The organism is Grimontia sp. NTOU-MAR1 (genome assembly GCF_035758505.1).
Taxonomy (GTDB): Bacteria; Pseudomonadota; Gammaproteobacteria; order Enterobacterales; family Vibrionaceae; genus Enterovibrio; species Enterovibrio marinus.
The window spans coordinates 749,730-807,400 of the sequence record NZ_CP142108.1; the positions used below are offsets into that span (position 1 = coordinate 749,730).

Here is a 57,671-nt window from a genome sequence, read left to right on the forward strand (position 1 = left end):
CGCGCGGGTTTGCTGCATATCCAGCGCTTGTTGGTAGTCCGCAAGCTGGGTTTTCAGGCTATCCACTTCTTCTTCAGAAAGGTGCGCCTGTTCTTCCGCCATGGCGAGCTGTTCAGTGGCTTCTTCGACCACCATCATCTGCTCTTCGAGGCGGATTGCCAGCTCTTCCAGATCTTCCTGGTAGCGCTCAACTTTCTCTTGCTGACGCACGGCGGTCTGAACCAATTGCAGATGGTCAGACGCGGCTTGATAGTCTTGCTCTAGATGAGTCTGGCTATCAGTCAGTGCATCCAGTTCGTCCGTCATACGGCCAAATGTGGATTGGAAATCGTCCAACTGGCGGCGAGAGCCCAACAGTTCGCCGCGGCGCTGCAGTGCCAGCTCAAGCTTCTTACGACGCTCGTTGGCATGGCGCATGTAGTCGGACGCCACATAGTTGGTCGATTCAGTGATCAGGTGCTTGAACAGGTCACGGTCACGCTGGGTCAGCTTGATGGCTTCTAGCGTCATACGGTTTTCGCGAAGTGCTACTTCCATGTCCTGGAAAGCTTTCTTCACGCCGCCGTTTTGTGGCAACAGGTAATCACGGAGGGATTTGGTAATCGCGCTCGAAATACCGCCGTAAAGGGATGCTTCAATCAGGCGGTAGAACTTAGAACGGTCACTGCTGTTACGCAACTTCTTCGGCAAAGCACCGAATTCGAACATCTGTGCGTGATAGTCAGTCACGGAGTTGAACGCTTTGTAATGCGCCGTATCGTAGTCTGCCAGCGCGTCTTTCACCTCGTTCAATTGACGAACGCGAACCTGATTTGCAGACACGTTTTCGATCAGGATGTCAGTTGGCTTCACACCAGATGGCAATCCCTGAACGATGAAAGGCTTTATATCAACTTTCTTATCGCGACCCGCCACTTGCTGCAGGCGAACACCGAACAGAATACGTTGGTTACGCGAGTTCACCACATCCAGCGCGGCATAACAGGCGCCCGGCTTCAATTTACCGTGCAGGCCTTTATCGCGTGACGCATTAGAGCTGCCCGCTTCTGTAGTGTTACGGAAGTGCAGCAGGCTTTGGTCAGGGATCATCGCGGTGATGAACGCTGCCATAGTGGTGGATTTACCCGCACCGTTACCGCCAGAAAGCGTCGTGACCAGATTGTCGATGTCAAAGGTACGGGCAAAGAAACCGTTCCAGTTGACCATAGTCAGCGATTGGAATTTACCGCGTTGGGTCATGCCTGAACCTCCTGATCATCATCTTCACGCTCTTCGTCGTGTTCTTCATCTTTCAGCAGGCTTGATTGAGCGTGCTCTTGGGTGTGGATGACAGCTTCGCCATCACGGATCAGACGCAGTTGTGCTTCGCGGATATCGTCTCCCGCGCACACATCGGCACCGAAGCGGAATGTCGCTTCGCTCACGCAGAATTTCCCGTTCTCACCGATTGGCACAATCATGCCCAAGCGGCGAAGACGACGCAGTGAGGTCTTCACTTTGTCGAACAGTTTTTCACGGTCCAAGTCAGAGCCAGATGCACGCAGTGTCACCAGCTTCATCAGTTTTTTCTCATCTGCCAGTGTCAGTAGCTCATCGAACAGTTCTTGAGTGGTGAAAATACCTTCCTGTGCCAAACGCTCTGGGCTCAGATAAAGGAAACACAGCACCTTACCCACCAGCATGTCGAGTTCGGACAGCACTGCGCGTCCGATCAGCGAGGTTGAACGAGGGCGCAGGTAAAAGAAGCCTTCCGGCGCTCGCACCAACTCAGCGTTATAACGCTGGTAGAAACGCTGCAACGGGTTTTCGAATTCAATCAGGTATGCATGATTGTCCAGATCTTCGCTGGCAATATGACGGCCAGCACGCAGCGCACTATCCAAAGCCGGGAATAAAGGATTGGCAATCGCTTTGGCCAATTCTTCCGGCATAAATTCTTCAATATTTATCGATGACATTCGCTTGTACCTTGGCTCCATAATCGTTAATTGCCTGCCAGTCCGGCTGAATCGCACTCAAGTCAGATTGCGAGTAACCAAGGCGAACCGCTTGGTTGATCACAATGCGTGCTAAGTCGAAGTGGCGTGCTTGTGGGTGTTGAGCCAGATAGTTTTTCAGTACCACGCTCAAATCTATGCCCTCGCCCGTCGTACGGTGACGAGACAGCATGTCAGAGATTTGGTCGCTCAATTGGTCGTTAACCAGTGTCAGTTCCTCAAACTCGACTTCTGCCGGCATTTCGCCTGTCACTTCGTCATCACGAAGTACCAGTGCTTCGTCACGCATATCGCGTAGACGCTCTGCATCGGCAAAGGTCAGGAACCATGGGTTATCGAAGTATTCTGTCACCGACTGGCGAAGACGCTGGCTGAACGCGCGGTTCTTGTCCATATCGATGGCATTACGAATAAACTTGTGAACGTGGCGGTCGTAACCGATCCACAGATCAATCGCCTGCTGGCCCCAGTTCACAATGCGATCGAGCTTCATTTGCAGGTTGTAGATCATGGCATCAACGAAATCTAAATCGTCACGGCCTTGTACCTGCTCCTGAATATTCAAAAGCTGGGTTTGTAGCTGATCCCCGGCAGATTGCAGGGTGTCCTGAAGTTCGCGGAGTGTGCTGGAGGTTTCGTTCAGCAGTTGCTCACAGTTGGCAATCGCAGCCTGCCAGTCTTGGTTCAACAGCGCAGCAATGTCTTCTTTCACTTTCTGCTGCTGTTCATCCATGGTGCGCTGGTTCAGATCGATACGATCGAAAATTTCGGCCACTGAATACTTCAGTACGCCATAAACATTCTTACGCCAGAAATCTGCATCACCATCTTCTGCGGCAGCGGTCAGGGCTTTATCAATCTCGTCTGCCACCATGGACAGTTGGATAGAAAGCTTGAGAGAGCTGTATTCGCGGTGACGCGCATAGTAATCGCTGATACCCAGTGCCAGCGGTGTGAGCCGGTAAATACTCGCACCGTCTGTCATTTCACTGGTGAAACGGCTTAGCAGGCGGCTGCGTACCAAGTCGTTGATGGCATTGTTTGCACGAAACGCGATAGTTTCGTTAGCTTGATCGAATTGGTCACTGACGATACGGAATGCATCAATCAATTCCCCTTCCCCTAGCTCCTCCTCGTAACGCTCGCTGCTGAGTACGGCAACGGCAAGGAGAAATGCCAGCCGTTCCGGCGGCAGATTGAGGGAGAAGTCATTCGTCTTCACCCAATCAACCAACTCAGGAACAGTCTGAGAGAATTCGCTCATCCGTTTTCCTTGTTGTTTACTTGTAATTATTCTTCGAAAGGCTTTTGCGCGTATACATGAATGTAGCGACCTAACGAGATAAAAGGTTCCTGACGGCAGAGTTTTTGCTCCATCGCCACCACCTGTTCAAAGGTGAACTCGCCCGTTCTCGTGTCTTTCATATAGTCATGGAACGTGCGGACACCACTTTTCCCCAAAATAGTAAAACCAGCCTCTTCAATCCATGTGTAAACATCTTCCGGTTGAAGACCTTTTTGAGGCTGGAGTTTGAAACGTTTTCTGTGCGGCATTCCTTCCTCTACGTGAGTCAAATTTCCGCAAATTAAATTCTTAAACAACAGTCCATTTTGGTTGTAGAACATGACCGACGCAACACCACCCGGCTTAACTTGTGACAGTACGACATTCAATGCTTCACGCGGATCTGCAAGCCATTCCATCACTGCATGAAAAAGCATCAAATCGAAAGATTTATCAACATGTTGTGCGATTTCCTGCGCAGGTGCGTGAATGAACCGATATTGCGGCAGAAGGCCAGCTTCTTCGATATCTTTTTCCGCCAAAACCAGCATCTGTGAAGAAAGATCACACAAGGTCACATTATGACCACGATGTGCAATTTGTTGTGATATCTGCCCTAAACCGCCTCCAGCGTCCAAAACATCTAATGGACCGGATTCACCCAAGTGGTTAAGTATTGATTCGAGATCTTGCCAAACAACGGCTTGGCGGATTTCTCCTTTGCCAGAACCGTAAATATTTTTAACAAATTTGTGGGCAATGTCGTCGAAATTTCTATCCTCTGTCACAGTGCCTTCGTTATCATTGTCTGCTAAGGGGTTTATTTTCGCATAAGCCTGCCGTTAATAAAGGTCTGATGCACTTTCTGGCCCCTGTTTGACTATATTTCGGGCGACATTTCATGTTTGAACTAAAAAAACTTATATCAACTTTACTGATGCCCTTGCCTGCGCTACTGCTTCTTGGATTCTTCGGTCTCTTTTTGATCTGGTTTACCCAGCGCAAAGGCTTCGGTTCGTTCCTCGTTTTTGTTTCGCTGCTGTTAATCTTCTTGGCATCTTTTCAGCCTTTCACCTCTTCACTGCTTATCAAGCTGGAAAGGCAATATGAGCCATTCCTTCCACCGGAGGATCCCGTCGAGTACGTGATGGTGTTAGGTCACGGACATGTCGTTGATGATGAGATTCCGCCAACCTCAGAATTGTCACGTGTGGCGCTCATGCGTCTTGCTGAAGGTGTTCGCATTCACTTTATGTACCCAACATCAAAATTGATACTTTCAGGCTATGATGGCGGCTATGAAGTCAGTCATGCGCGTATGCTGGCGCGGGTTGCGATGGCTCTTGGCGTCAACAAGAACAATATCCTTCTGCTTGAGACTGCCAAAGACACTTGGGAGGAAGCCTTTCAAGCTGCCTCGGTCGTTGGTAACAGCAATCTGGTTCTGGTGACGTCCGCCAACCATATGCCTCGCGCCGTGTATGAGTTCAAAAACGCGGGTTTGAATCCAATTCCTGCTCCAACCAACTTTATGGCACAAAAAGAGATTCACCAGCCATGGATAAAATATGGGCCTCGCGCGCAGTACCTTGAGCAGTTTGAGCGTTATTGGCACGAAAACCTTGGACAAATCTGGCAGCGTCTGCGCGACAAAGTCGCCCAACAGGAAGCGATGCTTGACGGTGACCCCGTTACCTCTCCAGAACAAAATGGAGAAGCTGTAATGGAAGAGCTTGAAGAGCTGGACCAAGCAATGAATCCAGACGCTGGCAATGTTGCCCCCGCTGACTAAACTACATTTCTCTTTCGAAACAAAAACGCCCTGATTTCAGTCAGGGCGTTTTCAATTGTGCTTGATTTTCGGCTTACTGTGATGCAATCAGTTTACGCACCACTTCCAGATCTTCTGGGGTATCAACACCCGCGGGCGGCGCTTCAATCGCAACATCCACATGGATTTTCTCGCCATACCAAAGCACACGAAGCTGCTCCAGACATTCAATATGCTCAATCGGGCTTGGTACCCAGTTAATGTAGGTATTGATGAAGCCTGCGCGGTAACCATAAATACCAATATGGCGTTTAAGGTTGTGGTGAATTTCCGCCGGAGCTTTGGCAAAATTATCGCGATCCCATGGGATCGTTGCACGGCTGAAATACAACGCGTAACCGTCTTTATCAGTGATGACTTTTACCGCATTTGGATTGAACACTTCATCCGCATGGTCGATATTCACTGCCAGTGTCGACATTGGCGCTTCGCTACGTGCTAGATTCTCTGCTACCTGACGAATCACGCTAGGTGGAATCAGTGGTTCATCACCTTGAACATTCACGATGATTTCGTCAGCAGCAAGGCTATATTTCTCAACCACTTCAGCCAGCCGTTCGGTGCCTGATTGGTGATCTTCTCGTGTCATGCACACTTCACCACCAAAGGCATCTGCCGCATCGACGATACGTTGGTCGTCGGTAGCGATAATAACTTTGTCCGCACCTGATTTCATCGCCTGCTCATAAACCCATTGGATCATTGGCTTGCCACCGATATCAACCAATGGCTTAGCAGGTAGGCGGCTCGACGCATAGCGCGCCGGGATCACCACGGTGAATTTCATTGTTTAACCTCGTCAGAAGACATTTCACGTGCTTCTGTCGTCAGCATAACAGGAATGCCTTCACGGATTGGATAAGCCAAACGGTCAAACTTACAAACCAACTCGTTCTTTTCTTTGTTGTAGTTGAGCTTTCCCTTGCACGCAGGGCAAGCAACGATTTCAAGCAGTCGGTGATCCATATCCATCCTTCACTTTCATGATTTTGTTCAAAATGTTGGCTGTATCTGTGTCGCTGAATGCAGCGTCAACAGGCAGATACCACCAATTTTCAATGTCTAGGTACTGGTTGATAAAGGCGCGGCATTTCACTGCGTCTTTTTCTGTCATCAGCAAATTCTGGCCTTTCTTCGCCAATGCGTCCAATTGGGTATATTCAAACGCTTTATGATCAGCAAAAGGCTCGCAGTGCACTGGCTTAACACCAAGTGACGCCAAAGTGTTAAAAAAGCGCTGTGGGTTCCCGATTCCTGCCAAGGCAACAGAGGCGTCGAGTGAATCAGCAGCAGCACGTTCGCCTGTTTTCAGGTTGATGAACTCAGCCGGTTTCAGCGACATCGCGATTTCATCCGCTTCTGCTTCACCGCCGTTGCAGACAACGAAATCGACACTACCCAAGCGATCAATCTGCTCGCGCAGCGGACCAAACGGCATGTAATGTTGATTCCCGAAACGACGTTCACCATCAACGATAACGAATTCAATATCTCGCGCCAGTTTGTAATGTTGAAGGCCATCATCAGTGATGACAATATCCACACCTAACGGCAACAAGGCTTTAACTGCATCACTGCGAACCGGTGAAATAGCGACTGGCGCTTTGGTGCGTTGGTAAATCAAAACTGGCTCATCACCTGCGTTGTCGGTACCAGTGTTTTCATCAACGACAAACGGATAGCTTTCCGCTTTACCGCCATAACCTCGCGAAACCACACCAGGATTAAAGCCTTTGGCTTTCAATTGCTCCACCAGCCAAATCACCACGGGAGTTTTGCCATTGCCACCCACGGTGATGTTGCCAACCACAATGACAGGTACTGGCGCTCGATAGGCATCATTGGTGCCAGCTAAAAATTCAGCGCGACGCCTTTTCGCAATCGCGCCAAACAACTTGCTCAGCGGCCACAAAAGTGGCGCGCCAATCCAACCTAGCGGGTGGTTTTCAAACCAGATTTTTTCGACCAAACCCGCCAAGCGTTATTCTCCAAACTGGATACGATGAAGCTGTGCGTATGCACCATCTTTGGCGAGCAAGTTGGCGTGAGTGCCACGCTCAACAATCTCACCTTCATCGACAACCAGAATTTGATCAGCGTTTTCAATGGTCGACAGTCGGTGCGCAATCACCAGTACGGTTCGATCTTTTTGAAGCTCATCCAACGCTGCCTGGATAGCACGCTCTGACTCGGTATCCAACGCAGAAGTTGCCTCATCGAGAATCAGCACTGGCGCATTACGCAGCAAAGCGCGGGCAATAGCGATACGTTGACGCTGACCACCAGAGAGGCTCACACCGTTCTCACCGATGATTGTGTCAAAACCATTGTCCATATTACGGATAAAGTCTGACGCATAAGCCAAGTCTGCTGCTCGCTCAATCTCTTCGCGGGTGTATTCGTTCTCAGCCGCGTAAGCAATGTTGTTGGCGATGGTATCGTTAAACAGGTGAACATTCTGGGAAACGATGGCAACGTGATCACGCAGGTTACTTAGGGTGTAATCTTCGATTTTTACACCATCAATGGTGATATCACCGCTGTCGATGTCATAGAAACGGGTTAGCAGGTTAGCAATGGTACTCTTACCGGAACCAGAGCGGCCCACCAGCGCCAACGTCTGCCCTGCAGGCAAATCGAAGGTAACATGGTTAAGCGCTGGCGCATCTTTGGTTGGGTAAGTGAAGACAACGTCGTTGACCTTGATATCGCCTCCCACGCGCTCAGTAACATGTTGGCCATTGTCTTTCTCTGTTTCCATTTCCATTAGCTCGAACAGGCTATTGCACGCCGCCATACCGCGTTGGAACTGGGAAGTCACGTTGGTTAATGCTTTAAGCGGACGCATCAAACCAAACATAGCTGCGAATACAACGGCGAAGGTACCCGCACTTAGCTCGCTACGAATAGCATCCGTATTTGCCAGAACCAACACCGCCACAAGTGCGAAAGACGCAATCAGTTGGATCACTGGGTTGGCAATCGCCTGAGCAGATACCAACTTCATCGTTTGCTGACGCATTCGGTTTGAAACATCTTCAAAACGCGCTTTTTCGACTTCCTGACCACCAAAGCTCAGTACCACTTTATGGCCTTTCAGCATTTGCTCTGCCGATGAAGTTACTGACCCCATCGCTTCCTGCATGTTAGAAGAGATTTTACGGAAGCGCTTTGATACAACGCGGATGGCTAACGCAACAACTGGCGCGATGACCAAAAGGATCGCTGACAGTTGCCAACTGTTGTAGAACATCAGGATCATTAGGCCAATGATTGATGCACCTTCACGTACCAAGCTCACCAAAGCACCACTGGTGGCGTTGGCAACCTGCTCTGAATCGTAAGTAATACGGGATAAAAGCGCGCCAGAAGACTCTTTGTCAAAGAAACTGACCGGCATTTTCATGAAATGGTTAAACATGCGGCGGCGCATGGTCATAACAACTTTACCAGACACCCAGGAAAGGCCGTACGCAGAAACGAAGCTCGACAATCCGCGCACAAGCATCAAACCAACGAGATACACCGGCATCCATCTAAGGAAATCACTGTCTACAACGTCATAAGTAAACCCTTCGTCAAGAAGTGGCTTAAGCATAGAAACCATCAGGGTATCACTCGCAGCATTCACAATCAGCGCGATAACGGCAACCACCAGGCCTATTTTATAGTTAGCGATGTATGGCCAGAGCTGTTTAAAGGTTTCCCAGGTCGTTTTATCTTGGTAGTTTGATGACATGTTATTTGCTTATCTTCTTGCAAGTAGCGGGCATTCTACTCTTTTATTGGGGGTGGTCCAAACATCTTCCTGAACCAAAAAGGGTCGATATCTAGGCGTTGGCTACTAACCCGCCAACCCTTGTCTGAGAAATGTACACCCACTTGCCCATGTTGTCCGGTTTCATACCAGGAAATGTCGCGCTCGCGGTATCTATCGACAACGTCTGGGTTAGGCAAGCTCCAGGGGGTATACCGACCTGTCGATGCTATCGCCGCACTGGGATTAACTGCATCGATAAACTCCGGCGAAGAGGATGTTTTGCTACCATGATGAGGAACCAGTAGCACATCTGCACCGATACCGAGCCCCTGTTCTATCAGCTCATTTTCCTGCTCTTTGGGTAAGTCTCCCGTTAGCAAAACCGAGTAGCGTCCATCTGAAATACGCACGACGCAAGAGTCTTCGTTTTCAGCATCGTTAATCAATACAATAGGATACAACACCTCAAAGGTCAGTGATTGCCATTGCCAGTTTGCACCTTGGATACATGGAATATAGCCACTGCCAGTTTCAGGTGTTCTCACCCAGTCTGGAGAAAGATTTTCAATGACCCAATCTTTTCCTCCGGAATGATCATTGTCTCCATGGCTTATAATCAACCCTGCTAATTTGCTGTTTCTTGCTGACAAGATTGGCTCAATCACAGATTGCGCAATACTTCCTGATGACCAAGCAGCGCCTGTGTCATAGAGGATGGCCTCTCCATTCTTTTCGACCAACACTGCCAGTCCATGCCCCACATCTAGAACATCAACCTGCCAACCGTCTTCTCTTTGCATAGGGCCTCGCCACCCCAACAACGTAAGTACCAGCACAATGGAAAGCACTCTGATTCTGGCAAACTTCAACCTAGTCATTAGATAAAAGGTCAACACCAAAACAAACACAAATAAAATGGATACACCATGGACATCCAGCCACCCGATATCCGCATGGTTTAACATCTGGCGAACAGGCCAAAGCGAATAATCTGCAAGGCGCCAAAGCCAAGCATTACTGAACAATAGACTTGAGAGAAGCGACAGTAATATCATAGGAACAGTCACCAGACTGACGATTGGTACTGCAAGCAGGTTGCAAACTAGGGAAAGGAAGCTGACGCCACCAAACCATGCCCACATGAGTGGCAACATACCAACCAAGAGATAACACTGCATCCTGAATAATTGGAATAGGTAGTTAACCGCTCCTTTCGAATCTCCTCCTCTGGTTGTCAGTGTCATTACGCAAAGCACCATCACTGCACCAAAGGAGAGCCAAAAGCTTACAGAGAACACAGATAATGGATCGGTGAGAAGTACGATACCTAATACTAACAAAAGGGTATTGAAAGGACTGACGCCGAAGCCCGACAACCTGATGCACATGAAAACAATCAATGCAATGACTGCGCGTTGAGCCGTCAGAGAAAACCCAGCTAACCAGGCATATGAGACAGCAAAAACCAAACCTACCAATACTGAGATCCAAAGGTATCGGTCTGACGGAGTTAGCATGGGCAATAGACCTTTAGTTACTCTGTAACCAAAAAAGAAAGCCAAACCGATATGAAGCCCTGAGATAGCAAGAAGGTGTGCCAACCCCGTATTCCTGAGAGCAATCCAATTCTGACTGTCTAAAAACGCCCTTTCCCCAAATGCGAGCGCCACCAGGAAAGCGCTGTTTTCAAATGGGAGAATTTGCGGAAGATTCCGGTCAAAAAGCCACTGCCTTGCCGATATCCCTTCATCGACAAGCTTTGCAGAAAGTACGCTGCCTTTGGCGTGAATATGTTTTGAAAGAAAATAGGTTTCAGCATCAAACCCAGCTTCATTGACTCTTCCATAGGGCTCGCGGAGTCGAACAGTGAGTTCCCATTGTTGCCCTTGTTTGACGGGAAATTCACTACGCCAATAAAAACGGGCACGGAATTTCTCAAAGGCGCTCAATTTACGTCCATTCACTGTGTCGACATCAAAGATTACACTTGTTTGCTGATTTTCCCCTGTAAAAAGACTGCCAACTTTGCCCGCTATGGTAGTATTCTGAAGCACTGTCAAAGCGGTACTGGTTTTAAACAAATGCAGTGTCGCTGCACTGGACGCCACCAGACAACCAATGGTGAGACCAATTACAAACAGGGGAATGCGTTTGCATTGGACAAGGATGACAGCGAGAAGCCCAAGCAACAACATGGGCTCCGGGAGCGCTGGCCACCATCTAAGCGAGACTATAGCCACTACGATACCGAGCATGACCTTCATGCTGGTAGCCGTTCCGTGTGAAATGAAGATCTATGCCAAGAAAAATAATTAAAAAATTTCTCCCCAGACATGATGTAATTCGCAAGCAAAAAGCGCTGGCGGTCTTTGGCAACCTGCTCTATGACCCCAACCTTTGGTGCTTGAACCGTCGCTCTGCGTCTGGCGCATTCGCTGTTGGCCTGTTTATGGCATTCGTACCGCTTCCGAGCCAGATGATCATGGCAGCCGGTCTTGCCATTATGTTTGGCGTCAATCTGCCCCTTTCTGTTGCACTGGTTTGGATAACCAATCCTATTACCATGCCGTTGATTTTCTGGGGCGCATATAAAGTAGGAACTTGGTTGATGGGCTCTCCCGACTACCATTTCCATTTTGAACTGACCTGGGACTTCCTGTTCAATCAAATGAGCCAGATTGGACCTCCTTTCCTATTGGGCTGCTTGGTGTGTGGCGCGGTATTTGGACTCATTGGCTATTTTGGCGTGAGGGGCATTTGGCGTTATTCAGTGGTCAGAAGTTGGCAAAAACGCCGTTTACGTCTGCCAAAAATCAAAGCACTGAAAAAGAACAAACCCAAGACCGAATCGCTAAAAGACTGATGGATAAAAAATACCCCGCAAACGCGGGGTATTTTTTATTTCTGATTCAGGCTGCGAGCCGATATGCGTGCTTATTACCTGAAGATGTAATCGCGCACCTTATCACCGTTATCTCGCGCTCAATACCGCCGCTGGTTGCAACTTGCAGGCTCGCTGCGCGGGATACCATGTTGCCAACAGACTCAACACGATCGCTGTCACGGAAACTAACAACACATCCCCAAACTGGAGTTGGGTTGGCAGGAAGTCAACAAAGTAGATATCCCCAGAGAGGAAGTCCTGACCTGTCATTGTTTCAATCCAGCCAACAATCGTCGTCAGATTTAACGCAATCAAACAACCTGCCATTGAACCCATCAGGCTACCAAACAAACCGGAAAGAAAACCGTGCCAGATGAAAATAGAGCGTATCAAGCCATCTTTCGCACCCATAGTACGAAGTACGGCAACATCTGCCGCGCGGTCTTTCACTGCCATCATCAAGGTAGATACGATATTGAAGCATGCAACACCGATGACCAATACCATCACCAGATACATAATCGCACGCACCATCTGGATATCACGATAAAGAAATCCATATTCTTGCGTCCAGTTTTTGAGGTACACATATTCTTTAAGCGTGTACCCCACTTCACGAACTATCTTGCGTGCATCGAGTGGCTCTTTGACTCTCAGCGCAACGCCGGAAACTGCCTCCCCCATTTTAAGATATTGTTTCGCATCCTTAATGGGTACCAACGCCAAACCATGATCAACCTGCCCACCTAAGCTAAGCACTCCAGATACCTGCAAACGAATACGTTGTGGCGCACGCAACTTCAATTCTGGGTCGGGAGAAGGCACCAGCGCCGTTACCCAATCTCCGACTTTTACATTCAGCCCGTCTGCAATGCCTTTACCTAACACCACTGCATGATTCCCAGGAGAGAGCGTCGACCAGGCATTATCAAGCACGTAATCACCGATATTGCTGACTCGCACTTCCTGTTCAGGGTCGATACCTCGAATTTGTACGGGTTTTAGGTTGGCGCCTTTTTCAAGTAATGCAGTAAAGACAACATATGGTGCAGCGGCGGAAACCATAGCGTTGGCCTCTGCAGTTTCTTTCATCTCCTGCCATTCTTTCACGGGCGCTTCCACACCTTCGAGTTGCGCATGGGGGATCACCGCCAGCACGCGATTATTGAGTTCACGCTCAAACCCATTCATTGCCGAAAGACCGACAATGATGACCATCACACCAACGGAAATACCAATCATGGAAGAAACAGAAATAAACGACACCAGCTTGTTGCGTCGTTTGGCTTTACTGAATCTGCGCCCGATAAACAGCGCTAGAGAATCCATCATGACGCAACCGCCTCTGCGTTCGACTCTACAAACTGACCATCCAGCATAGAAAGCTGGCGATCCAGTTTCTGCGCCAGTTCGCGGTCATGGGTGACGACTAAAAACGCAGTGTTGAACTCCCTGTTCAGTTGACGCATGAGATCATAAATATCCAGCGCAGTTTTATGGTCGAGGTTGCCAGTTGGCTCGTCAGCCAATACCAGCGCAGGACGATTTACCACGGCACGGGCAATCGCGACACGCTGACGCTCACCGCCAGATAGCTCTGAAGGACGGTGTTCTCCACGATGTTCCATACCTACCGCTTTTAACATCTCCATCGCCCGGCGCTTGGCTTCAGCGGGTTTCTCACCACCTATCATCAGCGGCATGGCCACGTTTTCTACGGCAGTAAAATCAGCGAGAAGGTGGTGGAACTGATAAATAAAACCAATGCTTTGATTTCGCAGCGTCGCCTGTTCAGAGGCTCGCATTTTCATCAGGTCTTTGTCTTCAAAAAACACATCACCTTCGGTCAGCGTATCCAGCGCACCGAGAATATGAAGTAACGTACTTTTACCCGACCCCGACGCACCAACAATCGCTACCAGTTCACCTTCTTCAATTGAGAACGACACGCCTTTCAATACGTGTGTCGCCAACTCTCCTTCCTGATAGGTTTTGGTGACGTTGGAACAGGTTAATAATGCATTACTCATAACGAAGCGCCTCGGCTGGACGAACAGAAGCCGCCTTTAAAGACGGGAACAGGGTTGCAAGAAGACTCAATGCGATGGCACCAATCACAACAGAAAGCACTTGCTGAGGTTTCAGAACGACTGGTAGCGACAATCCCCCCCCCAGCAAGCTAACGTTGAGTATCGCCATCACCTCATTGATATTTAAAGCTAATATAGATCCTACAATACCCCCCAAGAGCGCACCAATCACACCGCTGCTAGCACCTTGGACAACGAACAACGCTACGATGCCGTTGTGGTTCATACCTTGAGTTTTGAGAATAGCGACTTCAGATTGCTTCTCCATCACCACCATGATGAGTGCGGAAATGATGTTAAACGCTGCGACAAGAATGATCAGACTTAGCATCAATCCCATCATGTTCTTTTCCATTTTCACCGCCTGAAAAAGCTCGCCACGCAGCGCGCGCCAATCTGACCATTCATAGCCCATACTCTCTGCGACTTTTTCCAGTGTAGGCACATTAAAAGGTTCTTTAACGAAAAGCCTAAGATCGGCTGGCTGAGATCGGGGGAGACGCATCAGACGGGCAACATCATTGAGGTTGCCGAACATCAGTTGGTTATCGACATCTGTCGCCGTGTCGTAGATACCTGTCACTGTAAAATTACGCTGGGAAGGAATACGCCCTACAGGGGTAAACTGGCTGGCGCTGGTGATCATCACTCGGACTTTATCACCCACAGAAACATCAAGGTCTCGGGCAGTTTTACGCCCTAATACCAAATTGTAACTACCTGGTGTCAGTGAATCGAAATCACCGCGTACCATGAATTCACGGATAGGCTCACGTGCGCCAACATCCGCACCCAGCAATTTACCGGCAGAAATAGACTTCGGACTCTGCACCACGGAATCTGTGCTTACGATAGGAGCGGTTCCTGTCACACCATCAAGCTTTGCCAGCGTATTCACATCCGGCGTATGTTGGGCATCGCCCGCCACAATGGCTTGTGGAATCACACCAAGAATGCGGTGCTTTAATTGGCCTTCAAAGCCGTTCATCACAGAAAGCACTGTTACCAGCGCCATCACACCAATGGTGATACCCGCAGTCGACATATAAGAGACGAAACGGCCGAATTTATCGCCGGATCGCCCTCTCAGATAACGTAGCCCTATAAACACCGGTAAAGGGTGAAACATAAAATGGGATCTCAAATCGTTGTTTAGTGGTATACCAAACACATAGCAATCTTTGGCAAGAAGAATACCTTTAAGGTCAGCGAATTGCCACGAAACCACGTGTAGAACACGGTAATCAGATGCTTTTTCAAGCTAAACGTTCCGTAATTTAAACGACCTAACGTTTCAGTCTTGTCTAAGTGCTGTGAAACCAAACATTTCTTGAACAAGCGCGGTTGGGTAAATCGTGCCACTGCGGGTATAATCAATAGCACTACAGGGTTTTAGGAATACAGATGAGCCAGGACGAATACTTTTCCGTACATGCACACCTCAAGATTAATGTAGATGTACTTGGAGACGACGAGCATGTACCTTCTGAAGCAGAGTTTGGCCGTGAAATTCCTGTCGCTTTCCGCATTGCCGGCGAATGTGGAGACCTCGACAACGGAGTTGAGAAAGATATTCAGGCTCTTCATCAGGACGACAGCCAAGCGCTGACTAAATTCCTACAGGCACAAAATCAAAAGATTAACTTGCTGCTGGGCTTCATGCTGTCGCAACAAGATGACCCTAAAATCCGCCATCAAACTGAAACCTTCGGTGCAAGCGGTCTTACCTTTATTGCACGAAAAGCTTTCGAGAAAGGTCAGCATGTGCGATTGAAGCTCTTTCTTGAGAACCCACCTTCTGCTATTTACTGCTATGGTAGCGTCTACGGCTGCAAAGAAAAGAACGGTAAGTTTGCTGTCGGCGTGAAATACATCCGCCTTCAGGAAGAAGACAGAGACGTGTTAATCCGTGCTGCACTTCATCAACAGCAAAAACTGCTCCGTCAACGCGCATTGGAAAGAAAAAGTTAAGCCCCAGAATTCATGACTAACAACGCATTATTTAACTTGCCTGCTCCTGAAAAAGCAGGAGACACACGCGTGATCGCTAATCTGATCGGCGCTTCCCTTCCCCTGACTGTTGCAACGCTTGCCGAACAGCAGAACCGGTTTATTTTAATGGTGGTGCCGAATAACCAAACCGCCCTCAAGCTTCAGCCAGAGATTAAGCAGTTTACCGGCCGAGAGTGTCATGTTTTCCCAGACTGGGAGACCCTGCCCTACGATAATTTCTCGCCGCACCAGGATATTATTTCTGACCGCATCGCGCGCTTGTATCAATTACCACAGCAAACCAATGGTATCTTGCTGATCCCTGTCAGCACCCTGATGCAGCGCGTTATGCCGCATTCGTTCTTGGTTCAGCACGCGCTGATGGTTAAAAAAGGCGATTTTCTGTCACTGGAAAAGCTGCGCTACCAGCTAGAGCTTTCTGGCTACCGGCATGTCGATCAAGTGATCGAACACGGTGAATATGCCAGCCGCGGTTCGATACTCGACCTTTTTCCAATGGGTTCAAACCAGCCTTACCGCATTGACTTCTTTGACGATGAAGTGGATACCATCCGCGAGTTTGACCCAGAAAATCAGCGCTCGACACAGGAACTGGATAGCATCAATCTGCTGCCTGCCCATGAATTTCCAACCGATGATGAAGCGGTTGAGCATTTCCGTGGGCGCTGGCGAGAGCGTTTTGAAGCGCGCCGTGAGCCTGAGTCTATCTACCAACAGGTCAGCAAGAAAATCTGGCCAGCAGGTATCGAATACTGGCAACCACTGTTTTTTGATGAAACAGAAACACTGTTCGACTACCTGCCAAAGAATACTTTGGTACTGACAAAAGGCGATGTGGAATCAGCCGCCAAGCAATTTTTGAGCGATGCTGACTACCGCTATGACCAGCGCCGCGTTGACCCGCTTCGCCCTTTATTGCCACCGAACGAAATCTGGCAAAATGTTGATGAGCTGTTTGGTGCCTTCAAACACTATCCTCGAATCAAGGTTCAAATCGACTCAACGGAAGACAAAGCCGGCAGAATCAATGCACCGATCACACCGCTGCCAGAGCTAACGGTTAATCAACAGCTTAAAGAGCCGCTGGGTGCACTACGACAGTTCACCGAAGAGTTTTCCGGCAAAGTTGTATTCTCGGTAGAGACAGAAGGCCGCCGGGAAGCCATGCTGGATCTGCTGGCACGCATCAAAATCCGCCCTATGGTTTGCGGGTCTCTCAACGAAGCATTCGATATACCCACCAATTTCGCCATGGTTGTCGGCCCAGCTGAAATCGGCTTCCAGTGCGAAAGCCCTTCATTTGCGCTGATTTGCGAAAGCAACCTGCTTGGCGAGCGTGTTGTTCAGCAGCGCCGACGTGATAACAAAAAAGCCACGACTAACTCTGATACCATCATTCGCAATCTGGCTGAACTCCAGATTGGGCAGCCTGTTGTTCATCTCGAGCATGGTGTTGGCCGCTATCTTGGCCTACAAACCCTGGAGGCAGGTGGCATCACCACCGAATATGTCACTCTGGAATACCAACAGGGTTCGAAACTTTATGTACCGGTTGCTTCTCTGCATTTGATTAGCCGCTACAGCGGTGGCGCAGAAGAGACAGCCCCACTGCATAAACTCGGCGGAGAAGCATGGGAGAAAGCCCGGAAACGTGCTGCAGAGAAAGTCCGTGACGTTGCTGCAGAGTTACTTGATGTTTATGCCAAGCGTGCCACAAAGCCGGGCTTTGCGTTCAAACATGATAGAGAAGCATATCTCGACTTCTGTGCTGGCTTCCCATTCGAGGAAACTGCTGACCAGAAACAAGCGATTAATGCTGTGTTGTCTGATATGTGTCAGCCAGTCGCAATGGATCGCTTGGTCTGCGGTGATGTCGGCTTTGGTAAAACAGAAGTGGCGATGCGTGCCACCTTCCTTGCCGTCAATAACAGTAAGCAAGTAGCGGTATTGGTACCCACCACCCTTCTCGCCCAACAGCATTTTGAAAACTTCCGCGACCGTTTTGCCAACCAGCCTGTGCGCGTTGAAGTGCTCTCACGCTTTAAATCTGCCAAAGAGCAAAAGCAAATACTGGCAGACTGTGCGGAAAGTAAAGTCGATATCCTTATCGGAACCCACAAGCTTCTGCAAAACGACGTCAAGTTCCAAGATCTGGGTTTATTGATTGTCGATGAAGAACACCGGTTTGGCGTGCGCCAGAAAGAGAAAGTGAAAGCAATGCGTGCGGATGTCGATATCCTGACATTGACCGCAACACCCATTCCGCGAACACTGAATATGGCGATGAGCGGCATGCGCGACCTCTCTATTATCGCTACTCCCCCATCTCGCCGACTGGCTATCAAAACCTTTGTCCGTGAACGAGATAAATCACTGATCCGCGAAGCACTGCTTCGTGAAATTATGCGTGGTGGTCAGGTTTACTTCTTACACAACGATATTGATTCGATAGAGAAGACCGCTGATGAACTGGCTGAACTTGTCCCAGAAGCGCGTATTACCGTGGCGCATGGTCAGATGCGGGAGCGCGAACTGGAACGCATCATGTCTGATTTCTATCACCAGCGTTTTAACGTGTTGGTATGTACCACCATCATCGAAACCGGTATCGACGTTCCGACAGCCAACACTATTATCATGGATCGCGCAGACCATCTTGGCCTTGCGCAGTTACATCAGTTGCGTGGTCGTGTCGGTCGCTCGCACCACCAGGCATACGCCTACTTACTAACCCCTCATCCAAAACGCATGACGAAAGATGCAGTCAAACGCCTTGAAGCCATTGCGTCGCTGGAAGATTTAGGGGCAGGATTTACGTTGGCTACCCATGATTTGGAAATTCGCGGTGCTGGCGAACTTTTAGGTGATGAGCAAAGTGGTCAGATTCAATCGATTGGTTTCACTTTGTATATGGAAATGCTAGAGCAAGCCGTTGAATCATTAAAAGAAGGCAAAGAGCCTTCACTTGATGATCTTCTTAATCAACAGACAGATGTTGAGCTTCGGCTTCCGGCATTATTACCCGACGGCTACATCCCGGATGTCAATACGCGCCTTTCTTTGTATAAGCGTATTGCGGGAACCAAATCTTCTGATGATATCGAAGAGCTACGCGTTGAGTTGATCGATCGATTCGGCTTACTGCCTGATGCAGCTAATAATTTGCTCAAAGTACAGCAGATCAAACTGGATGCAGCGAAACTGGGTGTACGTAAAATTGACGCTCACGACAAAGGAGGTGTGATCGAGTTTACCCAAAACGCCCAAATTGATCCCGGCTTCCTAGTGGGTCTGTTACAATCCCACCCAAACCGTTACCGTTTCGAAGGACCAACCAAGCTCAAAATCGTCGAATCGCTGACTGATCGCCGTGAACGAGTAGAGTTCATCGAAACACTATTAAATCAATTTGCCGAGAATTTAATGGTTGCCTAGAACAAGGCAACGGGCTTTAGAAACGGAGTAATGCCTTGAAAAAGCTGATTATCCTGCTGCTGTGTGTCGTTAGCTGGCCTTCCTTCGCTGAACGTTGGTTCGACGTTGAAGTCATCGTATTCAAGCGTAACCAGAACCCTGACAGTGTTCTGGAAAACTGGCCAGATACGCAGCCGGACATCAATCTGAACAATGCTGTTTCTGTGTTCGATAAAGCAACTCTAGCGGCACGTGGCCTGCAAGTACTTCCAAAGAGCCAATGGCAGCTCAACAACGAGTATAACCGACTGGCTAACCACGCTGGTTTCAAACCACTGGCTCATATTGCATGGCGCCAGAATGATGGTGGCCGCGGCGCTATACCAAAGCTACGCATTACCGCAGGTCGTAACTTTGGCGACAGCTTCTATACAGATGGCACATCGAAAGGCGCGCCGCTGATGACAAGCGATTTCTCACCAGACGGCTACCAGCCAACTGAGAAAACTAGTGGCCCGATGTATGAACTGGATGGCTTCATTCGCGTTTACGTTCAACACTACCTCTTTATTGAAACCGATTTAGCTCTGCGTGAGCCTGGCGAGCGCAGAGTTTTAAAAGAAGTTCAGGCCGTGCCGGTTCCCCCTGACAATCAAGCAGCAACAGAAGTTGAAGGCGTGATGGCTGATGGTACTGATGTAGCAGAAGAAACTGAAGGTAGCGCACTAACCGGCCTCCAGAAACTAGAACGCACCTACTCTGTTGAAAAGTTTTTGAAATCATACGGCTTTGAACAAAAACGACGCATGAGAAGTGGTGAAATCCACTATCTGGATCACCCACTGATGGGCCTGATTATTCAGGTTACGCGCGTCGAATAATCACGCAGGTGGAAACGAATATTCTCGACAACGCCCTCAATTGAGGGCGTTGTTTTTTCAGCACATTTAACTAAAACTATAACAATACCTCACCAACTGAGCAGAATATGCAAGAAAACCTTGAATTCCAGACTGACCGTCTAATCTTGCGCTCCCTCAAGCAACTCGATGTTGTGCCATTGAAGAGAGCCATTTCAGAATCAGCAGATACTATTAGCCCATGGCTGGATTGGTGCCATGAAGGATTTGATGACATGGAAGCGGAAGTCTGGGTGAATCGCAGCCGTCAGGGTTGGTTAACTGGTGTTAGCTTTGAACTGGCAGCATTTGAAATCGAATCAGGAGAACTTGTCGGCTGTGTCTATGTCTCCAGTATTGATAGCGTCGCCAATATGGCCAATCTTGGGTACTGGATTGCAACAAAATTTCAAGGAAGAGGCTATGCATTAGAAGCGGCAGAAGTAGCAAGCACCCTCGCCTTCAGCCATCTGCTATTAACCCGTTTAGAACTAGTGATGGATCCAGCTAATGAAGCCAGTATCCGCATTGCCGAGAAATTACGTGCCACCTTTGAATGCAGGGCACGTAATCGCTACATGTATGATGGTGAGGCGCGCGAAGGCCTTGTATACAGCCTGACTCCTGACGATATCCTCTGTTGAAACCCAGGGGTTGTTGACCTTTGGTGGTTAAATTTTGTTCTCGCTATAAGCGTTTTTAGGCGCGGCGAGGTGTGTGCCGCCTAGTCATTCTAAGCAAGTACACCTCAACAAAGCATAAAACGCTTAGAGCAGAACCCCTTGGGCAGCGTTTGTGGGGAATTTCTGCTGCATTATCAGCTTCTCATGTAGGCTAGCTACACATCGAAGCCTCTGCCTTGCATAAAAACCCCACATACTGCTGCAAAAATCACCACCAAAGGTCAACAGCCCCTAGTGTCTTCTCGTAGAAATATGTGAAATAAACCCATGAACATTCAGTATTTATTGAGCAGCCTCCAAGTAAAACCCCTGTCATCGAACTGTCATAAATTCTAAAAGTAACCGTAACAGCCGTCCTTATAATCAACTCTATTAACAATTAACTGACTAGAAGTAATGTTCTCCAGAAATCTTCACTGGATCGTGTTCGTTGTTGGTACAGTTGCAGCTTTGTGCAGCGGTTTCGCTGTTTATCAAATCGACGAAAAGCGTCAACAGAGTGCCTTCAACACACTGATTGAGCAACGTCTAAAGGGCTTAGAAAAAGCGCTTCACTCTTTCCACGAGTTGCAGCTTTCCGCGCAGCTTTACTTCCAGACCGACAAAACCCTGAGTAAGAGGAAATTTCAACAGTTTCTTGCCAGCCGCACCCGCGAAGAATCCGGCATTCATTCGGTATTTTGGCTTCCAAAAGTCTTTAAAGACTACATCAAGGACTTTGAAAACCGGGTTGTGAGAAATGAGGGTGGTACTTACAACGGCTATCAAACCTATCCTCAGCCCGATTATCAATGCTCTTGGGCATTAAGCGATTATACTTTTCCTGTGTTGTATGTTTCTCCTCAGAACCAAGTGGAGAACTATATTGGCTGGCGAGCAGAGTCACAATGTCAGTTTGCTCATGCTATGGAGCGTGCATTTTTCCAGCGAAAACCTGAAGCCAGCTTTTTTGATGAAGAAGGCACCCACGGTATTCGCTTGTTTTCAGCTGTGATCCTCAATGATGAATTGAGGGGCTATCTGGTCACCTCCATCTACTTCGACAGTTTTTTTTCTGCGATCTGGCCTAACTACAGCACTCTGAATGATCTCCAGATTTCACTCAGACCCGAATTCAGCAGCAATGAAGACAAAGACGCTTTACTGTTTCAATCACTGCCTAACAAAGAAATAGACAGCGAGAATACATTTACTGCGGAACACCTAATCAGGATTCCCGGCAGTGAAGAAGGTGTATGGTTAACGTTTACTTCGGGGGAAAATCACTTTTTCAGTTACCGCTACAGTTTGGTGATGACGGTATTGGGCTTCTTGCTCACTATCGCCACCAGTTTCTGCATATGGTCATACTCCAGCCGACTTACGCTGGCTAACCAATTGGTCAAAGAACAGACCAAGAAGCTGCGCTTTCAGGCTTATCATGACAACCTCACCTCACTAAGCAACCGCCTTGCTCTTGAAAAACGCTTAGAGACAGAGCAGTCGAGGCTAAGGAATGTAGAGAGTTTGGGATTCTCGATTCTCTTTATTGATTTAGACAGGTTTAAAAATGTTAATGATTCTCTGGGGCATCTTGTCGGAGACAAACTCTTACAATCTGTCGCCGATCGACTGTTCTTGGCTACTCAAACTCCAAACAGAGTGTTCCGTTTTGGAGGTGATGAGTTTGTCGTTTGTCTTGCAGATGTGATCACACAGGAAGGTGCGTACAGAAGTGCCAATGTTTACCTTGATGCGATTAACCAACCTTATCTTATTGATGGTCATGACATTCAAATTGGCGCAAGCGTAGGTATTTCAACCATCAGAGATCATGGCTTTACCCTTTTGGACATTATCCAACAAGCAGATATCGCCATGTACCATGCAAAAGAAAGTAGTGCTTCGGTTACCTTTTTCCACAGTGATATGCTGGAAAAAGCCCAACAGCGTTTCAACATAGAGCAAGATTTGGGTTATGCGCTTGAGCTCAACCAACTGTCGTTAGTATACCAACCTATTTGCAAAGGCGAAAATGTACTCCATTTCGAAGCTCTGCTTCGCTGGCAGCACCCAGAAATTGGTGCCATATCTCCTATGACATTCATCCCTATCGCAGAAGACACGAATCAAATTCACATCATTGGGCGCTGGGTACTAGCCCAAGTTTGCCAGCTACTTGGATACTGGCAAGCGCAGTCCAACGACTTCAATTACCCAGGGATTACGGTCAATGTCTCTGCGAAACAATTAGTTTCTCCTGCTTTCATCAGTTTCGTTGAAACACTTATCAAGCAGAACAACATTACGCCTTACAAGCTAGGGTTAGAAATCACCGAATCAACATTAATGGAAGATGAACAAGCCAGTGCACAGGCTTTGCAGTCATTAAGAAAAGCAGGAGTCAGGCTCTATCTGGATGACTTTGGGACTGGCTACTCTTCACTGTCACTTTTAGGCGAGTATGTCTTTGATGTGATTAAAATTGATCGTCACTTTATCACCAATGTGACCGATTCAGACAAAAGCTCAACCAAGCTTTGTGCTGCAATGATTCAATTGGCAAGAACGCTCGAAATGGATGTTGTTGCAGAAGGTGTAGAAACCGAAGAGCAGTTGGAATGGTTAACCCAACAAGGTGACGTTTCAATTCAGGGTTACCTGAAATCGCGCCCGTTGCCGGTTGAAGACCTGATCCACTGGCACCCCGCATGTAAGATGCCTAAACGCCTTGAAGGACGGCATGAGACACCGAAGGTCACTGCGCCATTCTTGTTAAAACCGAATTTGGCTCAGGCATAATAAAAGCTGCCATTCGGCAGCTTATTACTCTCTGGGTTCTGAAATTAATGCAGTTTCAGGGAAGGGCGAAGCACGCGGTTAATGCGGCTCACCACTATCATCAGACCCGTTTTAATTACGCCGTGCAAAGCGATCTGGTGCATGCGATAAAGTGAGATGTAAACCACTCGCGCCAGACGACCTTCCACCATCATCGAACCGCGGGTAAGGTTACCCATTAAGCTACCAACTGTAGAGAAACGACTCAGTGAAACCAATGAGCCGTGGTCCTTGTAGATGTAAGGCTTCAGTTCACGGTCAGTGACTTTCGCTACGATGTTTGAGAAACAACGACTAGCCATCTGGTGAGCAGACTGCGCACGAGGCGGAACCATAGTACCGTCTGGTTGCTCACAAGCTGCACAGTCACCAATAACGAAGATGTCTTCGTCGCGGGTAGTTTGCAGTGTTGATTTCACCACTAACTGGTTAATGCGGTTAGTTTCAAGACCGGCAATATCTTTTAGGAAATCAGGCGCCTTGATACCCGCCGCCCACACCATGATTTGCGCAGGGATCTTGTCACCATCTTTGGTTACCAAACCATCTTTGTCCGCTTTGACAACCATAGTTGCAGTACGAACATTTACACCCAGCTTAATCAGTTCCTGCTGTGCCGCGCCAGAAATACGTGGAGGCAAAGCTGGAAGAATACGCTCGCCTGCTTCAACCAAAGTCACGTTAAGCTTGGAGCTATCCAGATCCTGGAAGCCGTAGTTGTGAAGCTCTTTAATAGCATTGTGCAGTTCTGCAGAAAGCTCGACGCCCGTCGCACCGCCACCCACTATCGCTATATCAACCTTACCATTTCCGGATTTCGCATGCAGTTTCAGGAACTCGTTATTCATTTCGTTGCGGAAACGGCGGGCCTGTTCTGGGCTGTCCAGGAAGATACAGTTATCGCGAACACCTTCAGTGTTAAAGTCATTGGAGGTTGAACCGATTGCCATAACCAGAATGTCATAACTCAACTCACGCTCAGGCATCAGTAATTCGCCGTCTTCGTCGTCGTGCAACGCCGCCAGTTTGATGGTTTTGTTGTCACGGTCGATACCAGACAAGCTGCCGAGTTGGAAATCGAAGTAGTGATTTTTTGCGTGTGCGCGATAGCTGATTGCATCTACGCCTTCGTCAAGAGAACCGGTAGCAACTTCATGTAGAAGAGGCTTCCAGAGATGACTTGCTTTACGATCGACAAGAGTGACCTTGGCGCGTCCTTTACGTCCAAGAGTGCGTCCTAGTTTGGTTGCCAATTCAAGGCCGCCGGCACCGCCACCGATGACAATAATTTTGGTCATGATTAATTCCTCACCATGATTTAAATACGAAAAAATTGGGCTACACCCCACGATGACGAGATCGCGTGATGGAAGAAAATGTGTTTAAACAACCTTCGTATTCTGTCGGTTATAAATATCGTTTGGAGAGGTAAAGATCTTTTGTTTTCAACGTTATAAACGTGCATTTTTTATTTGGGTATTTGTTGCACGCTGACACCTGCATTTTTATGACATGATGCTCATTTTTTTTGAAACCATTATACAGGTCACTTGATCTCAATCAATTTATATATTTCTAAATGAAGCGAAAACATATGAGACTGATGAGAAAAGAGCACCAGCCTTGACAACTGATACTCTTTAACCGCGTAGACGAAATGTTATGTATCTTTGAACGCTTTCATTGCCTGCAGGTGATGGGAGATACTTTTGAACTTATGCATCTGTGTGTCGTCCCAGACGATGTCATAATACGGGCTCAACACTTCTTCGGAACGGGTGTTATCCAAGATTTCATCTTCTTTTGACAATACCACCATACAACGGCCAGCGTTTTTGGCTCGGAAGCTCTCAACACATTTGGTCGCAATATCAGCATACTCCTCAGGACGATCGATTCGGCCTTCCATATTTTCCTGTGGGAACAGGTTCGGGTTGAAGATCACCTGCTTGATACCACTGAGAAAGCCGATGCGCTCGGACCAGAAACCGCCAAGCCCTACGCCACAAATTAGCGGAGACTTGTCGTCTGACATTCCCATTTGTTTGCTCACTTCTTTGAGAAGGTGCTGCATATCGTGCTTAGGATGAAGTGTGCTGTAGTTGATAAAGCGAACGTCTGGGTCAATAAACTGAAGTTGCATGACCTTTTCGTGGTTTCCAGGGCTGTTTGAGTCAAAGCCGTGAAGATAAATAATCACTAAAAGTCCCTCTCACTCGTCGCTGGTTTACCCAGCTTTTAATCTTTTCCCAAGCTAATCGCATTAAAAGGCATTGAACCGAAAAACCAGCGGGTTCAAGAAACTTGGTACAGAAATACTAACATTCAATCACCCACATTATTAAGGGTTAAGGCAGAAAGACGGGAACGGCTCAAGGTTTTGAGACGAATAGGCGATTATCAGGCCACACTAGTTCAGAACAGCAGTAATGTCTTCGCTGTAAGAGGCAAGCTTTTTACGCATCGTGGTTCGTTGCTTCTCTGACAGATGACGATCCAGGCGCTGCAACAACTCGTAACGCCTAGCTAAATAAAGTGCCATATCGTTTTCATATTGCTTACTTTGGAAAGCAATCAGATGGGCAAAATAGGCATTAATACGGTCACCAAGGTCTGAGGTATCACGATCCATCAAAATCCCCTCTAGCTTAGTCATCAGTTCATCGCGAATCGAGTAAAATACTGGGCGCATTCCAATTTGGTAACCCGCCATCTCTAGAAACTGTTTCTTCTGTTTAGCATTAACCGAATCCACCCAGAATTCGGCCCGCTCGACTAAACGCTCCTGCCGGCGCACCTGCTGCTCGTCTTCACTGCCTTCATTGGCTTCCTTGATCGCTTCTTCGATATTTTTGTTGACCATATCGAGCCAAATCTGCGCCTGCTCATCACTCATCGATGAAATCAAATTCACCAGCGTTGGTGTCAGCCCTTCCAACGAGCCCTTGATACTAACGTTAACGAGGTGGTGATAGTCGCCAATCCGCGAGTAAGACATAGGCTTTGCCATGTCAGCTTCAAGTTTGTTTAGGAGGACCTGAATTTTGGGCAGCTCGTTTTGACGATGCCATTCATGAAACTTTTCCAAGTCTGCATCAAGCTGCTTTTGCTGTGCTGGTGTGGTATCGATGTAGTCGGAAAGGTAATAATCAATCCAAAAAGGAAGAGTGTTATACGCAAACTGGTTAGTGCAGGCAGAAAGCAGAAACACGGCGGCCAGTGACAAGACAAAATGTCTAACTGAAGATTTACCGAGTTTCATTTCCTTCACTCTCCCTTAACCCAACTTAGTTATTTCTCGATAAGTGGTTCAAGTTGCATTAAAAAAAAGGTGCTCCTTGCCTGATAAATTTCTTCACCAAAGAGCTCATAACCCAATGCATACCATAGCGCACCTAAGTAGCCTGCCACCGGTTGCCAGGTTCTGCAGGCGTCCTGCCAGTCAGCGACAGAGTCGATACGTCTAATTTGACAGTATCGATTCACCAAGGTTTCAAGAACTAATCCATTTGCGAGAGAAGTCATCACCAAATCCATCGTCGGATCGCCTAATGCCGCATATTCCCAATCAATGACTTTGATTTTGCCGCCTTTCTGGCTAATGAGGTTGTAGTAGCCCAAGTCGTAATGGCAAGTGGTAAGCGGGAAGCCTGAAGTAAATCGATGGTTCTGGAAGTGTCCATGGACCGCATTCAATGAATCAGTCTTTGATGCTTCAGATAGGCTATCGAAATAAACCAGTCCTTTATCGAAAGGATCAAATACATTCGAGAGGGGGGGAAGTTCATGAATTTTGGCTTGCAGGCTGGCTGCAACGCTCAACGATGCCTCAGTCATGGTATCTCCCTCAATCCAGGGGGTAAGTAACCCCTCTGGATAGCGTTTTACCGGCTGCGCGGCTAAACCTGCTTTTGCCGCAACCCTTAAGGCTTCAAACTCATTGTCACGGCTCAAACCAAACGCTTTGACAGAAGCCGCTTCCGGGCGCCAAACAAACTGTCTGCCGTCTTCCGAGGTCAGCTTCATGCACCGGTTGCTCAATCCACCTTCAAGAAACTCTGCCTGTGCCACAATAAAATCAGGCCGCAGTCTTTCAATGACCGCGGCCTTTTCTTTTTCATCAGCGGAAAGCAATGATTACCATCCAATCAGAGACTTAGACTGCTTCTTACGGATTTCAGTTTCGTCTGCCCATTCAATCAGGCCAGTTTCCAAATCCATCAGACGCATTGTCATTTTGTAATAAACGTCTTTATCGCTGCCGTCTTGCTTGTTAATGCTAGAAAGATTGCCGTATAGCATGTACTGAGCACCAACCATTTTACCGAACTGAATGGCAGTGCCTGGGTTAACCAGCGCATCGTTGTTTTGGAAGTCCAATTGCTCGCGAACAGCTTCAACGCGGGTCATGTCAACAAAGCGGAATTTACCAGAGTTAATCAGGCGGGTGCTGATAGTGTCAGTGATTGATTCAGTATCAATGTGCTCAGCGGTTTTGTTCTTGATTGACTCAACAAACACGATGGGACGTTCGTTGCGTGTGATAAAAGATACCGAGCCAGAGGACAGCATGCTGTCTGTCATCTCTACCGCGATTTTTTGCAGGTCGGTCGAGCCGAAATCTATCGTCGTCGTTTCCACTTCCTGAGCATCACCATAGCTCACCTGCTTGGCACATCCACCCAAGATGAGCGCTGCAGCACCCACGAGCACAATTAGGCTTTTTTTCATTGGCTTACCTATTTCGTTATAGTCATTGAATATTTCTGAGCGAGACACGGAAGTTCTTCGCATTTGGGTTCAGTGCCACACCTTGAAGTGTCACGGATTCCCCACCGTAAACGATAAACTGACGCCACGGAGACTTGCCGCTGTCTACTTCAAGACCCTGAGCGTCATACCAGTTAAAGCGGTACTGTAGGTTTTGGGACTCATCACTCTTATTGGTCACCATCACCTGTGCAAGCAGTCGATCATTCACGACACTGGTTTTCGCGTTGCCAAATTCGAGGTTTTTCGCCAACACCGAATTTCCCAACACCACATTCTGATTACTGCTATCTATACTGATGCCAGCTGTGTTGTTCGCACAACCCGCCAGCAACATACTTGCTGATAACAGAACTGCTGCATATTTCATCATATGCCTCCTAATATCCCCTGCCAATGAACCACTTGACCGCCCTGCCTGGAAAGCCAAACTAACGTGGTTTTTCCTGATTCGATGGTTACGTTAATTGATTGTCCGTCAGCGTTGACTGTGTGCTGACCTTTAGAATAAAACCCGCTGTAAACGCCTGCACTTTCAGGCAAAGTCTGCCAGCTTCTTGTATCCGGTTGCTCGCTCAAAACATTAAAAATGTTGACGACAAGATTGCCAATGCCACTTTCGTCATTTTCTGACAAAGACTTACGCATCTCATTTTTCGCCACAACGCGCAGGATTTGCCTTACTGACATTGCAGGCATCGCTTCACTCAATGCGTTTTGCGCCATACCGTTCACATTCGCCAGTTGTTCTGGCTTTACCGACTGACCATCCACGGTCAAAGCTCTTTGAGGTGCAACGCTATGAGAACGATAGTACGGGAGACTGACTGTATGCGCTTCTAGGTTACCCCTCCTGTCAGACAGCCAAAGTGGCAATCGCCAGAAGTCTCGGGCATTCACTACGCCTTGTTCATTTAATACGACCAACTGACCCTTCGTGCTGTCCGGGCGTTGATACTTACCGTATTTTTTCTCAAGCAATTTCAGTTCATCGCGTCGCCCCTGACGAAAAGCCACCCGTTTCGCAGCATCTGCAATAAATTGATTTTCAGGTTCTACGGCCAGCGCACGGTTGTAATCAATAAAAGCACCATTGAGATTACCTTCCGCTTCGTAGAGAAGCGCGGAAAGATAAAATAGATAGCCGTTTTGTACTGAGCCTAGTAGATTACCCGCTGATGGGTACTTTGACAGAACCGCACCAACATTATCGTCAATGCCATTTTTCGACGCTGTTTTTGAGGCATTACGAAGCTCCCCCTCACGCAGCATCTTCGCACGTTCCTGAACCTGATTAGCGCGTCTCGCTTCAACCAATGCGCCTTGCAGATCATTTTCCTGTAAGTAATTCAGCATCAGGTAAAAATGAAGAAAACCCAACTCATAGTCCGGGGGCATATAGGTGATCATATTGTCATTAGTCACCAAAGCGCCTAACTGATCAACACCTTTAGAGAGTTGGATAATCGCTTTGTCTTGTTGTTCCGTTGCTGCTAAATCTGCTTGTTCCAGCGCGACTTTGCTTTGCTCAAGGTTACCGGAAAGCAGAGATAGACGCCCTTTTTCCATACCATCGAGAATTTCACCATCTGGCGAATCCGGTAACTGCTCCAATGCTTGTTGGTATTCGCCTTGCGCAACCAAAGCGTGTGGTTGTTGCAATGCAACAGAATAATGGCTGAACAGCGCCTGTGCAGAAAGGTTGGCGCATCCAACCAAACTGAGCGCCAGACTGAATGCCACCAATTTCTTTGCAAACGAAAAATTGGCTCTTCGCCTGTCAGCGAGAGCCAAGGAGAGCTTTCTAATCATTAACCAATCAGCATTGGTCCCAGAGGACGACCACCTACCAGATGCATGTGAATATGATAAACCTCTTGGCCACCGTGATTGTTGCAGTTCATGATCAGACGGTAGCCATCCTCTGCAATACCTTCTTCTACTGCCAATTTACGTGCCACGGTGAACATCCGCCCCAACGCCACTTCGTCTTCCGCTTCAATATCGTTAACGGTAGGGATCAACTTATTAGGAATGATAAGGATATGGCTTGGAGCACGAGGGTTGATATCTCGGAATGCGGTTACTAGATCGTCTTGGTAAACAACGTCAGCCGGGATTTCCTTACGAATGATTTTACTGAATATGGTTTCTTCAGCCACGGGCAACTCCAAATGAATCAGTTACAGAGCTGTAAGTATGCTAGAGACATAGAGTTTGAGCAATAATGAACAGTGTTTTTTATCAGCTTTATTCGCCATTACCTCAAATATTCATTTTAAGTAACAATTTCAGTCCAACCTTTAAGCAGCTTTCAACTTCAGTTATCAGCCACTAGCTGTTTATTAACCACTATCTCAACAAATTTGCGTCTCACTTCAAAGGTTAGAAAGTAATGACCTTTTTAAGTTTAAAGTTTTTGAAATACTGGCGGATGACAAGAAAAGCAATGTGTTAGAACAAGCGAGTCCGATGGCAGACAATCGGCCAGCATGGAACGTGATAGAAGAATAACCATTGGCGTCATCATTAAGCGGGTTCCTTTTCTTTTGCTTTGAACTCGCGTTTCGGGAGACATCAGTTAACCACTGGTGGGAGGAATATAAATGGCTAAAAAACGACAAAGCTCTGTGATTCGTCGGATGTATGCCGGCTTTGCGGTACTCGCAGTCAGTCTGGTTGCAACCAACACACTCAATCTTAAAAGTTCTCAGGACATACACCAACAACTAGAGGTCGTGACGTCAGAAGCTCTCCCCTTAGTTTCCTTATCCAACGAAACCAGTGTTAGCCTTCTCGCTGCAGATAAAATTTTCAAAGACTTCCTGACCAGCAGTAACGGATCGCAAAGCGAACAGGTACTGGAAAACTTTGAAGTAGCAAGACAACGTTTTGATAATGCGCTAAAAAACCTTTACCAAGCCTCTTCCGGCCAGGAAGGCCTCGAAAGTCAACTGGAGTCGCTACGCGAAATTGAAAAACGCTACTTTGCAGAAGCATCTATTGCTATTGGGAACTTCCAACGTCAGCAAACGGCAAAAGAAGAAGGCGTCACCGCGGCTCGTCAATTCCAGCGCATGAACACAGCACTTGCACTTGGCATGCAGGACTTTGTAGCCAACAATGGTTCGACGACACTTAAAATCATCTCGAAAACCTACTTCAAAAAGCTTCAGGAAACAGAAACTCACACATCTGACGCGCTGGCCAGTAACAAATTGGCTGATGTTGAGAAAGCCATGAATGGCAACCGCCGCAGTGTGAAACAACTGAACTACTCCTTCCGCTCGCTGACCTCGCAGCTTCCAGAGTTGAAAGAGAAATTTCAGAAAGACATTGATGCCTTTACCCGTGATGTTAGCCGTGAAGGTGGTGTGCTTGACCAGCACTATGCCTACCTTGTTGCAACCAACGAGCTTTATACCAACATCGGTAATTTGGCTGCAGAAGTTGATAAGGCGATTGACATTCTCGACCAATTCCGTGGTCAGGCAGAAAGCGTAATGTCTGCGTCCATTGCCCAGGCCAATGACACCTTTAAAAACGGCGTGCGCCAGACTATCTTCATTGGTGCTTTGATTCTTGCTATCACAGTCTTCATCGGCTGGCACATTGCACGAAGTGTTCGTAAGCCTTTGAGTAGCACCCTAACTGTTCTGGAAGCCATCACCAAAGGTGACATGACACAACGCATCGAGGTAAAAGAGCACAACGAATTTGGCCAACTGGCAGACCACATCAATACTCTAGCTTCAAACCTTCAAGGCATTCTGCGACAACTCCGCGATGCCGCCGAAGAGCAAGCCGAGGTAGCAGCAGCGAACCAGTCGACCACACAGACGGCGAAAGCGCAGCTTAATGAGCAGCGCCAGCAAACCACCGCCGTTGCGGCAGCCATGACTCAAATGGAGCACTCAGTGCAAGACGTTGCAAACAGTGCACGCCACACCATGGATAAAGTAATGGAAGTGAGCGATGCAGCGACTAAAGGTCGTAAAATCATGACCCGCAACATCAGCACTACCCACCAGCTTTCAAGCCGCCTGGATGATTCTGTTGCTGTGGTTTCTTCACTTCAGGAGATGACCGCAAGCATAGAAACTATTCTAGACGTGATCAGCAACATCGCTGACCAGACCAATCTGTTAGCGCTTAACGCCGCTATTGAGGCTGCGCGCGCTGGCGAGCAAGGCCGAGGTTTTGCCGTGGTTGCAGATGAAGTTCGCGTTCTGGCAAAGCGTACCTCTGATTCAACCTCCGAGATTGAAGACATGATTAGCAAACTGCAGACCCAATCGAGTCAGGCGGTTTTGGTGATGCAGGAATGTGTGGAAGAAATGAGCAACAGTGTTTCCCAGGCTTCTGACGCAAACTCTGCAATGGAAGAAATTGAAGCTATCATTATGATGATCAGTGATATGAGCAGCCAAATTGCTCAAGCAGCTTCTGAGCAAAGCACCACGTCTGCTGACATTGCCCGTAATGTTGAACATATCAGCTTTATCGCCGACAGCAGCTACACCGCCATGCAGGATGTGGCAGGTGCAAGTGAGCGACTCGACCACCAAGCCGTTACGCAAAACGAACTGGTTCATCGTTTCACTGTATAAGTAAAACCTTCAAGCGGAAAAAAGCGGACCTTGAGTCCGCTTTTCTATTGCCCACTTTAAATTTCCATCAGCTTCCAGATAATTTCTTCGCAATTGCCGTTACGTATAGCAGACAATAAAACGTGACGCCGTTTCTGCCCTCCTCTTCTCACGTTTTTGCTCACCTCACTAACAAATAATACATTTATATGCATATTTAAAAGGACTTATACCCAAATAACCTGAAGATGCAGGATTCAGCGATATTGACTGGCGTTGTGATCGCGGCGTTCCTTTGCAGATGTAGTCATCTCCATCAAAAAGGAACAACAAAGAGCACGGCGTCAGTCAACTCACCCGAAGGGAGGCCATCATTACGCCCACTTCTTCGTTAAACTCCACGGAAATAGAACGACTATTCCTCGCGAAATTTGCCTCGAATTGAACGCATTAATGACCTCTGAATGCGAGCATCTTCAGGTTGTTTGGGTATAAGCGCCATTCATTCAAATGTGATCCATGTACATGTTCGCAACATTACGGGTTGTCATATTTCTGTCCTATGGCTTAATTCGAAAAGAAAGCGCTTTCTTTTCGTTTTTCGGTGCTGTTACCCAAGGCGATCTGAATAGCCAATCTAACAAGAATTAAAAAATCGACAGTGAATAACAGTACTCAAAGGAAGTGCGGTTATCCGAAAGGGAGTTTGGAGAGTGTCAAGCAGAATCAACCGAGCTGTTCCTCATGATGAGGAGTGGCTGAGCTACCTCAAGCAAAAAACGCAGGATTTAGTGGACACTAAAATCCATGGGATTTCTTTTAGCCCTTATGTTGATGGACAAGGGCCTGGGTCAAAGATCACTGAAGCACAAATCCACGAAAGGCTTCAGATTATCGCCCCACACGTCAATTGGATACGTACCTTCTCATGTACAGATGGAAACGAGCTGATTCCAAAAATCGCCAAGGAGTATGGCCTCAAAACCATGGTTGGCGTTTGGATTGACGGCAAACATGAAAAAAATGAGGAAGAGCTACAAAACGCTATCGCAGTAGCACGTGAAGGCTATGTAGACATTCTTGGTGTCGGCAACGAAGTGCTGCTTCGCGAAGACATACATGAAGACGATCTTATCAGCTACATCGAACGCGCGAAGGCAGAATTACCAGGCGTTCAGGTAGGTTATGTCGATGCCTACTACCTATTTGAGAACCATCCGCGAGTAGCTGATGCCTGCGAAGTGATCCTGACAAACTGTTACCCCTTTTGGGAAGGCTGTCCGATAGACTTCGCTGTGCCATATATGAAGGAAATGTATCGCCGCGCCATGAATGCCGGCAAAGGCAAGCCAGTGATTATTTCAGAGACTGGCTGGCCAAACGAAGGGGTTCCTGAACGCGGCTCAACACCTTCAGAAGAAAACGCCCTGAAGTACTTTATTGATACTTATGCATGGGCGGAAGAAGAGAACATTGATGTGTTCTATTTCTCGTCTTTCGATGAAGCCTGGAAGGTGGAAAAGGAAGGCGCGGTCGGTGCTTACTGGGGCCTTTGGGATAAAGACGGCAACTTTAAATACTCCCCCATAGATTAAGCACATTCTAAGGAGCCCGCAATTTTCTGCGGGCATAAGAAAACTAAGGTAAAAAGCGCTATGGAATACAGAAACGCCATTTGCTACTCAGGCTATCGTGAAGGTCAAAACCCTCGTGAGGGAATTTACCCAACGTACCAAGAGATCAAAGAAGACCTTCTTATCCTCTCCCACAACTGGTCTGCACTGCGTCTATACGACTGCGGTACTCACGCAAGGCTGGTGTTGGATGTTATTCGCGACGAAAGACTTGATTTCAAAGTAATGCTAGGCGCCGATGTTGCGGCTGAAATGAACAACCCCAATTGCCCTTGGGGAGCACAGTTCAGTGAAGAAACGCTGGAGAAAAACCGCCAGCACAACAAGGAAGAAATCGATCGCCTCATCGAGCTTGCAAACGCATATCCAGAAGTTGTTGGCTATGTATCAGTCGGCAATGAAGCAAGTGTTGAATGGACCGATCATCTGATCTCTGTTGAGAAACTGGTCGAGCACGTACAGAAAGTGAAAAACAACATCAGCCAACCTGTCACTTTCTGTGAAAACTACGTGCCTTGGACATACAAACTGGATGCACTGGTTGAAGTGATTGACTTCATTTCCCTGCACACTTACCCGGTTTGGGAGTATAAAACTATCGACGACGCGTTGGAGTACACCAAACAGAACTACTACGCTGTTGCTGACCGCTATCCAAACAAACCTGTAGTAATCACCGAAGCAGGTTGGGCGACCGCCTCTAACGGCCGTGGTATTGAAGCATGGAATGCTTCTGAGGAGCTTCAGGCAGCTTACTATGACCAACTGCTGCAATGGACGCGCGATGAGAAGATCCTGACCTTCGTCTTCGAAGCGTTTGACGAGCCATGGAAAGGTGACAACCACCCTGAAGAGCCAGAAAAACACTGGGGTCTGTTCAAGGTGGACCGCACACCAAAACTGGTGATGCAGTCTCTGTACGGTTGACTACAACGAAGGGCGGATTAACCGCCCTTCTTTTTTCCCGCTTACACTTTGCTTCTTAAACAGACAAACATTATCGCGATAACCTCATTGGTATGAAGCGAATGCCGTTAACAACCGACTCTTCCCCTGTCGCTTCGAACCCTTGCGATGCATAAAATGCAGAAGCATTCACTGACGAGCGGAGTGCAATTTCATTCGCACTCGACGTTGTCAAAACGTGCTCCAACAACCTTTTACCCAATCCTGTGCCTTGTGCAGATTTAGCTACAAAAAGATGGGTCAGATAATTCCCTTCACGCAGCGCTGCAAACCCGACTGCTTCATCCTTGTTCAACGCGATGACTGTGCAGAAGCGAGAATCATCAAAAGTGGTTGCAAGATCTGGCAGGATTCGGGATTTGAACTCAGCCTGTCCTTGTTCATTAAACAAAGGCATAACGTCAGCTTCTGATACCGAGCTCACTAATTCCTGAGCCGCTTCCAAATCCCTTAACATCACTTTGCGGATTTCCATCTTCTCTCCCTACTGTTGACCTTAAAACTTCGCTTTGATCTTCTGGACAAATTTATCGACCTGCTTCCTACCCGCCTTTTCGGCGTTATAAAGAGAAAGGAAAGTCACCCTACAATCTTTCGCGCACGCACCTAAAATGGCCGTTTTCAATACGCGCTTCACCGGCTTGTGCATCACCAGATTATCCACCCACCATGGGGAGCCAAGCGTGGTTACCACTTTCACTTCTTTGAGGTTGCCCAATTTCGGCTTAATTGCCCCTAGTTCCGCGTCATGATCGTAGGCATAGCCAGGCGCCCATACACGGTCAATCCAGCCTTTCAGCATGGCGGGAAAGCTGAACCACCAGGTAGGAAAGACAAGCACTAAAGATTCCGCCTCCACCAGCAATTCAAGCTCTTTGTTAAGCTGACTTCGGTCATAGTCTTGGGCGTAGTAACTTTGCCTTTCTTCTGCACTTAACACTGGGTCGAAGTTAGCGCCATATAAATCCAGCAAGGTGATGCTGTAGCCTTTCGACTCAAGGTGTTTAATCGTTTCCTGACAGAGGTAACTGCACAAGCTTTCCTTAAGAGGGTGCGAAAGTACCACCAAACACTTCATGACATTCTTCCTTGTTTCATTGCCAGTCGCTCTATCAAGACTTGGCGAACAAAAACGCGCCACATGACGCCATAAAGCCGCCGGACACCTTGTTCAGAATTTGCTTTTCACGCTTACTTTTCAGCATCTTGCCTGCTTTAGCCGCGGAATAGACATACATCCCCAACACACCGCCCACACCTACGGTAGAAATCAGAAGAATGACACCCACATGCAGCCCACTGATTTGAGTCACATCCACAAACGCGGGGAAGAAGCCCATGTAAAACAAGATTGCTTTAGGGTTAGAGAGACCGACCACAACTCCCGTCAGCAAGCTCGAAAACCTGGATGATTGCGAAGGGACAGATTCTCCGTCCTCAGGGACTTCTGCTGTCCAACTGACGTAGGCAAGCCAGAACAAATAGGCAATGCCGACATACTTGATGACGAATGACACTTCACCCAGCGCTTTCGATAGTGCAGAAAGCCCCGAAAGCGCAAGGAAGATGAAAATGTAATCCGCAAACAGAATCCCTAGCGCGAGCAACATACCTTGCTTCATTCCACTTCCCATCGAGCGCGAAATTGTCGCAAACACGCTCGGGCCAGGAATAAGCGCGGAAAGTGCCATAGCGAAAAACAGTGCGAGCCCAGAAGCAATGGTCATGATTCCTTTCTCCTTAACTACACAGTTTTACTGCCTGATAACCGCGATAAGATCGGTGAAATAGTCGTTATCGCCGGATTGACTCAACAAGGTCGTCAACTGGCCGCGATGATGGGTTTGATGATTAAAAAAATGCAAAAGCACAGAGGCGACATTTTCAGAATACTCTGCCCCTGCCGTATTTCGGTAGATCAAACTGTTATTGAATTCCGACTCCGGGATAGACGCTACCCAGCGGGAAATATCATCATCCAGCGACGCCCTCATTACTTTCAAAGAGGCCAAGCCTTCCACCAAATGCACGGTGTTGCTTGGAGGCGCAGGATAACGGCTGAGCAACTGTTCCAGAGCCACCTCGCTAGGTACGCGGGTAAAACGATTCAACCACAACAAATCACCCGTCAGAATATGACTCATGGTATGAAAGGCAGAGCCAAAAAAAGCCTTTCTGTCTTCATACAAGTCTTCGTCACTGAGATTTTCCATGTGACCTAGCAATTGCTCATTCATCCACCGGTTGTACTTTGCCATTAGCTCAAACTCTCTTTTCATATCGACCCTATTTCCTTATATACCCAAACAACCTGAAGATGCCAGATTCAGCGAGGTTGACTGGCGTTGTGATTGCGGCGTTCCTTTGCAGGTGTCGTCATCTCCATCAAAAAGGAACAACAAAGAGCACGGCGTCAGTCAACTCGCCCGAAGGGAGGCCCTCAATGCGCCCACTTCTTCGTTAAATTCCACGGAAATAGAACCACTATTCCTCGCAAAATTTGCCTCGAATTGAACGCATTGATGACCTCTGAATGCGAGTATCTTCAGGTCGTTTGGGTATACCGATTTCTTTCCAAGCGTTCGCTTCTCAAGCTTTAGCGCGCACGAATTCATTCAGTTCTTTTACCGAGCGGATGACATACACGTTTTTGTTCTCGGACATGGCTTCAAGCCTTTCCAGGAACTTGCCATTCCAAAACTTCGGCGACAGTTTGAGAAATTTGTAACTCTGTAAACTGCCTTTGAGCACCGAGCTTCCATTTGGCCACCCTTCCGGTTTGATGAACAAACCTTTCAGTAGTCGCTTGGTGACCAACCAATAGCTGGTCAAATAAGGCAGATCGACATAAACCAGCGTATCTGCCGCTTCCAAACGTTTGTTAAACGAACCGAGCAATCCCATACCATCCAGTATCCAACTCACCGAGGCCAATATCTCATCATGCTTTGCCTCAAAACTTTCGTGACTCACCTGCTCGCCATTTTTCTGGTAAAGCATGGAGTCCAACTGGTAAAGGGCAATCCCGGTATCTGACGCCAGTTTTTTGCTAAGGGTGGATTTACCGTTTCCTGATTTTCCAAATACCGCTATTTTCTTCATGTTGCCTCCAAGATAAAAACCAAGAAGCAGAAAAAAGAAAACCCACCTCTTGGGTGGGTTCTGCAAATATAACGCGCGACAGCATCCCCACCATTAAGGGTCTGTTGACCTTTGATGATGGTTTTTTGCAGCAGTTTGTAGGGATTTTATGCAAGGCAGAGGCTTCGATGTGTAGCTAGCCTACATGAGAAGCCGATAACGCAGCAGAAAGTCCCCACAAACGCTGCCCGAAGGGTTCTGCTAAAAGCGTTTGATGCTTTGTTGAGGTGTACTTGCTTAGAATGACTAGGCTGCATACACCTCGCCGCGCCTAAAACGCTTTTCGCTAGAACAAAATTCAACCATCAAAGGCCAACAGACCCATTTGGAATGATGATAATTCGGATGAGTTTGAGCATTGAATTCGTTTTCATACGCCTATAGTTGTCAATGCCAATAAGGAAGTCAACTATTAACCCTTTTAAATACAGAAGATTACAACAATATTCTGTATTAATAGCTAACACTCAGTTAGCAGCAGTAAACATCCCTATTTGTCAGTTTATCTGGCTTTTCCGACTCTCATAAAAACACATGGAAACAGTAAAAATCGAGAAAGAAGATGAAATAAAAGCCCTTTTCCACTATCATCCTGCCGCCTGAGCGCAAGCGTTTGCTTTTTATTTCACATTCCTTGCCGACAGGCGCCAATCCGATATTTTAGCTCTGGAGGGACGCCTTAATGACCACACTTACAATTACTCGCCCTGACGACTGGCATGTTCACCTTCGCGATGGCGAAGTGCTTACAGATACCGTCCGCGACATCAGCCGTTACAACGGTCGCGCGCTCATCATGCCAAACACCGTTCCTCCTGTGACGAATACTGAAATGGCACTTGCTTACCGCGAACGCATCATGGCGCAAAAGCCTTCTGAGCAATTCGAGCCCCTGATGGCGCTCTACCTGACCGACAACACCACACCAGACGAAATCCGCAAAGCAAAAGCGTCTGGCGCTGTTGTTGCTGCGAAACTTTACCCTGCCGGTGCAACCACCAACTCGGATTCAGGCGTGACCAATGCGAAGAACATCTACCACGTTCTTGAAGCCATGCAGGAAGTGGGCATGTTGCTATTGGTTCATGGTGAAGTGACCCACCACGAGGTGGACATCTTCGATCGCGAGAAAGAGTTCCTTGATACCGTTCTGGCGCCCATCGTTAAGGATTTCCCTAACCTGAAAATCGTCCTTGAGCACATCACCACCGCAGATGCAGCAAACTTCGTGAAAAACGCGAACGAGAACGTTGCAGCAACCATTACAGCTCACCACCTGATGTACAACCGCAACCACATGCTTGTTGGCGGCATCAAACCTCACTTCTACTGCCTACCAATTCTGAAGCGCAATACCCACCAGAAAGCGCTCGTGGAAGCAGCGACCAGCGGTAGCAAGAAGTTCTTCCTGGGTACAGATTCAGCGCCACACGCGAAAGGCGCGAAAGAATCAGCATGTGGTTGTGCAGGTTCTTATACCGCTCACGCAGCACTGGAGCTTTACGCAGAAGTGTTCGAACAAGAAGGTAAACTGGAGAACCTGGAAGCCTTCGCAAGTCAGAATGGTCCAGACTTCTATGGTGTGCCACGCAATAAAGACACCGTAACGCTGACCAAAGAAGAGTGGCCAGTGCCAGATACCATGCCATTTGGTTCTGACATTGTTGTGCCAATCCGCGCTGGCGAAACTGTTAGCTGGAAAGTTAAGTAATTCGCTAAAACAAACGAATACAGAAAAGCCAAACAGAAACGCCCGGGCTCGAAAAAGCCGGGGCGTTTACAGTTTCAAAATTCGCAATTCACTCTAAAACAATGTGATTTTACTTCTTAGGCATTGGCAGGATTTCAAATAATCCATCGAATTTGTCCAGAGTGCCAGCCAATTTACCCAACAATTCCGCGTCTCCTTTCACACCTGCTTGACCAGATTTAATCAGGTTTTCCAAGCTGGTTTCACCCAATACCACTTTGGTAAAGTCAGTTTTGTGAATGATGAGTTCGAAATCCACTTTTGGCATTTCATCCACTTCGATATTGGCCATGTTGGCATTAGATACTTCGCCGTAGTAACGCTCGCCCAAATCTGGGTGGTAAACACCGAAGTTAAAGTCTAAGCCCGCGGCCTCGGCTTTTGGCGCATTCATGCTTACCGCAATAAAGTCGAGGAACATGCCTGTTGGTGTATTTGCAATCACATCTGGCGAAGCCAGTTTAAGAGATGGCTGTATCTCTCCAGTACGCAACTCTACGGCCCCTTGCAAATAGCTGTTACGCCATGCCATGGTTTCAGACTGATAACCTTGCTGCTCAAAGCTGTCTGCCAGTGCAAAACGGTATTTGATGTCGCTTGGCTCACACTGAACCAGATCATTGAACAACTGTGACGCTTCCTGGTATTCACCCGCATTGAAGTGCTTCATGCCAGCCTTGTAGAAAGCATCTACTCCAGCGGCTTCAACATATACACACGACTTCTCTGTGGTCTGCAGTGGGTTGGTGTTGACTGGGTTCATGTCGTGATATCCAAGATAGAGATTAACTACTGCTCGGGCATTATGACTGTATGAACCGTGGTAACCGTTCGTGTGCCAGGTATCAATCTGAGATTGAGGAACAATCTTCTCGATTTCACGGCCAACGTCATGAATGGTCACGCCATGGTTTGCCAGTCGCATTGCTTGGTTATGGATAAAGCCGTAGTTGTCACGCTGAAGCGTCATGTAGTCAGAGATTTCATTTACTTTGGTATCAGCATCATTCCACACTGGCGCTGAGTGAGCGGCGTGAATGTTGTCGACCAAGCCACTGTCTACAAAACGCATTTTCAGCTCAGTGAGATACTTGGTCCAAACCAGTGAATCACGGACTTTTGCGCCACGGAAAGTGTAAATATTGTGCATACCGTCATAAGTCAGCTCTGCGGTGTTCAGAGAGCGGTACTCAGGCACATAAAGCACGATCTCAGCAGGAGCTTCTGCGCCAGGCATATTGATTGCGAGGAAATCCAAGCCATCAATGGTGATCAGTTTCTCGCGCTCTTCAATCTCTTCTGTCGGAGCCACCAGCGTCACTTCTCCTCGTGATGTCCCCAAGCCCAGCGCGTTATCGACGATGCCTTTCGCGTTGTTATCCAAAGTGGTGCCGTATTGATAGTTCGCTCTGCGTCCCATCGCAGTGCCGGCAATCACGTTTTCGTCCGCCAGTTCTTTAATGAAGTCATTCGGTGCATAGATTTCTGCATCTACAGCGAAATCGCCAGATTCAAAAACACCGCGGGAGCCGCCAAAGTGGTCAGCATGCATGTGTGAATAGATCATACCTGTGATTTTATGTTCGCCGTTAATTGCCGGTAGGTGCTGTTTCGCAAACGCCCAAGATGCCACTGCCGCTTCGCGTGAAAGCAGAGGGTCATGAATCACATAGCCGTTATCAGAGCGGTAAATTGTCATATTGGACAAATCAGCACCGCGAATTTGATAAACGCCATCAGTCACTTCATACAGGCCGCCTGCCGCATAATTCAGCATACCCTGACGCCAGATTGATGGGTTAACGGTAGGCGGTAGATCTTCGACAGACATGTCGGTCATATATTCGAAACGGTTTTTCAACTCACCCGCTTCATGCGTACCAAACTCAGCAATTAGGCCGCGTTTGGTGCGGTCAAACGCTGTTGTATCATTCCAAGGCAGTATTTTCGTCACAGCCGCATTCGCATTGATGGTGTGTTCAGAGGCAGGCTTGCCTTCGTAGGTATCGATAGATGCATAGTCACTGGCAAAAGCGCCGAAAGACGCAACGATAGCGAGAGACAGAACTGAAGGAGCGAATCGGGTTTTCATATTGAACCTCTTGGGGTTTCGTATTGGGTATGGGTGTAATCTACCCTCCCAAAACATAACCATAAATAAACTGAAATTTATTCAATTCATCTCTATGAGTTATATATAAGACAAAACTGACCGATTAACGCTTGTTCGTTTTGAAAACAGGGGAACGGAAGTGGTTAAGTAGGAATCAAAGACGGTGCAGAGTGGCCGCCTTTCCATGAGGCTTTGGTAAGAGTTACTTTGGCGCGAGCCCCAGATCATCCACCAGCAACTCCATAAACCGTCCTGTGCAGCCACAACCAATATCCAATGCCTTGCCCCGATGCTTTGCAAAGCTCATCGCTTTCTTATGCTGAGCAATACCATTGGTCATGTTGAAGCCCTAATCTGTCCAGAGATGAGTGATTTGATCGTAGGCTTTTCCTATCTGTTCAGGATTCATGTTTATCTCTCGTTGTTAACTAGGTTTCCTTTAAGCGCCTATACCTGAAGCGCTTAATGCTTTGATGCGACAAACGCCCTGTACCAATTGCCCGTCACCACAAATTTAGGAAAGGTATAAAGTTGCTCAAGCAAGATTCTCGACATCGCATTTTTGAAGCTTGTAAATGGCTCTGCCGGGTTTGCCTCTTTGCTGTGTCCTAACCCCTGCAAACCGAATGAAACTGCCATTAATAACACTGACATCAGCGCAGCTATCAAATCAAGACCAAGTAGTGAAAACACAAAAGACGCAAAGCCTAAGATAAAGCAGGGAACAAAGATGATATGGATGAGAAGGTTTTTCTTCGATTGATGAAACGTTGAATAGCCTTTCCATTGCCGTTCAATGAGTTCGTTAAGGGGCATGTATCCTCCGTGACTGATGCTTTACCTCTTAGAGGGTGAAACTGTAAACACGCAAATTTAATTGATGAAGGCGATTCCTACCTGACAGATATTGCTCCCTTATCAAGCGAAAAAGAGACTATGCCAGCATGTTATCGCTGGCATTCATATTAACTTGGCTGCCAATGTATTATTGGTCGCAAGCTGTACAGCAAAGATGACAATCGACAGTGTAGCTCCTGTGACAATGTCAAAAGCGAATTACTGAATACTACAAATGTTGAAACGGCTACGGCTTCCGGATCCGAGCATTTTCACATTCCGTTTTTCTCGCAGATTCAACCAGGCAGCACTCTCTTCCGCATTCAGATTTGAAGGCTGGTAATCTAGGTTTGAATGTCGTGACACCAGCACTTGTCTATTGAGATCGTCTGATAAGCTATCCACAATGTTTGTTGTCATTTGGCCATCAGAATACGCCATAACCAGCACGGTATCTTGGCCTTCAAGCTCTTGTGAAAGCAATGATTGATTATCCACACTAAACTGGACATCTTTATATCCATTTGAACTTTCGGACTGCCCAGACATCGCGCGGTACATTCGGCTGCGTTTTTTCTTCTTCAAACTCGCTAGGGGCGTTTCATTTTCAGAGCTATAAGCATTGACCACTTTAATATTGTTTTTAGCTGCATAGCTTAAGATCGCACTTTGGTTTCCTAGGCCTCGTCTTGTCAACGCTGGAGAGTTTTGCAAGCTTTGCGACAAACGTTGTTCTGTCGCATCGACAAGCACAATCGCCGTCTCTTTGCCTTCACTCAAAGACTGGTTCAATGCTCGACGCACTTCGGTATGAGCTTGCTTTCCTTCCAATGTATCCCACTTAGGTGAGAGAGACCCGGCTGCAGCCGGCCTGACCTCTACTGTGTAAGGGTGATATTGGTACTGCCCTGCAGGCCAGTAGGTATTTCTCTTGTATGCACCAAGGTCATCAGCCAAATGAAACTCACTGACTACCTTTTCATTTTTCAGATACGCTTTTGGTTTGTTTTGCCCGCTAGATTTCCAACGGAAATACATATCTTCCCGTCTCATAACAACGTCACTGCGAATCGCACTTATCGCAGTCTCAGCATCTCTGCCACTTTCTGCATTGTTGTAATGGGAAATTCCCGTCGTTTGATATTCGGCATTGTCAATCGAATACTCCGTGACTTGCCCGGTTTCAGGATGACGATGTCTGAGTAATACGCTCCCCTGAGGCATTGCACCTGAAGCGTAATCACGAGCATGAATTAATTCATGGCCCAACGCGACCGCTTGATCAAAAGGCTTATCCGTTCCCGGAATATTGACCACTTCTTTGGTAGAAAAGAACACAGTGTTTGACACGCCTTTTCCATTAAACTGTCGAGGGTAAACAAGCACGGACTTTTGACTATCAACAAAGTTGGAAGGTATAGTCTCGAACAAGCGACCAGCACTTTCCGGTTCGCGAATTACAGTAACCACGTTCACCCTAGTTGTATCAACACCTTGAAGATGTTCAATAAGAGGCTCTACGATATCCTCAGGCGCATTGACTGGTGTGTAAGCAGCGATTTGACGCAATACTTCTCGACCAGTCGGTGACATTTTCAGCCTTTGAATCAGAAGTTTAATATCCTCCAGATAGGCGTCATCTTTTGTTTGAACGTAAAGGTTAGTCGATACTCGATAGAGATTACCGTACTGCGAAGAGTTGTAGCCGTAAATGACCTTCACACCATCTGGAGCAGCATAAAACTCCCCCATGTCTGCACCGCCGCCAGCGAAAGCACTTCCAACTAATGTTGAGAATATAAAACCAATAGGAACTATTTTTACTAATATTTTCATCCCACTAGCCCTCGATCTTAATCTGTAGTTCGATCAGTTCTTCTAACTCTTGAACAAGAACTTCATGAATCTGGGGAAGCATCGTCATATCGTTGCTCCGAATCACATCACCCAGTTGTGTAATCGCCAAATCCAAATCACCTTGAGATAATTTGCTACCGACAATAGATAACATCTGCCACAAAACATGTTGCTCCGACGCCATCACCTGCTGAGAAAGGGCATACAAATGCGAATCATTGAGGTACTGCCTATTCACTGCTGATAATGAGCTGTTAAACAGTTGGGGAGCATTACCAGCTGTCGTCAGCACATGCGCTTCAGATTGTTGGTGTTGAGCAATTTGCGCGTACAAAGCCAAATCGCCAAGTAAATAATGCAACTCATTTGCCGTGTTAACTTCACTTACTTTTTGCATGATTTCTGCCACCGCAGCGTTTAAACTTCTCAACACTGCATTCTCGTCTGGACCCACTACGACTTTGTCAAAAGTCTTCGCCATAATCGGAGAATAAAATTGAAGGTTTTTCGCTGAATAGACACTTGGATAAGGAATCGAGTAATAAATATCGCGAATGTAAGCCATGGTGATTGTTTCTTCGAATACTGGCTTGATAAAAGCTCGGAATACTTTATATAGCTTAATATTACTTAAGACATCTCCTGATGGCCTTTCAGTCAAAAGTAATTCGTACCAACGGCTAAGCTGATACCAGTCTTTTCTCTGTTCAGGGTCGTTGGCATCCAGCCCCTGACTATTTAAATACTCGGTTAGGGTTGTTTGATAAGGCAGTACTTGGATGGTGGATAATTGTGTTACTAAGGTTTCAAACATTTGATTCGAAAGTCGACCAAATACATACGCGTAAGCTTGATCACCCAATTTAGCGCGTAATAGCCCAGGCTCCCAGCCATTATTCACCCTCGTTTCCACATAGGATTCCACATCGAAGTCCAGCGATTTCCTAATCACATCCACGAGCTCTTGATCTTTCGATATATGATAGGTGTCATAGAGTGGTCCTGAGTCTTTACATGCATCGAGTGATGCTTGAATACCACCGGGATAAACGGAAGGTATTCCCCAACACTCTCTTGCTGGACTCACTTCAAATGTCGCTGTGTTTATTTGCTCTTCGGACAAATAATCCACGTTCCAATTTGCTTTTGCATATTCACGCAACCCACTCTTTCGCGCCCTCTCTTCCAGCAAACTTCGATTGAGTCTCGCGTATTGGTAGACTTGAGGAATATAGTGCTTTGCACGACCGATGACTTCATTACGCAGTGTTTCTTTATGCCTCTGCAAGTTATCCATCGCAGTCTGTACAAGCGAGCGCTTGGCTTCGTGTAGTTTTAAACGAAGTTGATTTAATTCTGACGATGACAACTGCTGTGCAATCAACTGAATTCGCGCCTGTCCCTGTGATTTGACACAGTTCATCAAATGAGTCGGATTGTCCCCCACTTCAGAACACAGAGGTTGATTTAGATTTGATTGTTCTGAGATATGACCATAAACCTTGATGTATTCCAGATCCATCCTCGCCATTTGCCTCACAAGCTGACGATCATAACCCGCTGCAATACGACGATATTCCGTATCCGCAGCAAGCAACAGTTGGTCGATGTACATTTCAATCGATGCTTTAACATGGGCGTCGTATTGATTAATCAGCTTAATTGCATCTTCTTTTTTATGATGGAATCGGTTGAAATCAGGGTGATGATCATTAAAAACATAGTGAGTTTTAGATTCAAACTCACCAATTTTCTCTTTCGCTGCAAAGTATTTAATATCGTTGGACAGCATGTTTAGCTCATCACCAACCAGTGGAACAATCGAGAAAACAGCGGCGGTTTTATCTAAACGTGTGGACGACTCATTGGAAAATGTAGACGCCATGTTCTCTGCCCACACACCCACAGCAAAAGCATCGCCAACTGGGCCAAGCACTTCGAGTGTTGAACTTCCAACTTGACCCAGACGATTCAATATCGCAGGAGCACTTAACACACTTTCAGACGCTGCCGGTACGCTGTTTAATGCCTCTTCTGTTGCAGGCCATGCCTCTGAAAACAACTGTTGCTGTGAAGAGTGTTCTAACTCACCGAATGTAGAGCCAAACTGAGGTTCTGAGAAAAACTGTTGGTGGAGCTGCCCTTCTAAGCGCTGGCTATCGAAGCTATTTAAGCTTTGCGTATCAGACACACCATCAATAAAACACATTGAATAGGTAGCTGGACTTAATACAGTCAGAGCAACGAAACTGGGTATTAATTTTTGATTCATTAGGAATATGCTCTTTATATTGTTAAAAGAGTAAAATGAACTGTTCATAACGATGACTTTAAAAAGCGCAAGCTTCAGCGGCTGTGATTTCTTCTCCGCTATGCATATCTTTTATTTTCTTATTGCCCACAGAGCTTGGATCAATTTCTCGATAAACAACGTGAGTCCCCATATAACTCGTTTTAATAGCTGTCACTTCAAAGTAAGAATTTCTATTAATAAGAACCTCCAACTCGCCATCAATAACACTTGGTAATACAATACCGCTTTTACCCTGTTGAAGTTCAAACCTTGCAAGCTGACCAGAATGAAAGTTATAGGCAGCATCTTTTGATATGGATGTTGAAATATAAGAGCTAGGACTAACAATATCCCCAACTTGTATGTCTGACATATAAGCCCCCAGTTCACGTTCGCCTCTAAAGGTAACACCTTGATACTTAGCGCCACTCTCAAAAGCTGAATCTATATGATCAATGGTATTCAGGGTTTCATCATCAAAAACTCCCGAGATAAAGCTTTCTCGAGTCGATACAAAAGCATAGTCTTGGTATTCGGCCAGTGCTGCGGCTTGTTCTTCCGAAAGAAGACCTCTTTGAACATCAGCTTGTTCGTATAATTCTGTTCTTAGTCTGTTAAATTCCCCATAATCATCAATGCCAGGCTCAGACATAATTTCCATAATCTCTTCTATATCTGAACTACTGTAATATTTATCATTATACTTCAAACCTGCCATTGAGTGAGAACACAAACAAACTTGAATTAATAAGCAAAATAATAATTTCATAGGTTTCATTTTTATTTACCAATATACGTAAAAATCGCCACAACAATAGAACTGGGAGATTATCGACCACTTATTTTATAAATAACACCTCTCATAAAGATTTCATGAGAGGTAATGGACATCAAAGACAATACAATGCTGAACGGGTTCGAAGTGACACTTCATCTCCACTAAAGCTATCGTAAATATTTATATCTGGCTCAGCCTTTAAGTATTTAGAAGGATTTTTTATTTCCCTTAATTTTATGTAATTCTGTTCCGCTGAAATTCTCTCAATCGCTTCAACACGAAAATAAGTGTTAGGCTTCGCTAAGATTTCAGCTTCGTATGCTTTGAACGTATAAGCATTGATTGCTCGCCCTGATGACTTCAAATCAATTTTGAATTGAGCAGCAGACAAGTTCTGATAAACTCCCGTAGCGGAGAAGTTTTTCGCTACGCTTGGAATGGTTGATGTCGATAAGAAAGCCTTTTCATGCAAGATATCGCCAACATTCAGCTTTTCCAGAAGACTGTTCTTAATTGAAGAGCCTCGATAGACCGTCCCTTTAAAGTTAGGCAATTTATTCATTACGCTCCGCATATGAGAAACACGCGTTTTTAGAGCTTCAGCATATCCTGGCATCAGAAATTCATTCGGTTCTCCAGCTCGCATGTACTCATTAACAACATCATGATCGACGCGACCATAACGTTCGATCGCCGAGTACTCCTCTGGGACCATCTTTCTTTCTGCTTTTGCATGATGAACGATTGACCAATCCATCAGGTCATCTGCCATCTGTTCTTGCTGCACAGGCGACAAATCTCGCCCTTTAAACTCAGCGAAATCTTCTGCAAATACATGGCTCTGAACGACAATCGTTAAAAGTGTAGCCAATGCTCTTCTGGTCATATTTTGCTCCCCGCTCAACCGCAAACTAGAGAACGCCATGATGACGTACCCCTGACTGTTAAATAGTCATTCGCTAGGTGATAAACGGTGACAGAAAAGTCTATCAACGCTTCCACTTCATTCGCCGTCAACAAGTTATATCGCCAACCACTGGAAGTTTTTGCCAAATCAGAAAATTTTGACGCCAGTTCATCGACTTGCACTTTGCTTAGCAAAGGAGCTTTCAATGTATCGAATAACGCAACTTGAACTACAAAGCAAAAACAGAAAGTACGGAGCGAAAAACCTTTCAACATAGTCTGTTCCTCCTATTACCAATACCTAGGGTCGTTTGGGCTTAAATCACAGGAGATATTTAAGGTATTTTGCTTGTCAGCTCCGTATCGGATCGCACTAAACAGCCCTAACTGTTGACGATTCACGCTATCAAACCAATCAGAAAATGGTGTCAACCAATACAATGATTCGTCACCTGAGACCTTAAATAAGGCATCTCGGAGTTGCGGGTAATTAATTGCACAAGTTCGACCAGGTAGGTTGGTGAAGTTCTCATTAACTTGAACAAGCAGATCCAGCTTTCTACCCAGCTCAGAATTGGCGTTAAATAAGTCATCGATGGAGACATGTAAACGCACGTCATAACTCAAATCTTCACGACTGTTTGCTGGGTAGTAATAAGCAGAGTCACTTTCGTCAATATTATGATAGACATCTAACGTTAAGTAGCGCAGCAGGTGCGCAGGTAAAGGCTCGGAAAGTAATGCGGTCGTCCCCATTTCTCCAGATGCGTAGTGACCAGGAGAAATATTCTGCGCATGGACAATGGCAATGTATCTCTGGAAATCACCAATCTGAGAAGCAAGCCAATCCTCACCATTGCTGTCAGCGACACTCATCGCCTCTAAAATGCGGCTTTTTACAATGCCTTTCGCCAATGGCAACGCAGCAGAAAGGTTTCCAATATTTAAGTTCGAAGCCTTAAGTGCTGAGGCAATTAAAGGGGCATGTTTATCAAGGTCGAAACTTCCTGGATAGAGGTAGCTATAAAAACCATTAACATGTATCGCTTGCCATTCGCTCTCCAATGCCGAACGAATAAAACCTTCCAGTTTTGCCAAGCGCTTTGAATGAACGAAATACCCTGAGTCTTTGTTCCTTTCATGCCAATCAGCAATGTAGCGCAATGACGATTCGCGGGAAAGGTTCTCTTTTTCTAGGTAGCTAGAGGACCAAGCGGCACAAGCATTAACACCACCACACTCGGCTTCCATTGCAGCGCTGGAATCAAACATCCAACGCATCACCCGCGCTCTGTCGGCTTCCGCGTTTCCGATGATACGTTGCTTGTCAGAAAAGCTTAGGATCTGTTGCTCAAGCCAAGCCTCTTCATATTGAGAGCTCCAACCTTCGTTGATCAGCTCATCCATAGATTGAGAAAAGACACGCTTGATCACATCGCGATTTGGCATCACCATCTGCGAAATCACTTCATCTTTTGCAGAGTCATAATGCTCTTTCTCTGCAGGAATCCACGTGTACTCAGTACACCCTCTGAAGTTCGGGTCACCCCCAAGTATCCCAATTCGAGTACACTTCTCGTACCCTTCTTGGATAACAAAGTACTTTTGACGACGTTCAGTAGCCGTAGCTGGACGCCCAAAAATACTGCGAGACATCTCATCTATCGCTAAATAATCAGCTTGGTCTTTAAAATAGCGATGGGCTTTTGCAACCGCTTCTGAATCAAACAAACGATCGATGGCATTCATGCCTTCTGCATACATTTCTTCTTTTAACTTAGTTCTAAGCACATCAAGCTGGGAGTTCGCGGTTTCGACGATGTTGATCTTTGCATTGAGAACTTGTCGGTAAAGTTGGTGCAGTGATTGACGCTCTAAGCCTTCCACTTCCCCATTTCTAAGTTCATCAAGCATCGCCACTGCCAGATTCAAATGGTCTTGCTGGCAATGCTGCAAGCGCGCTAAAGCTCGATTGGCTTCCCGCTTCGATGGTACATACATTGGCCGGGTGTTGTTTTCTTCCTGCTCTGGGTACAAAGCCAACAACGCATCAATCTCACTGCGGCAAGTCGAAGCAAGATCAGAGGCAAACAGTCTGGCATTCGCGCCTTCTAGCGCGAGCTTATTAAAAATGGCTTTCTGAACTTCGCTTTCAACCGAGTTAATCAGCGTCTCTGCCAAAACAACTTGTGCATTTAACGCTTCCTGATAATGCTGCTGATACTTAAGCGCCACATCAGAGGCATAACCCTTCGCTAGCGCTTCAAGCATGCGTTGTTGGCCGGATGCAAGATCCGCCCAATGCTGCTTATCTTTTTTATCTTGTTGAGTGACGATGTCGTCATGAACGGTAAAACTATAATGATCTCCCGCGGCAACTCGATTCCAACGAGCAGTTAGAATCTTACGATCAATTTCTCGCTCAGGTAGCTTAAGAACACCAAACCAGTCAATCAGGCTCATCACCGTAGCAAAGCGGTCGTACGATGTTTTTGTCTCATCTTCAAAGGCTTGAGCCACATCACTAGCCCACAGACCCACAGCGATGGTATCGCCTACTGGTCCTAAAGCTTCAAGTGCGCCCTTGGCAAAACCCGCAGTCGAGCGCCCTATTGCCGCAAGCAGACTCGCCGCCTCTTCGGATTCAAGAACGGCAACATTGGCAGGACCGATCTCAAGTAGAGATGCAGTTTCTGGGAAAACTTCATCTGCCTCAGTAAACGAAGGTCGAATGTCAGCGTTGTGTTCTGGCGCAGATAAAAATAAATCTTCTGGCGTTAGGTCTTCACTGTAGTTTCGGTAATTTGACTTACGTATATCGTGGAAACTCTCACGATCCAATACATTATATTCATCACCAATATTACAAACTTCATAGGCACCAACACAGGGGGAAGCAATGACACAAGCCAATACCAATTTTCGTAACTTCATTTGATTATCCTTGCTTTGAGAAGTTATTCACTTATTTCAGAAAGTAGCAAGCCACCGATTACTTATTCGTAACCGGAATTAAACGTTTTTATTTAAGACGCTCTAGTAATTAACCGCGAGAGCAGAGACTTAGTATTAATTTTTTGGGAGATTTCGAGACATTATTGAGTTCATACAATGCCAAACTTTAGTTGTTGTGCTTATTACCTCCTGCGTATAAGACAGTCTACTAGGTAGAAGCTATCAAGGTTACAAGGTCGTTATTTTCATTTTTATGTAAAATCAATAAAAATCAAACCAAAAATCTAGTCGTAGTGATGCACCTCATCTCAGCTTGTTATAAGTTATTCGTCACTTATGACAATAATAAATTTAACATTAAAGCTCACAGGAGTTCGGACTGGGCGTGACCACAAATAACAGCCTCTCCATCTTCAATCCTCCAAGGGCTGTCTCCCATGGAATCGCGCTACCACCCCTGCGCATTTCACCCCGTACTCATATAGAACGATATACCAATTAATTGGTCATGTGAATACATATTGCACATTTATTTATACATTTCAGTTTGGACAATTTATAAACGAAAGCTGCAAAGGGATTTAATATCACACTGATTTTATTGAAAAATATTTTTTAATTTAGTATTCGATTATGGTAATTTTCACCTTCTAGATATCTGGTCCGATTTCTAGGCATTGTCACCGCGAGAATCTACGACAACAATCATTGGCTTATCAAGGAGGTCAAATTCGTAAGTCGTTTCTGCCACTCTAACGACAGGTAGCAGTGAGACCGCAGCAATAACGGGCGCTTATCAAACCACCCAAAATATCCTTAACCCATTGTATTAAAATACTTTTAAAAGCTGACGCAGTGACAAAGCGCTGAAGGATCCCCTCATAATTTTCCAAGCCCAGCACTGTGTGCCAGCGTTTGATATTCGAGCATAGCCCAGTGATATTGCTGTTCGTTGATATCATAACGTCGATGATTTCTGACCTCCTTTCCCAGCCGAGGAATGGATAGCACCCGGCGGTGCTTGATGGTGTTCGCTTGAAAGTGGAAGTGCCATTTCGCTTGGCTGGCAATAAGGCCATTCCACCAAAGAAGAATGTCAGCCAGTAAAGCGATGAGAAGTAAGATATCTAGCCGCTTCACACAACGGGTTCTATTGTGCCGCAACGCTTTTCCATAGGCGGTACTTTTGAGGTCTCTGAAGGCTTCTTCAATTTGCATTCTCTTGGCATATAAACGGGTTATCTGCACAGCATGGAGGGTTTGATTGGGGATATTAGTGACAAGTAGCCACGGGTCATTAGCACTTTTGGCGAAGACTTTCGAGGCAGTGTGTTTTGAGCTTGTGCGGGCATGACGAAGTGCTTTTCGTCCTTTAGGTGATTGTTTTACTAAGTATGCTTGGCAAGCGAGCGGAGAGCGTTTCGCGAGTTGGCATCTCCCGAGGTCATTCGGTTTACTCGTGGCTTTGTGGTAAAGCGCTTTGTTGCATTGCCAATCTTGGCGGTTGAGTTTTATTGAGACTTCCCCCCGCACACGACCAATCCAGAACCAGCCTTTTTGTTGGACTTGGCGAAACCAGGTGTTCCGGGATCCCGCATCAGATATCACAATGGGCGTGGCGCCTTGGGGGGAGAATATCTTGAAGCTTATCGAGAAAGCGCTGATGGGAACTTGGTGAATTATATTGCTTATATTCAAAGGCTTGTTCATACAAAGTCACGGCACGGCTATCGAGGACAACAGAAGCACGAAGCGTCATATGTCGGAGTTGCTCACGCACATCAGACCAATCAACAAGGATAACCGGACAAGGGTTGGCGCCAGTAATAAGACGGGCATGCCACTTATAGATGTCTTCCTTTTCGCGATGTAATTGGTTGTTACCCAGTAGTCTGTCGATGCGCTTGATAGCGTGCTTAGTGGTCGTTCGGGTATTGAGAGAACGGCCGAGCTTGGTAAGAGTGAGGTCAGCACCATCGAGTACAGACTCAGTCGCAAGTAGCAGAGATTGAAGTCGGTTTTTATGAATAGTGGGACACCTTGTTAGTTCACGGCGCGAGAGCCGTCATAACCAACCTCGGGGAAAAACAGGACAGGCTTAGTGTCTGGGGGAGAAGCGTCCTCGAACGACGAGGGATGAACCGAGCCATTGTCGCACTGGCAGCTAAGAACGCCCGCATTATCTGGGCGTTGTTACACAACCAAACCGAATATCAAGACTACGCCGCCTGAGTAAGAGGCGGCGCAGGGAAACACACCAACCGGGTCATTGCAGACGCAGCTGATGAGGATAGGTTAAGACCATTTGCAGAGAGCCTGTTAATGCGGCGGACACATTGATGTCTTCTAACGAATTAGGCACTGCAACCGCGTAATGTCATCAGGGCCATGACGTGAGTCAGTGAAAGGCCGAGTGTAGAGCGGCAGTCCAAAACCCATCTTCAAAAGTCTAGTGGATGTTTGACGAACGGGGGAATCCATGTAGCCCTAATAATGGGCAAAAAATTGTTGGCTAAAATGTTGAGGAACGAAAACAGCCAACTGTTTTTTGTCCTTATTTATTAACTTGTTATGTTTACATTACACCAATAAGGCCTAAAATCCCAATTGGTAATAACAAAATCCATTGTGGCAATTTTATGAATGCTTGAAACTTAAAAAAACACCACCCAACAGCAATAAAAACTAAAGAGAAAATAACGAAACTTACTGAAATACCAATGACAATATTTTGAAACGAGCTTAAGTTGAACCAACCTATATAAGCTAAAGCAAAGCCCGAAATCACTAAGATAGCTGAAACCATGTGCCAGCAACCTAATAGGGTAGCTTTCGGTATGTCTGGAAGATCAGATTTAAGAAATGGCCTAACAGGATCCACTTGACCAGCAAAGATATGTACCAGTGAAGTAAATATCCCTATTATTCCTGCCGCAAAAATCCAAGTATTCACCATACTCTCCTTGTAAACATAACGTCGCAATAACGGGCGCTTACCAAACCGCCCAAAACCGCTTTAATCCCTTGTATTCACAACACTTTGAAAAGCTGCCGCAGTGACAAAGCGTCCCGTTTATAGCCTTGTTATGCAAGCATCCGGACTCAGGATATGTCATGAAGTTTCACAACTTTCTCTTGGGCAAAAAGTGTTAATTTTCCGCAGTCCATACACTCTAACGACGTAGTACTTTTATTTGCCCAATCCAGACCTAAGAAGCTAGCTGCCCTCGTGTTAAGTAGAAAATTTGTATGCCTAAAGTACTCACTATTACAGTGGCTACAAACCACGTTCTTTCCCGCTGCTCTGAACTTGAACAAATCGTAATTCTCCAACTCAACACGTTTATGCTTTAGTTTGATTTCATCAAGAAACCCCATAAACACCGGAATGCCCAGAATAAAAAGTAACGCAACAATTGCTAAGAGTGCTTCACCCATACTATCCAAATCACAACCACGAATGTATTAATTGCATAACGCCGTGCTCTGGGGCAAACCGCAGCGTAGGTTTGTCCCTAGCAGCACTTTGTTAAGCCATTTTTTCGATGGTTGACTTGCATATAGCCAGCTTATTCTCACATTCATCTTTAAATTCCCAGCCAACATCACCGGATATTGTGTTTATCTGATGATCAAGCGCAGCACCAGCTATTTTTTTTAGTTCATCTTCACATTCACCTCTTATTTTTGCAGAAGCGAAGGCAAGACCTACAGTAGCCTGAAAATATGTGTACGATGAATATTCACTTGTGTAAGGGTTTTGAATATCTATTTCCCAATCACCCATCAGTTTAGATAAAAATTCCATCGTGCTTATACTTTTATTCTTCTTGTTCCATTCTTTAAATAATTCCAGAGTATCTGCTCCTGTATCGTTCCCATTTGGAGCAAATTCATCTGTGACACTCCAGAGAAATGGGTCTGGCACCAAAATACGGGCAGCCTCGTGATACTCCTCCCAGCTGATATCCAATTTCTCCCAGGGATCGAGCTTTTCAAATGCTGCTTTTCTACCTGAAAGAACTTCGTCGTAAACCGGCTGCAGCTCTTCGATGGTTGAAGGAAGAGCACTCAACCTATCATGGCAATACGCTTTGAAACTCTTGAAATCAAAATCATCACTTTTCTTAAGTTTTTTCTCTAGAAATGGCAGTTCTTCTACGATTGCGTTAAGTGCTGATTTAACCCATGCCGGATTAATTTGTATAGGAGGCTTGCTTTGTCTCTCAATTTCATATCCGGCAATAAATGTTCCTTCAATTTCCAGAGTAAGTCGCTTTTTCTTTCTAAGGAACTTGGACTTCGGCAGAGATTTTAAGGCCTGATGAAATTCCTCTTGCATGGACTCCAATGATTTTCTCGCTGGGCCATCATGATAAAAATGCATGATTATCTCGATCTCATCGATCGCACTGCCGAATTCCGGTGAATTGTGCTCCAACCAGTAACCCGACATTGAAATGGATTTCTGACCACCGTAAGCGTTATAGAGTCTATGTAAAACTGATATCTTCATTGTTCCTTCAAAGCCAAAGGGGCTTAACGCCCTGTTAAGGTGTGAGCAACGCAATACCGATGCTTCCGCATACCACCTTAAACACCAAACGCAACGCATAGCAAAAATTCCAAGCGTTGCGAATCACTCTTAAACAGATTGTTAGACTGCGGTTACAACAAGTTTTCCCTTTTAAGTAACGCTATGAAATCATTGAATAATTCCTTAGCCTCATACGCATTACTACTTAACTCTTTAGATAATGCTCGGTATTGACGTGATTTTTCCTCACTTGGAAACACAAGATCACGGTCTTCATTTAGGTGAGGTGCCATACAGTACCTATAATCTTGTACATTAAATTGATTGCTTGGATATACAAAAAAGTTACAACCAACAAAATTATGAAGCTTTTTGGCTGACTCAGCGTACCTATCGAATGCCTCTTGAACTTTTTTGAACTGAAGATTGCTTTCAGGTTTTGAGAAACAACTATAGGAATGATAAAACATGCTATCTGCACTAGAGTAATACGAATGGTCATCAAGTAAATTGTTGAAATACTTTCTAACAAGCTCGATATCTACTTTTTCATTAGATATCGTAGCTAAATCCATAGCTCTTTGTTTCTCCCACTTGTCAAGACCTAGATATTTAAATAATAGTAAGCTGATCCCCACCACTATTTGAATTCCAGATATTAACCATTGAGAGTCTTCCGCAACAGGTACACTTAATTGGTTTAAACCGGCAATAACTAAGCCAAGCCACCATGGCGAGGACATTGACACAAACCCACTTATGATCAAAGAGGTCGCAATCGTATTAATAACGTGCTTACTATACTTAACTTCTGTCTTACCCGTATTACGGTCATGTTGAATCTCTATACTCATGATCAGCTCATATAT

At 46.5% G+C, this 57,671-nt stretch carries 48 protein-coding genes and 2 pseudogenes (1 of these 50 only partly in view); 12 read left to right on the forward strand and 38 right to left on the reverse strand.

Features of this window, described 5'->3' with window-relative positions; all coding sequences use genetic code 11:
* The 4 genes in view from mukB to cmoM are tightly spaced (at most 26 nt apart) and all read right to left on the reverse strand, a layout consistent with a single transcriptional unit that may run on beyond the window.
* Positions 1-1,239: the 5' end (the start) of a chromosome partition protein MukB gene (gene mukB / locus VP504_RS03340; protein ID WP_325892939.1), read on the reverse strand. 3,222 nt of this gene lie to the left of the window's left edge; 1,239 of the gene's 4,461 nt are visible here — the first part of the coding sequence; its start codon is at positions 1,237-1,239; the stop codon falls past the left edge of the window.
* Positions 1,236-1,958, reverse strand: coding sequence for a chromosome partition protein MukE (gene mukE, locus VP504_RS03345; RefSeq protein ID WP_325892940.1), 723 nt, complete (start codon positions 1,956-1,958; stop codon positions 1,236-1,238). Before mukE ends, mukB begins: the two co-directional genes overlap by 4 nt.
* On the reverse strand, positions 1,939-3,261 hold the full coding sequence (gene mukF, locus VP504_RS03350) for a chromosome partition protein MukF (RefSeq protein ID WP_325892941.1): 1,323 nt from the start codon (positions 3,259-3,261) through the stop codon (positions 1,939-1,941). Before mukF ends, mukE begins: the two co-directional genes overlap by 20 nt.
* A gap of 26 nt (positions 3,262-3,287) precedes the next feature.
* On the reverse strand, positions 3,288-4,070 hold the full coding sequence (cmoM, locus tag VP504_RS03355) for a tRNA uridine 5-oxyacetic acid(34) methyltransferase CmoM (protein ID WP_325892942.1): 783 nt from the start codon (positions 4,068-4,070) through the stop codon (positions 3,288-3,290).
* A 113-nt stretch (positions 4,071-4,183) separates the two neighbouring features.
* On the opposite strand from cmoM, the gene elyC reads away from it, so the two are divergent.
* The gene (gene elyC, locus VP504_RS03360; RefSeq protein WP_325892943.1) at positions 4,184-5,074 is read left to right on the forward strand and encodes an envelope biogenesis factor ElyC; all 891 of its coding nucleotides are present in this window, start codon (positions 4,184-4,186) and stop codon (positions 5,072-5,074) included.
* Positions 5,075-5,147: 73 nt separating this feature from the next.
* Here elyC and kdsB read toward each other — a convergent pair whose 3' ends face one another.
* From kdsB to VP504_RS03385, 5 genes are read right to left on the reverse strand one after another with little or no spacing between them, the layout of a single operon-like run.
* Entirely contained in the window at positions 5,148-5,900 is a 753-nt protein-coding gene (gene kdsB, locus VP504_RS03365) for a 3-deoxy-manno-octulosonate cytidylyltransferase (RefSeq protein WP_325892944.1), read from the reverse strand.
* The gene (locus VP504_RS03370; protein ID WP_005505130.1) at positions 5,897-6,079 is read right to left on the reverse strand and encodes a Trm112 family protein; all 183 of its coding nucleotides are present in this window, start codon (positions 6,077-6,079) and stop codon (positions 5,897-5,899) included. The genes kdsB and VP504_RS03370 overlap by 4 nt, the downstream gene beginning before the upstream one ends.
* Positions 6,060-7,091: a tetraacyldisaccharide 4'-kinase gene (gene lpxK / locus VP504_RS03375; protein WP_325892945.1), complete on the reverse strand. Its 1,032-nt coding sequence runs from the start codon at positions 7,089-7,091 to the stop codon at positions 6,060-6,062. Before lpxK ends, VP504_RS03370 begins: the two co-directional genes overlap by 20 nt.
* Before the next feature lie 3 nt (positions 7,092-7,094).
* On the reverse strand, positions 7,095-8,852 hold the full coding sequence (gene msbA / locus VP504_RS03380; protein ID WP_325892946.1) for a lipid A ABC transporter ATP-binding protein/permease MsbA: 1,758 nt from the start codon (positions 8,850-8,852) through the stop codon (positions 7,095-7,097).
* A gap of 35 nt (positions 8,853-8,887) precedes the next feature.
* Positions 8,888-11,137 (reverse strand): DNA internalization-related competence protein ComEC/Rec2, encoded by a 2,250-nt coding sequence (locus tag VP504_RS03385; protein WP_325892947.1) that lies wholly within the window; start codon positions 11,135-11,137, stop codon positions 8,888-8,890.
* A 32-nt stretch (positions 11,138-11,169) separates the two neighbouring features.
* Between VP504_RS03385 and VP504_RS03390 the strand changes: the two genes are divergently transcribed.
* Entirely contained in the window at positions 11,170-11,736 is a 567-nt protein-coding gene (locus VP504_RS03390; protein ID WP_325892948.1) for a DUF2062 domain-containing protein, read from the forward strand.
* A 108-nt stretch (positions 11,737-11,844) separates the two neighbouring features.
* Here the strand turns inward: VP504_RS03390 and lolE are convergent, their stop codons facing one another.
* Genes lolE through lolC form a run of 3 tightly spaced genes read right to left on the reverse strand, consistent with a single transcriptional unit; the run spans position 11,845 to position 14,976 of the window.
* Positions 11,845-13,089, reverse strand: a complete 1,245-nt coding sequence (gene lolE, locus VP504_RS03395) for a lipoprotein-releasing ABC transporter permease subunit LolE (RefSeq protein WP_325892950.1) — start codon at positions 13,087-13,089, stop codon at positions 11,845-11,847.
* Positions 13,086-13,787, reverse strand: coding sequence for a lipoprotein-releasing ABC transporter ATP-binding protein LolD (lolD, locus tag VP504_RS03400; protein WP_325892951.1), 702 nt, complete (start codon positions 13,785-13,787; stop codon positions 13,086-13,088). The genes lolE and lolD overlap by 4 nt, the downstream gene beginning before the upstream one ends.
* Positions 13,780-14,976: a lipoprotein-releasing ABC transporter permease subunit LolC gene (lolC, locus tag VP504_RS03405; RefSeq protein WP_325892952.1), complete on the reverse strand. Its 1,197-nt coding sequence runs from the start codon at positions 14,974-14,976 to the stop codon at positions 13,780-13,782. Before lolC ends, lolD begins: the two co-directional genes overlap by 8 nt.
* 275 nt (positions 14,977-15,251) lie before the next feature.
* Between lolC and VP504_RS03410 the strand changes: the two genes are divergently transcribed.
* The 5 genes from VP504_RS03410 (at position 15,252) to VP504_RS03430 (ending at position 23,637) form a co-directional block, all read left to right on the forward strand.
* Entirely contained in the window at positions 15,252-15,818 is a 567-nt protein-coding gene (locus tag VP504_RS03410; protein WP_325892953.1) for a PilZ domain-containing protein, read from the forward strand.
* A 12-nt stretch (positions 15,819-15,830) separates the two neighbouring features.
* Positions 15,831-19,295 carry a transcription-repair coupling factor gene (mfd, locus tag VP504_RS03415; protein WP_325892954.1) on the forward strand — a complete coding sequence of 1,155 codons (3,465 nt, stop codon included), beginning with the start codon at positions 15,831-15,833 and terminating at the stop codon, positions 19,293-19,295.
* A 35-nt stretch (positions 19,296-19,330) separates the two neighbouring features.
* Complete coding sequence (locus VP504_RS03420; RefSeq protein ID WP_325892955.1) at positions 19,331-20,155, forward strand: peptidoglycan binding protein CsiV; 825 nt, start codon at positions 19,331-19,333, stop codon at positions 20,153-20,155.
* 107 nt (positions 20,156-20,262) lie between these two features.
* Entirely contained in the window at positions 20,263-20,817 is a 555-nt protein-coding gene (locus tag VP504_RS03425; protein ID WP_325892956.1) for a GNAT family N-acetyltransferase, read from the forward strand.
* Between the two features lie 435 nt (positions 20,818-21,252).
* A complete protein-coding gene (locus tag VP504_RS03430; protein ID WP_325892957.1) occupies positions 21,253-23,637 on the forward strand; it encodes a bifunctional diguanylate cyclase/phosphodiesterase in 2,385 nt (794 codons plus the stop codon).
* A gap of 44 nt (positions 23,638-23,681) precedes the next feature.
* Here the strand turns inward: VP504_RS03430 and VP504_RS03435 are convergent, their stop codons facing one another.
* From VP504_RS03435 to hinT, 8 genes are all read right to left on the reverse strand, one after another.
* Positions 23,682-24,974, reverse strand: a complete 1,293-nt coding sequence (locus tag VP504_RS03435) for an NAD(P)/FAD-dependent oxidoreductase (protein WP_325892958.1) — start codon at positions 24,972-24,974, stop codon at positions 23,682-23,684.
* Between the two features lie 362 nt (positions 24,975-25,336).
* Positions 25,337-25,876, reverse strand: a complete 540-nt coding sequence (ycfP, locus tag VP504_RS03440) for an alpha/beta hydrolase YcfP (protein ID WP_325892959.1) — start codon at positions 25,874-25,876, stop codon at positions 25,337-25,339.
* Between the two features lie 210 nt (positions 25,877-26,086).
* On the reverse strand, positions 26,087-26,938 hold the full coding sequence (locus VP504_RS03445) for a DUF6279 family lipoprotein (protein ID WP_325892960.1): 852 nt from the start codon (positions 26,936-26,938) through the stop codon (positions 26,087-26,089).
* Between the two features lie 29 nt (positions 26,939-26,967).
* Entirely contained in the window at positions 26,968-27,810 is an 843-nt protein-coding gene (locus tag VP504_RS03450; protein ID WP_325892961.1) for a phosphotransferase, read from the reverse strand.
* Between the two features lie 3 nt (positions 27,811-27,813).
* Positions 27,814-28,407: a penicillin-binding protein activator LpoB gene (gene lpoB / locus VP504_RS03455; protein ID WP_325892962.1), complete on the reverse strand. Its 594-nt coding sequence runs from the start codon at positions 28,405-28,407 to the stop codon at positions 27,814-27,816.
* A 22-nt stretch (positions 28,408-28,429) separates the two neighbouring features.
* Positions 28,430-28,816: a YcfL family protein gene (locus tag VP504_RS03460; protein ID WP_325893975.1), complete on the reverse strand. Its 387-nt coding sequence runs from the start codon at positions 28,814-28,816 to the stop codon at positions 28,430-28,432.
* On the reverse strand, positions 28,816-30,258 hold the full coding sequence (locus VP504_RS03465) for a COG3014 family protein (RefSeq protein WP_325892963.1): 1,443 nt from the start codon (positions 30,256-30,258) through the stop codon (positions 28,816-28,818). The genes VP504_RS03460 and VP504_RS03465 overlap by 1 nt, the downstream gene beginning before the upstream one ends.
* The gene (gene hinT / locus VP504_RS03470) at positions 30,258-30,608 is read right to left on the reverse strand and encodes a purine nucleoside phosphoramidase (RefSeq protein ID WP_325892964.1); all 351 of its coding nucleotides are present in this window, start codon (positions 30,606-30,608) and stop codon (positions 30,258-30,260) included. Before hinT ends, VP504_RS03465 begins: the two co-directional genes overlap by 1 nt.
* Positions 30,609-31,052: 444 nt before the next feature.
* Here hinT and VP504_RS03475 point away from each other — a divergent pair, with 444 nt between their 5' ends.
* The 3 genes from VP504_RS03475 (at position 31,053) to VP504_RS03485 (ending at position 35,596) form a co-directional block, all read left to right on the forward strand.
* On the forward strand, positions 31,053-33,056 hold the full coding sequence (locus VP504_RS03475; protein WP_325892965.1) for a methyl-accepting chemotaxis protein: 2,004 nt from the start codon (positions 31,053-31,055) through the stop codon (positions 33,054-33,056).
* A 692-nt stretch (positions 33,057-33,748) separates the two neighbouring features.
* Positions 33,749-34,630: a glycoside hydrolase family 17 protein gene (locus VP504_RS03480; protein ID WP_325892966.1), complete on the forward strand. Its 882-nt coding sequence runs from the start codon at positions 33,749-33,751 to the stop codon at positions 34,628-34,630.
* A gap of 60 nt (positions 34,631-34,690) precedes the next feature.
* Positions 34,691-35,596, forward strand: a complete 906-nt coding sequence (locus VP504_RS03485) for a glycoside hydrolase family 17 protein (protein WP_325892967.1) — start codon at positions 34,691-34,693, stop codon at positions 35,594-35,596.
* Between the two features lie 70 nt (positions 35,597-35,666).
* Here the strand turns inward: VP504_RS03485 and VP504_RS03490 are convergent, their stop codons facing one another.
* From VP504_RS03490 to VP504_RS03510, 5 genes are all read right to left on the reverse strand, one after another.
* The gene (locus VP504_RS03490; protein ID WP_325892968.1) at positions 35,667-36,110 is read right to left on the reverse strand and encodes a GNAT family N-acetyltransferase; all 444 of its coding nucleotides are present in this window, start codon (positions 36,108-36,110) and stop codon (positions 35,667-35,669) included.
* Between the two features lie 21 nt (positions 36,111-36,131).
* Positions 36,132-36,713 carry an NAD(P)H-dependent oxidoreductase gene (locus tag VP504_RS03495; RefSeq protein ID WP_325892970.1) on the reverse strand — a complete coding sequence of 194 codons (582 nt, stop codon included), beginning with the start codon at positions 36,711-36,713 and terminating at the stop codon, positions 36,132-36,134.
* 34 nt (positions 36,714-36,747) lie between these two features.
* Positions 36,748-37,362: a LysE family translocator gene (locus tag VP504_RS03500; RefSeq protein ID WP_325892971.1), complete on the reverse strand. Its 615-nt coding sequence runs from the start codon at positions 37,360-37,362 to the stop codon at positions 36,748-36,750.
* Positions 37,363-37,389: 27 nt separating this feature from the next.
* Entirely contained in the window at positions 37,390-37,914 is a 525-nt protein-coding gene (locus VP504_RS03505) for a DinB family protein (protein ID WP_325892972.1), read from the reverse strand.
* 310 nt (positions 37,915-38,224) lie between these two features.
* Complete coding sequence (locus VP504_RS03510) at positions 38,225-38,737, reverse strand: adenylate kinase (protein WP_325892974.1); 513 nt, start codon at positions 38,735-38,737, stop codon at positions 38,225-38,227.
* 721 nt (positions 38,738-39,458) lie between these two features.
* Between VP504_RS03510 and pyrC the strand changes: the two genes are divergently transcribed.
* Positions 39,459-40,487: a dihydroorotase gene (gene pyrC, locus VP504_RS03515; protein ID WP_325892975.1), complete on the forward strand. Its 1,029-nt coding sequence runs from the start codon at positions 39,459-39,461 to the stop codon at positions 40,485-40,487.
* Positions 40,488-40,596: 109 nt separating this feature from the next.
* Here the strand turns inward: pyrC and VP504_RS03520 are convergent, their stop codons facing one another.
* From VP504_RS03520 to VP504_RS03565, 10 genes and pseudogenes are all read right to left on the reverse strand, one after another.
* Positions 40,597-42,618 (reverse strand): alkyl/aryl-sulfatase, encoded by a 2,022-nt coding sequence (locus VP504_RS03520; RefSeq protein WP_325892976.1) that lies wholly within the window; start codon positions 42,616-42,618, stop codon positions 40,597-40,599.
* A 223-nt stretch (positions 42,619-42,841) separates the two neighbouring features.
* On the reverse strand, positions 42,842-42,979 hold the full coding sequence (locus tag VP504_RS03525; protein WP_232314553.1) for a hypothetical protein: 138 nt from the start codon (positions 42,977-42,979) through the stop codon (positions 42,842-42,844).
* Between the two features lie 122 nt (positions 42,980-43,101).
* Positions 43,102-43,455 carry an Mpo1-like protein gene (locus VP504_RS03530; RefSeq protein ID WP_062714952.1) on the reverse strand — a complete coding sequence of 118 codons (354 nt, stop codon included), beginning with the start codon at positions 43,453-43,455 and terminating at the stop codon, positions 43,102-43,104.
* Positions 43,456-43,695: 240 nt separating this feature from the next.
* The gene (locus VP504_RS03535) at positions 43,696-45,312 is read right to left on the reverse strand and encodes a M91 family zinc metallopeptidase (RefSeq protein ID WP_325892977.1); all 1,617 of its coding nucleotides are present in this window, start codon (positions 45,310-45,312) and stop codon (positions 43,696-43,698) included.
* Between the two features lie 4 nt (positions 45,313-45,316).
* Complete coding sequence (locus VP504_RS03540) at positions 45,317-47,605, reverse strand: hypothetical protein (protein ID WP_325892978.1); 2,289 nt, start codon at positions 47,603-47,605, stop codon at positions 45,317-45,319.
* Between the two features lie 58 nt (positions 47,606-47,663).
* The gene (locus VP504_RS03545; protein WP_325892979.1) at positions 47,664-48,404 is read right to left on the reverse strand and encodes an ADP-ribosyltransferase; all 741 of its coding nucleotides are present in this window, start codon (positions 48,402-48,404) and stop codon (positions 47,664-47,666) included.
* Between the two features lie 112 nt (positions 48,405-48,516).
* The gene (locus tag VP504_RS03550) at positions 48,517-49,290 is read right to left on the reverse strand and encodes an ADP-ribosyltransferase (RefSeq protein WP_325892980.1); all 774 of its coding nucleotides are present in this window, start codon (positions 49,288-49,290) and stop codon (positions 48,517-48,519) included.
* Positions 49,291-49,304: 14 nt separating this feature from the next.
* Positions 49,305-49,586: a hypothetical protein gene (locus tag VP504_RS03555; RefSeq protein ID WP_325892981.1), complete on the reverse strand. Its 282-nt coding sequence runs from the start codon at positions 49,584-49,586 to the stop codon at positions 49,305-49,307.
* A 15-nt stretch (positions 49,587-49,601) separates the two neighbouring features.
* Complete coding sequence (locus tag VP504_RS03560; RefSeq protein WP_325892982.1) at positions 49,602-52,244, reverse strand: hypothetical protein; 2,643 nt, start codon at positions 52,242-52,244, stop codon at positions 49,602-49,604.
* A gap of 900 nt (positions 52,245-53,144) precedes the next feature.
* A pseudogene (locus VP504_RS03565) lies at positions 53,145-54,294 on the reverse strand (IS4 family transposase).
* An 8-nt stretch (positions 54,295-54,302) separates the two neighbouring features.
* Between VP504_RS03565 and VP504_RS03570 the strand changes: the two are divergent.
* Positions 54,303-54,497 (forward strand): annotated as a pseudogene (locus tag VP504_RS03570) (IS110 family transposase); the annotation flags it as partial.
* Between the two features lie 343 nt (positions 54,498-54,840).
* Here VP504_RS03570 and VP504_RS03575 read toward each other — a convergent pair.
* The 3 genes from VP504_RS03575 to VP504_RS03585 all read right to left on the reverse strand — a co-directional run bounded on the left by VP504_RS03575 (position 54,841) and on the right by VP504_RS03585 (position 57,656).
* Positions 54,841-55,221 carry a hypothetical protein gene (locus tag VP504_RS03575; RefSeq protein ID WP_325892983.1) on the reverse strand — a complete coding sequence of 127 codons (381 nt, stop codon included), beginning with the start codon at positions 55,219-55,221 and terminating at the stop codon, positions 54,841-54,843.
* A gap of 573 nt (positions 55,222-55,794) precedes the next feature.
* A complete protein-coding gene (locus VP504_RS03580; RefSeq protein ID WP_325892984.1) occupies positions 55,795-56,781 on the reverse strand; it encodes a hypothetical protein in 987 nt (328 codons plus the stop codon).
* A gap of 152 nt (positions 56,782-56,933) precedes the next feature.
* Complete coding sequence (locus VP504_RS03585; protein ID WP_325892985.1) at positions 56,934-57,656, reverse strand: hypothetical protein; 723 nt, start codon at positions 57,654-57,656, stop codon at positions 56,934-56,936.
* Positions 57,657-57,671 lie beyond the last annotated feature (15 nt).

What these genes read in the sequence shown, in the direction of transcription:
- mukE (WP_325892940.1), bottom strand. Translation starts at nt 1,958, where the DNA reads ATGTCATCGATAAATATTGAAGAATTTATGCCGGAAGAATTGGCCAAA.
- mukF (WP_325892941.1), bottom strand. Translation starts at nt 3,261, where the DNA reads ATGAGCGAATTCTCTCAGACTGTTCCTGAGTTGGTTGATTGGGTGAAG.
- elyC (WP_325892943.1), top strand. Translation starts at nt 4,184, where the DNA reads ATGTTTGAACTAAAAAAACTTATATCAACTTTACTGATGCCCTTGCCT.
- kdsB (WP_325892944.1), bottom strand. Translation starts at nt 5,900, where the DNA reads ATGAAATTCACCGTGGTGATCCCGGCGCGCTATGCGTCGAGCCGCCTA.
- VP504_RS03370 (WP_005505130.1), bottom strand. Translation starts at nt 6,079, where the DNA reads ATGGATCACCGACTGCTTGAAATCGTTGCTTGCCCTGCGTGCAAGGGA.
- msbA (WP_325892946.1), bottom strand. Translation starts at nt 8,852, where the DNA reads ATGTCATCAAACTACCAAGATAAAACGACCTGGGAAACCTTTAAACAG.
- VP504_RS03385 (WP_325892947.1), bottom strand. Translation starts at nt 11,137, where the DNA reads ATGAAGGTCATGCTCGGTATCGTAGTGGCTATAGTCTCGCTTAGATGG.
- VP504_RS03390 (WP_325892948.1), top strand. Translation starts at nt 11,170, where the DNA reads ATGCCAAGAAAAATAATTAAAAAATTTCTCCCCAGACATGATGTAATT.
- lolE (WP_325892950.1), bottom strand. Translation starts at nt 13,089, where the DNA reads ATGATGGATTCTCTAGCGCTGTTTATCGGGCGCAGATTCAGTAAAGCC.
- lolD (WP_325892951.1), bottom strand. Translation starts at nt 13,787, where the DNA reads ATGAGTAATGCATTATTAACCTGTTCCAACGTCACCAAAACCTATCAG.
- lolC (WP_325892952.1), bottom strand. Translation starts at nt 14,976, where the DNA reads ATGTTTCACCCTTTACCGGTGTTTATAGGGCTACGTTATCTGAGAGGG.
- VP504_RS03410 (WP_325892953.1), top strand. Translation starts at nt 15,252, where the DNA reads ATGAGCCAGGACGAATACTTTTCCGTACATGCACACCTCAAGATTAAT.
- mfd (WP_325892954.1), top strand. Translation starts at nt 15,831, where the DNA reads ATGACTAACAACGCATTATTTAACTTGCCTGCTCCTGAAAAAGCAGGA.
- VP504_RS03425 (WP_325892956.1), top strand. Translation starts at nt 20,263, where the DNA reads ATGCAAGAAAACCTTGAATTCCAGACTGACCGTCTAATCTTGCGCTCC.
- VP504_RS03430 (WP_325892957.1), top strand. Translation starts at nt 21,253, where the DNA reads ATGTTCTCCAGAAATCTTCACTGGATCGTGTTCGTTGTTGGTACAGTT.
- VP504_RS03435 (WP_325892958.1), bottom strand. Translation starts at nt 24,974, where the DNA reads ATGACCAAAATTATTGTCATCGGTGGCGGTGCCGGCGGCCTTGAATTG.
- VP504_RS03445 (WP_325892960.1), bottom strand. Translation starts at nt 26,938, where the DNA reads ATGAAACTCGGTAAATCTTCAGTTAGACATTTTGTCTTGTCACTGGCC.
- lpoB (WP_325892962.1), bottom strand. Translation starts at nt 28,407, where the DNA reads ATGAAAAAAAGCCTAATTGTGCTCGTGGGTGCTGCAGCGCTCATCTTG.
- VP504_RS03460 (WP_325893975.1), bottom strand. Translation starts at nt 28,816, where the DNA reads ATGAAATATGCAGCAGTTCTGTTATCAGCAAGTATGTTGCTGGCGGGT.
- VP504_RS03465 (WP_325892963.1), bottom strand. Translation starts at nt 30,258, where the DNA reads ATGATTAGAAAGCTCTCCTTGGCTCTCGCTGACAGGCGAAGAGCCAAT.
- VP504_RS03475 (WP_325892965.1), top strand. Translation starts at nt 31,053, where the DNA reads ATGGCTAAAAAACGACAAAGCTCTGTGATTCGTCGGATGTATGCCGGC.
- VP504_RS03485 (WP_325892967.1), top strand. Translation starts at nt 34,691, where the DNA reads ATGGAATACAGAAACGCCATTTGCTACTCAGGCTATCGTGAAGGTCAA.
- VP504_RS03490 (WP_325892968.1), bottom strand. Translation starts at nt 36,110, where the DNA reads ATGGAAATCCGCAAAGTGATGTTAAGGGATTTGGAAGCGGCTCAGGAA.
- VP504_RS03495 (WP_325892970.1), bottom strand. Translation starts at nt 36,713, where the DNA reads ATGAAGTGTTTGGTGGTACTTTCGCACCCTCTTAAGGAAAGCTTGTGC.
- VP504_RS03500 (WP_325892971.1), bottom strand. Translation starts at nt 37,362, where the DNA reads ATGACCATTGCTTCTGGGCTCGCACTGTTTTTCGCTATGGCACTTTCC.
- VP504_RS03505 (WP_325892972.1), bottom strand. Translation starts at nt 37,914, where the DNA reads ATGAAAAGAGAGTTTGAGCTAATGGCAAAGTACAACCGGTGGATGAAT.
- VP504_RS03510 (WP_325892974.1), bottom strand. Translation starts at nt 38,737, where the DNA reads ATGAAGAAAATAGCGGTATTTGGAAAATCAGGAAACGGTAAATCCACC.
- pyrC (WP_325892975.1), top strand. Translation starts at nt 39,459, where the DNA reads ATGACCACACTTACAATTACTCGCCCTGACGACTGGCATGTTCACCTT.
- VP504_RS03520 (WP_325892976.1), bottom strand. Translation starts at nt 42,618, where the DNA reads ATGAAAACCCGATTCGCTCCTTCAGTTCTGTCTCTCGCTATCGTTGCG.
- VP504_RS03525 (WP_232314553.1), bottom strand. Translation starts at nt 42,979, where the DNA reads ATGACCAATGGTATTGCTCAGCATAAGAAAGCGATGAGCTTTGCAAAG.
- VP504_RS03530 (WP_062714952.1), bottom strand. Translation starts at nt 43,455, where the DNA reads ATGCCCCTTAACGAACTCATTGAACGGCAATGGAAAGGCTATTCAACG.
- VP504_RS03535 (WP_325892977.1), bottom strand. Translation starts at nt 45,312, where the DNA reads ATGAAAATATTAGTAAAAATAGTTCCTATTGGTTTTATATTCTCAACA.
- VP504_RS03540 (WP_325892978.1), bottom strand. Translation starts at nt 47,605, where the DNA reads ATGAATCAAAAATTAATACCCAGTTTCGTTGCTCTGACTGTATTAAGT.
- VP504_RS03545 (WP_325892979.1), bottom strand. Translation starts at nt 48,404, where the DNA reads ATGAAACCTATGAAATTATTATTTTGCTTATTAATTCAAGTTTGTTTG.
- VP504_RS03550 (WP_325892980.1), bottom strand. Translation starts at nt 49,290, where the DNA reads ATGACCAGAAGAGCATTGGCTACACTTTTAACGATTGTCGTTCAGAGC.
- VP504_RS03555 (WP_325892981.1), bottom strand. Translation starts at nt 49,586, where the DNA reads ATGTTGAAAGGTTTTTCGCTCCGTACTTTCTGTTTTTGCTTTGTAGTT.
- VP504_RS03560 (WP_325892982.1), bottom strand. Translation starts at nt 52,244, where the DNA reads ATGAAGTTACGAAAATTGGTATTGGCTTGTGTCATTGCTTCCCCCTGT.
- VP504_RS03575 (WP_325892983.1), bottom strand. Translation starts at nt 55,221, where the DNA reads ATGGTGAATACTTGGATTTTTGCGGCAGGAATAATAGGGATATTTACT.
- VP504_RS03580 (WP_325892984.1), bottom strand. Translation starts at nt 56,781, where the DNA reads ATGAAGATATCAGTTTTACATAGACTCTATAACGCTTACGGTGGTCAG.
- VP504_RS03585 (WP_325892985.1), bottom strand. Translation starts at nt 57,656, where the DNA reads ATGAGTATAGAGATTCAACATGACCGTAATACGGGTAAGACAGAAGTT.